At 56.1% G+C, this 57246-nt stretch carries 54 protein-coding genes, 1 tRNA gene, 4 pseudogenes and 1 riboswitch (2 of these 60 running past the window's edge); of the genes and pseudogenes, 26 read left to right on the top strand and 33 right to left on the bottom strand.

The genetic code is table 11. The features are described 5' to 3' along the window. Positions 1-22, bottom strand: the 5' portion of a protein-coding gene (locus ACK13D_RS08490) for a putative bifunctional diguanylate cyclase/phosphodiesterase (protein WP_418796155.1). The gene continues 2060 nt to the left of window position 1, outside the view; 22 of the gene's 2082 nt are visible here — the first part of the coding sequence; its start codon is at positions 20-22; its stop codon lies beyond the left edge, outside the window. A gap of 543 nt (positions 23-565) precedes the next feature. Here ACK13D_RS08490 and ACK13D_RS08485 point away from each other — a divergent pair. From ACK13D_RS08485 to ACK13D_RS08465, 5 genes are read left to right on the top strand one after another with little or no spacing between them, the layout of a single operon-like run. Further along, positions 566-1135, top strand: coding sequence for a spore coat protein U domain-containing protein (locus ACK13D_RS08485; RefSeq protein ID WP_010249006.1), 570 nt, complete (start codon positions 566-568; stop codon positions 1133-1135). Between the two features lie 43 nt (positions 1136-1178). Beyond that, positions 1179-1673 (top strand): Csu type fimbrial protein, encoded by a 495-nt coding sequence (locus ACK13D_RS08480; RefSeq protein ID WP_154210535.1) that lies wholly within the window; start codon positions 1179-1181, stop codon positions 1671-1673. A 25-nt stretch (positions 1674-1698) separates the two neighbouring features. Continuing rightward, positions 1699-2397, top strand: a complete 699-nt coding sequence (locus ACK13D_RS08475; protein ID WP_033780680.1) for a fimbrial biogenesis chaperone — start codon at positions 1699-1701, stop codon at positions 2395-2397. A gap of 7 nt (positions 2398-2404) precedes the next feature. Beyond that, positions 2405-4852, top strand: a complete 2448-nt coding sequence (locus ACK13D_RS08470; RefSeq protein WP_187500570.1) for a fimbria/pilus outer membrane usher protein — start codon at positions 2405-2407, stop codon at positions 4850-4852. Further along, positions 4849-5826, top strand: coding sequence for a Csu type fimbrial protein (locus ACK13D_RS08465; protein ID WP_418796152.1), 978 nt, complete (start codon positions 4849-4851; stop codon positions 5824-5826). Before ACK13D_RS08470 ends, ACK13D_RS08465 begins: the two co-directional genes overlap by 4 nt. Here ACK13D_RS08465 and ACK13D_RS08460 read toward each other — a convergent pair. The 3 genes from ACK13D_RS08460 to exbB all read right to left on the bottom strand — a co-directional run bounded on the left by ACK13D_RS08460 (position 5823) and on the right by exbB (position 8532). Further along, the gene (locus ACK13D_RS08460) at positions 5823-7145 is read right to left on the bottom strand and encodes an MFS transporter (protein WP_061703105.1); all 1323 of its coding nucleotides are present in this window, start codon (positions 7143-7145) and stop codon (positions 5823-5825) included. The genes ACK13D_RS08465 and ACK13D_RS08460 overlap by 4 nt on opposite strands. Before the next feature lie 235 nt (positions 7146-7380). Next, positions 7381-7803: a TonB system transport protein ExbD gene (gene exbD / locus ACK13D_RS08455; protein ID WP_010249013.1), complete on the bottom strand. Its 423-nt coding sequence runs from the start codon at positions 7801-7803 to the stop codon at positions 7381-7383. Positions 7804-7809: 6 nt separating this feature from the next. Further along, entirely contained in the window at positions 7810-8532 is a 723-nt protein-coding gene (exbB, locus tag ACK13D_RS08450) for a tol-pal system-associated acyl-CoA thioesterase (protein ID WP_022623877.1), read from the bottom strand. 352 nt (positions 8533-8884) lie between these two features. On the opposite strand from exbB, the gene ACK13D_RS08445 reads away from it, so the two are divergent. The 5 genes from ACK13D_RS08445 to ACK13D_RS08425 all read left to right on the top strand — a co-directional run bounded on the left by ACK13D_RS08445 (position 8885) and on the right by ACK13D_RS08425 (position 13911). Next, positions 8885-9856, top strand: a complete 972-nt coding sequence (locus tag ACK13D_RS08445; protein WP_010249015.1) for a TRAP transporter substrate-binding protein — start codon at positions 8885-8887, stop codon at positions 9854-9856. Positions 9857-9904: 48 nt separating this feature from the next. After that, positions 9905-10411 carry a TRAP transporter small permease gene (locus tag ACK13D_RS08440; RefSeq protein ID WP_010249016.1) on the top strand — a complete coding sequence of 169 codons (507 nt, stop codon included), beginning with the start codon at positions 9905-9907 and terminating at the stop codon, positions 10409-10411. Positions 10412-10425: 14 nt separating this feature from the next. Continuing rightward, entirely contained in the window at positions 10426-11712 is a 1287-nt protein-coding gene (locus ACK13D_RS08435; protein ID WP_010671118.1) for a TRAP transporter large permease, read from the top strand. A gap of 135 nt (positions 11713-11847) precedes the next feature. Then, a complete protein-coding gene (metC, locus tag ACK13D_RS08430) occupies positions 11848-13038 on the top strand; it encodes a cystathionine beta-lyase (protein ID WP_069025384.1) in 1191 nt (396 codons plus the stop codon). A 210-nt stretch (positions 13039-13248) separates the two neighbouring features. Beyond that, a complete protein-coding gene (locus ACK13D_RS08425; RefSeq protein WP_010249020.1) occupies positions 13249-13911 on the top strand; it encodes a DedA family protein in 663 nt (220 codons plus the stop codon). 32 nt (positions 13912-13943) lie between these two features. On the opposite strand, the gene ACK13D_RS08420 is transcribed toward ACK13D_RS08425, so the two are convergent. After that, complete coding sequence (locus tag ACK13D_RS08420; RefSeq protein ID WP_010249021.1) at positions 13944-14852, bottom strand: AraC family transcriptional regulator; 909 nt, start codon at positions 14850-14852, stop codon at positions 13944-13946. 204 nt (positions 14853-15056) lie between these two features. Here ACK13D_RS08420 and dkgA point away from each other — a divergent pair, with 204 nt between their 5' ends. Next, positions 15057-15881 carry a 2,5-didehydrogluconate reductase DkgA gene (gene dkgA, locus ACK13D_RS08415; protein ID WP_010249022.1) on the top strand — a complete coding sequence of 275 codons (825 nt, stop codon included), beginning with the start codon at positions 15057-15059 and terminating at the stop codon, positions 15879-15881. Positions 15882-15979: 98 nt separating this feature from the next. Here the strand turns inward: dkgA and ftsP are convergent, their stop codons facing one another. The 4 genes from ftsP to ACK13D_RS08395 all read right to left on the bottom strand — a co-directional run bounded on the left by ftsP (position 15980) and on the right by ACK13D_RS08395 (position 21619). Beyond that, positions 15980-17410, bottom strand: a complete 1431-nt coding sequence (gene ftsP, locus ACK13D_RS08410; protein WP_010249023.1) for a cell division protein FtsP — start codon at positions 17408-17410, stop codon at positions 15980-15982. 141 nt (positions 17411-17551) lie between these two features. Further along, positions 17552-18289: a 1-acylglycerol-3-phosphate O-acyltransferase gene (locus tag ACK13D_RS08405; protein ID WP_010671121.1), complete on the bottom strand. Its 738-nt coding sequence runs from the start codon at positions 18287-18289 to the stop codon at positions 17552-17554. A gap of 45 nt (positions 18290-18334) precedes the next feature. Then, complete coding sequence (gene parC / locus ACK13D_RS08400; protein ID WP_010671122.1) at positions 18335-20608, bottom strand: DNA topoisomerase IV subunit A; 2274 nt, start codon at positions 20606-20608, stop codon at positions 18335-18337. Positions 20609-20800: 192 nt separating this feature from the next. Further along, the gene (locus ACK13D_RS08395; RefSeq protein WP_187500572.1) at positions 20801-21619 is read right to left on the bottom strand and encodes a transporter substrate-binding domain-containing protein; all 819 of its coding nucleotides are present in this window, start codon (positions 21617-21619) and stop codon (positions 20801-20803) included. 114 nt (positions 21620-21733) lie between these two features. On the opposite strand from ACK13D_RS08395, the gene ACK13D_RS08390 reads away from it, so the two are divergent. Together ACK13D_RS08390 and ACK13D_RS08385 are read left to right on the top strand one after the other, a co-directional pair. Further along, a complete protein-coding gene (locus ACK13D_RS08390) occupies positions 21734-22315 on the top strand; it encodes an NAD(P)H-dependent oxidoreductase (protein ID WP_010249028.1) in 582 nt (193 codons plus the stop codon). Positions 22316-22363: 48 nt separating this feature from the next. Next, positions 22364-22672 (top strand): putative quinol monooxygenase, encoded by a 309-nt coding sequence (locus ACK13D_RS08385; RefSeq protein ID WP_010249029.1) that lies wholly within the window; start codon positions 22364-22366, stop codon positions 22670-22672. Positions 22673-22968: 296 nt separating this feature from the next. Here the strand turns inward: ACK13D_RS08385 and ACK13D_RS08380 are convergent, their stop codons facing one another. The 6 genes from ACK13D_RS08380 to nudF all read right to left on the bottom strand — a co-directional run bounded on the left by ACK13D_RS08380 (position 22969) and on the right by nudF (position 28420). Further along, a complete protein-coding gene (locus tag ACK13D_RS08380; RefSeq protein ID WP_010671124.1) occupies positions 22969-23868 on the bottom strand; it encodes a LysR substrate-binding domain-containing protein in 900 nt (299 codons plus the stop codon). Positions 23869-23962: 94 nt separating this feature from the next. Further along, positions 23963-25858, bottom strand: a complete 1896-nt coding sequence (parE, locus tag ACK13D_RS08375) for a DNA topoisomerase IV subunit B (RefSeq protein WP_010249031.1) — start codon at positions 25856-25858, stop codon at positions 23963-23965. 49 nt (positions 25859-25907) lie between these two features. Beyond that, on the bottom strand, positions 25908-26489 hold the full coding sequence (gene yqiA / locus ACK13D_RS08370; RefSeq protein ID WP_010249032.1) for an esterase YqiA: 582 nt from the start codon (positions 26487-26489) through the stop codon (positions 25908-25910). Between the two features lie 3 nt (positions 26490-26492). Then, positions 26493-27320 (bottom strand): 3',5'-cyclic-AMP phosphodiesterase, encoded by an 828-nt coding sequence (gene cpdA / locus ACK13D_RS08365; RefSeq protein ID WP_022623882.1) that lies wholly within the window; start codon positions 27318-27320, stop codon positions 26493-26495. Between the two features lie 42 nt (positions 27321-27362). Next, on the bottom strand, positions 27363-27788 hold the full coding sequence (locus tag ACK13D_RS08360; protein WP_008925735.1) for a DUF1249 family protein: 426 nt from the start codon (positions 27786-27788) through the stop codon (positions 27363-27365). Beyond that, positions 27785-28420: an ADP-ribose diphosphatase gene (gene nudF, locus ACK13D_RS08355; RefSeq protein WP_010671126.1), complete on the bottom strand. Its 636-nt coding sequence runs from the start codon at positions 28418-28420 to the stop codon at positions 27785-27787. The genes ACK13D_RS08360 and nudF overlap by 4 nt, the downstream gene beginning before the upstream one ends. A 213-nt stretch (positions 28421-28633) precedes the next feature. Here nudF and tolC point away from each other — a divergent pair, with 213 nt between their 5' ends. The 3 genes from tolC to ACK13D_RS08340 all read left to right on the top strand — a co-directional run bounded on the left by tolC (position 28634) and on the right by ACK13D_RS08340 (position 32082). After that, on the top strand, positions 28634-30100 hold the full coding sequence (gene tolC / locus ACK13D_RS08350; RefSeq protein ID WP_010249035.1) for an outer membrane channel protein TolC: 1467 nt from the start codon (positions 28634-28636) through the stop codon (positions 30098-30100). Positions 30101-30242: 142 nt separating this feature from the next. After that, complete coding sequence (locus ACK13D_RS08345; protein WP_010249037.1) at positions 30243-30914, top strand: DUF1190 family protein; 672 nt, start codon at positions 30243-30245, stop codon at positions 30912-30914. Positions 30915-30921: 7 nt separating this feature from the next. Continuing rightward, the gene (locus tag ACK13D_RS08340) at positions 30922-32082 is read left to right on the top strand and encodes a glutathionylspermidine synthase family protein (protein WP_163799444.1); all 1161 of its coding nucleotides are present in this window, start codon (positions 30922-30924) and stop codon (positions 32080-32082) included. 267 nt (positions 32083-32349) lie between these two features. Here the strand turns inward: ACK13D_RS08340 and ygiD are convergent, their stop codons facing one another. Together ygiD and ribB are read right to left on the bottom strand one after the other, a co-directional pair. Then, positions 32350-33135: a 4,5-DOPA-extradiol-dioxygenase gene (gene ygiD / locus ACK13D_RS08335; protein ID WP_010249041.1), complete on the bottom strand. Its 786-nt coding sequence runs from the start codon at positions 33133-33135 to the stop codon at positions 32350-32352. 235 nt (positions 33136-33370) lie between these two features. Next, positions 33371-34027, bottom strand: a complete 657-nt coding sequence (gene ribB / locus ACK13D_RS08330) for a 3,4-dihydroxy-2-butanone-4-phosphate synthase (protein WP_031590879.1) — start codon at positions 34025-34027, stop codon at positions 33371-33373. 110 nt (positions 34028-34137) lie between these two features. Continuing rightward, positions 34138-34295, bottom strand: a riboswitch (FMN riboswitch). A 171-nt stretch (positions 34296-34466) separates the two neighbouring features. Here ribB and ubiK point away from each other — a divergent pair. After that, positions 34467-34856: a ubiquinone biosynthesis accessory factor UbiK gene (gene ubiK / locus ACK13D_RS08325; RefSeq protein ID WP_010249045.1), complete on the top strand. Its 390-nt coding sequence runs from the start codon at positions 34467-34469 to the stop codon at positions 34854-34856. 39 nt (positions 34857-34895) lie between these two features. On the opposite strand, the gene hldE is transcribed toward ubiK, so the two are convergent. The 3 genes from hldE to ACK13D_RS08310 form a co-directional block, all read right to left on the bottom strand. Next, positions 34896-36320, bottom strand: a complete 1425-nt coding sequence (gene hldE, locus ACK13D_RS08320; protein ID WP_010249049.1) for a bifunctional D-glycero-beta-D-manno-heptose-7-phosphate kinase/D-glycero-beta-D-manno-heptose 1-phosphate adenylyltransferase HldE — start codon at positions 36318-36320, stop codon at positions 34896-34898. 70 nt (positions 36321-36390) lie between these two features. Then, a complete protein-coding gene (gene glnE, locus ACK13D_RS08315; RefSeq protein ID WP_163843884.1) occupies positions 36391-39243 on the bottom strand; it encodes a bifunctional [glutamate--ammonia ligase]-adenylyl-L-tyrosine phosphorylase/[glutamate--ammonia-ligase] adenylyltransferase in 2853 nt (950 codons plus the stop codon). Between the two features lie 33 nt (positions 39244-39276). Next, entirely contained in the window at positions 39277-40587 is a 1311-nt protein-coding gene (locus ACK13D_RS08310) for a CYTH domain-containing protein (protein WP_167430423.1), read from the bottom strand. A gap of 272 nt (positions 40588-40859) precedes the next feature. Between ACK13D_RS08310 and ACK13D_RS08305 the strand changes: the two genes are divergently transcribed. Together ACK13D_RS08305 and ACK13D_RS08300 are read left to right on the top strand one after the other, a co-directional pair. Continuing rightward, complete coding sequence (locus tag ACK13D_RS08305) at positions 40860-41480, top strand: TIGR04211 family SH3 domain-containing protein (protein WP_008925741.1); 621 nt, start codon at positions 40860-40862, stop codon at positions 41478-41480. Between the two features lie 158 nt (positions 41481-41638). Beyond that, positions 41639-42871, top strand: a complete 1233-nt coding sequence (locus ACK13D_RS08300) for a multifunctional CCA addition/repair protein (protein WP_045139609.1) — start codon at positions 41639-41641, stop codon at positions 42869-42871. A gap of 15 nt (positions 42872-42886) precedes the next feature. Here the strand turns inward: ACK13D_RS08300 and bacA are convergent, their stop codons facing one another. Together bacA and folB are read right to left on the bottom strand one after the other, a co-directional pair. Further along, a complete protein-coding gene (gene bacA / locus ACK13D_RS08295; RefSeq protein ID WP_010249058.1) occupies positions 42887-43705 on the bottom strand; it encodes an undecaprenyl-diphosphate phosphatase in 819 nt (272 codons plus the stop codon). A gap of 191 nt (positions 43706-43896) precedes the next feature. Next, the gene (gene folB / locus ACK13D_RS08290; protein WP_010249061.1) at positions 43897-44256 is read right to left on the bottom strand and encodes a bifunctional dihydroneopterin aldolase/7,8-dihydroneopterin epimerase; all 360 of its coding nucleotides are present in this window, start codon (positions 44254-44256) and stop codon (positions 43897-43899) included. A 108-nt stretch (positions 44257-44364) separates the two neighbouring features. Here folB and plsY point away from each other — a divergent pair, with 108 nt between their 5' ends. Next, positions 44365-44970 (top strand): glycerol-3-phosphate 1-O-acyltransferase PlsY, encoded by a 606-nt coding sequence (gene plsY / locus ACK13D_RS08285; RefSeq protein WP_010249063.1) that lies wholly within the window; start codon positions 44365-44367, stop codon positions 44968-44970. Between the two features lie 29 nt (positions 44971-44999). Here plsY and tsaD read toward each other — a convergent pair whose 3' ends face one another. Further along, positions 45000-46013 (bottom strand): tRNA (adenosine(37)-N6)-threonylcarbamoyltransferase complex transferase subunit TsaD, encoded by a 1014-nt coding sequence (gene tsaD / locus ACK13D_RS08280; protein ID WP_022623892.1) that lies wholly within the window; start codon positions 46011-46013, stop codon positions 45000-45002. A 278-nt stretch (positions 46014-46291) separates the two neighbouring features. On the opposite strand from tsaD, the gene rpsU reads away from it, so the two are divergent. The 3 genes from rpsU (at position 46292) to rpoD (ending at position 50611) form a co-directional block, all read left to right on the top strand. Beyond that, positions 46292-46507 carry a 30S ribosomal protein S21 gene (gene rpsU / locus ACK13D_RS08275; RefSeq protein ID WP_001144069.1) on the top strand — a complete coding sequence of 72 codons (216 nt, stop codon included), beginning with the start codon at positions 46292-46294 and terminating at the stop codon, positions 46505-46507. A 118-nt stretch (positions 46508-46625) separates the two neighbouring features. Next, positions 46626-48371: a DNA primase gene (gene dnaG / locus ACK13D_RS08270; protein ID WP_010699748.1), complete on the top strand. Its 1746-nt coding sequence runs from the start codon at positions 46626-46628 to the stop codon at positions 48369-48371. A gap of 398 nt (positions 48372-48769) precedes the next feature. Further along, positions 48770-50611 carry an RNA polymerase sigma factor RpoD gene (gene rpoD / locus ACK13D_RS08265; RefSeq protein WP_010699749.1) on the top strand — a complete coding sequence of 614 codons (1842 nt, stop codon included), beginning with the start codon at positions 48770-48772 and terminating at the stop codon, positions 50609-50611. Between the two features lie 74 nt (positions 50612-50685). On the opposite strand, the gene mug is transcribed toward rpoD, so the two are convergent. Both mug and ACK13D_RS08255 read right to left on the bottom strand, forming a co-directional pair. After that, a complete protein-coding gene (gene mug, locus ACK13D_RS08260; protein ID WP_418796134.1) occupies positions 50686-51204 on the bottom strand; it encodes a G/U mismatch-specific DNA glycosylase in 519 nt (172 codons plus the stop codon). Next, positions 51201-51785, bottom strand: coding sequence for a TetR/AcrR family transcriptional regulator (locus tag ACK13D_RS08255; RefSeq protein ID WP_187492539.1), 585 nt, complete (start codon positions 51783-51785; stop codon positions 51201-51203). The genes mug and ACK13D_RS08255 overlap by 4 nt, the downstream gene beginning before the upstream one ends. Before the next feature lie 138 nt (positions 51786-51923). Here ACK13D_RS08255 and ACK13D_RS08250 point away from each other — a divergent pair, with 138 nt between their 5' ends. From ACK13D_RS08250 to ACK13D_RS08240, 3 genes are all read left to right on the top strand, one after another. Then, positions 51924-52715 carry an SDR family NAD(P)-dependent oxidoreductase gene (locus ACK13D_RS08250; RefSeq protein ID WP_418796132.1) on the top strand — a complete coding sequence of 264 codons (792 nt, stop codon included), beginning with the start codon at positions 51924-51926 and terminating at the stop codon, positions 52713-52715. 202 nt (positions 52716-52917) lie between these two features. Beyond that, positions 52918-52993, top strand: a tRNA-Ile gene (locus ACK13D_RS08245). A 323-nt stretch (positions 52994-53316) separates the two neighbouring features. Continuing rightward, on the top strand, positions 53317-54093 hold the full coding sequence (locus tag ACK13D_RS08240; protein ID WP_418796130.1) for a hypothetical protein: 777 nt from the start codon (positions 53317-53319) through the stop codon (positions 54091-54093). 158 nt (positions 54094-54251) lie between these two features. On the opposite strand, the pseudogene ACK13D_RS08235 reads toward ACK13D_RS08240, so the two are convergent. From ACK13D_RS08235 to ACK13D_RS08200, 8 genes and pseudogenes are all read right to left on the bottom strand, one after another. Next, positions 54252-54470: pseudogene (locus ACK13D_RS08235) on the bottom strand (ogr/Delta-like zinc finger family protein). A 62-nt stretch (positions 54471-54532) separates the two neighbouring features. Continuing rightward, positions 54533-55100: pseudogene (locus ACK13D_RS08230) on the bottom strand (contractile injection system protein, VgrG/Pvc8 family); the annotation flags it as partial. A gap of 11 nt (positions 55101-55111) precedes the next feature. Further along, positions 55112-55708, bottom strand: a pseudogene (locus ACK13D_RS08225) (phage tail sheath subtilisin-like domain-containing protein); the annotation flags it as partial. Positions 55709-55828: 120 nt separating this feature from the next. Continuing rightward, positions 55829-56152, bottom strand: coding sequence for a DUF1493 family protein (locus ACK13D_RS08220; protein ID WP_418796129.1), 324 nt, complete (start codon positions 56150-56152; stop codon positions 55829-55831). Then, positions 56149-56604, bottom strand: a complete 456-nt coding sequence (locus ACK13D_RS08215) for an STM2901 family protein (RefSeq protein WP_418796127.1) — start codon at positions 56602-56604, stop codon at positions 56149-56151. Before ACK13D_RS08215 ends, ACK13D_RS08220 begins: the two co-directional genes overlap by 4 nt. Before the next feature lie 87 nt (positions 56605-56691). Then, on the bottom strand, positions 56692-56919 hold the full coding sequence (locus tag ACK13D_RS08210) for a tail fiber assembly protein (protein ID WP_418796125.1): 228 nt from the start codon (positions 56917-56919) through the stop codon (positions 56692-56694). Positions 56920-56951: 32 nt separating this feature from the next. After that, positions 56952-57086: pseudogene (locus tag ACK13D_RS08205) on the bottom strand (baseplate assembly protein); the annotation flags it as partial. Further along, on the bottom strand, positions 57073-57246 hold the final stretch of the coding sequence (locus ACK13D_RS08200; protein ID WP_418796123.1) for a GPW/gp25 family protein. The gene runs 183 nt beyond the window's last position; 174 of the gene's 357 nt are visible here — the last part of the coding sequence; the start codon falls outside the window, past its right edge; it ends in the stop codon at positions 57073-57075. The gene ACK13D_RS08200 and the pseudogene ACK13D_RS08205, both read right to left, overlap by 14 nt.

Below are 57246 nucleotides of genomic sequence, written 5' to 3'. Positions count from 1 at the left end.
TATCCCAGGTGACAGGCAACATGTGCAACTCCTCACCACCCGCGGAGAAACGGGTGCTGTGTACAGTCTGATAAGTGATCTGAAAACACCCGATGGGTGAAAGTGATTAAATTTCGGTATTTTCTGGTCCTGAAGGTCAGGCAAAACGCGCCCGCCGACGCTGGCAATTTATAACCTGCATCTTATTAACCGCCCCCAGAGCAAGCCGGTAAACCGTTATTATGTCTGATTGGTACAGGAACATATCACCGAAGCAGAAAGCATGCCAGATACCGAAAAAACAAAGAATTTTGTTTTATCGCCTCGTCTTCGCGCCTTGCTGTTACTGGGTTATCGGCCGGGGTGACGTTTTGATTAATCAAAAATAAATAGCAAGGCTTCGCGTAACGCTTTAACTGATCTATAGTAAGTAAAACTGATATAAATCAGCATTCTTAAGTCTAAGATTTTTCTTAAGATAGCGGCACTGCCTCCCTTGTTATTTTATTTCCTTTATTTTGGGTTGAATCGTTAATAAACACCGGGTGAAAAAGCACTGACTCTGGATAATCCGTAAGGAAATATTATGAAACTCAAGCTTTTTCTGTTTGCCGCTGCAGGATTAACTGTCGCTATTCCGTCATTAACCCAGGCGGCGACGACCTCGGGAACCATCAATGCCACGTTAACCCTGACCACCGGTTGTCTGGTGAACGGCCAGTCGGCTACGGCGGGCGTTAACTTCGGTACCCTGAACTTTGGTAGCAGCGCAGCCACTTTCGATACCCTGAACGCCACACTGGTCGGTGCGGCTGGTAACGGTATTTTTGTGCGCTGCACCACTGGTCAGGATTACAACGTGGTGGTCACCAGCAGCAATACTGCACCGGCGACCATCTACGGCACCGCCTCTGCATCGCCGCGTTATCTGGTGCTGGGATCGGATAATGCGCAGGGCATCGCCTATACCCTCTACAGTGATGCCTCCTTTACCACGGCGATCGCCAACAATACGCCTATCGCCGCCAGCGGTACCACCGATCCGACGCTGGGGACCAACTACGCCATCTATGGCCGGGTGGTCGGCGGCGGCTTCAATCCCCTGATCCCTGCCGGAACCTATACCGACACGATTAACGTTGCCGTGAACTATTAACTGCTGTCGCAGGTAAATACGGGTGGTTCTCTGGCGATCCTGCCTGACGATCGCATGCGGTCTGCCCCTGCTGACAGGGAGTATCAGCGCCTGGAGTCTGCCAACCAGCACCTTCCAGGTTACCGCGTCGATTGTGGCAGGCTGCGTGATATCCGGTACCAATACCGGCGTCTTTGGCACGCTTAATTTCGGAACGCAGTCTGGCGTGGCGGCGAATACCGTCAACGCCAGCTATCTGCAGAGCACCTCGATTAATCTCGCCTGTACACCGGGCACCACGCTGAGCATGAGCATTAATCAGGGCAACAATTTCACCACGACCCGTAACCTGAAGCTGCCCAATTTCAGCAACACCGTTCCCTACACGCTCTTTAGCAACGCCAGCCGCACCACGGTGATCCCGGTGAATCAGGCGGTGCCGCTGAGTTATAGCAATGCCAATAACATTACGCTGCCGATCTACGGTCAGCTACAACTCCCCGGCACTGCGCGCGCCGGCGTTTATACCGACACGCTGACCGTCACCCTGAGCTGGTGAGGTGATAGAAAACAAGGATATGATCATGAAGCCACTGCGCGCCCTGTTGCTGCTGCTAAGTTCCACCCTGCTCTCCCCGGCCTTCGCCGCGAATTCGGTCATGATCTGGCCCATCGATCCCGCCATTAATCCTGAAGAGAAAGCCAGCGAACTCTGGCTGGAGAATCGCGGTAACAGCACCACCATGATGCAGATCCGCGTCTTCAGCTGGCAGCAGAACAATGGCCAGGAGCAGTATCAGACTCAGCAGCAGGTGGTCGCCAGCCCGCCGATGGTGCGGATGGAGCCAGGCCAGAAACAGCTGGTCAGGCTGATTAAACAGACGCCGCCTGCGGCCGGTAAAGAGCTGGCCTATCGGGTGGTGCTGGATGAGATCCCGACCCCGCGTAATCCCGGCGAGAATCAGGCCGGGCTGACTTTCCAGATGCGCTATTCGGTGCCGCTGTTTGTTTATGGTACCGGGCTGAACACAGACAGCGCTCGCCCGGCTCTGCGCTGGCAACAGGTCAGCGAGGGCGGCAGGCGCTGGCTCCAGTTAACCAACAGCGGCAGCGGTCACGCCCGGTTAAGCAATGTGGCGATTGGCGGTCGCAAACTGGGCGAAGGCTTATACGGCTATGTGCTGGCTGACAGCTATCACCGCTGGCCGCTCTCCTCGCCGGTGAGCGGCGAACTCACTGCAGAGGTTAACAAGAGCCAGTGGCGCAGCGCTGCCCAGAAGTAAGCGCTGAATGAGACCGTTTTCCCTGCATCCCTGCGCGCTGGCCGTGGCCAGCGTTATTTACGCTTTTACGCCAGATCCTGTGCTGGCGGAGACTTACTCATCCCTGCCCCCGCCACCCAGCCTGCAGACCAGCAGCAACGGTCAGCAATATATGCTGGAGCTGGTGATTAACCAGCAGGAGAACGGCAATATTGTGCCGGCAGAGCAGCGCGACGGTCATTTCTGGATTCGCAGTGGCGATTTGCAGCGTGCCGGCCTGCCAGCGGATAAGCTGGGCCAGCAGCCGCAGGTCGATGTCAGCAGCCTGCAACCCATCAAAGTGGAGTATGACGCTGCGCGACAGCGTCTGCTGCTGACCGTACCGCCTGAGTGGCTGCCCGGTCAGGTGATTGGCGAGGCGAAGAACGGACCGCGCTATCCGGGCCGTACCAGCAGCGGCGCGCTGATTAATTATGATCTTTACGCCAGCCGCACGGATAACAGTGGCTCCCGCCTGTCCGCCTGGAACGAACTGCGGCTGTTTGGTGATGCCGGTCATTTCTCCACTAACGGCGTCTGGCAACAGCAGCTGGAAGGCAGTACGACTTATCAGGATGATGGCTATATCCGCTACGACACCTGGTGGAGCAATGAAGATGAGAATGCGGCGGTAAGCTGGCGGGTCGGCGATCTGGTCACCGACTCGCTGGCCTGGAGCAGCAGCGTGCGGCTCGGTGGCATCCGCGTCGGTCGCGACTTCAGCGTCCGTCCCGATCTGGTGACCTATCCGCTGCCCGCCTTTTCCGGTCAGGCCGCCGTGCCTTCCACCGTCGATCTGTTTATTAATGGCTATCGCTCCAGCCAGGCGAACGTGCAGCCTGGCCCCTGGTCGATGACCAATGTGCCATTCGTTAACGGCGCGGGTGATGCCGTGATCACTACCACCGATGCGGTTGGCCGCCGTGTCACCACCACCATGCCGTTTTACGTCTCCAGTAACCTGCTGAAATCGGGGCTGTCGGACTACGCCTTCTCTGCCGGGGCAATCCGCGAAAACTACGGCATAAAGAACTTCGATTATGGTGAGGCAGCGGCCAGCGGCTCTTATCGTTACGGTATGACCGACTGGCTGACGCTGGAGAGCCACGCCGAAGGCAGCGAAACGCTGGCGATGGGCGGGCTGGGTGGTCAGCTGCGCGTCGGCAGCTGGGGCGTGGTCAACGGCGCGGTGGCGCAAAGTCAGCTCGATGGCGAGAGCGGCAGGCAATATAGCTGGGGATATCAGTACAACAACCGCTGGTTCAACATCGGCACTCAACAGACCCAGCGCAGCAGCGACTTCGGCAATCTGGCGCTGGTCGGCAGCCGTGCCGGTAGCCAGGCGGATAGCCGCTACGCACTCTCACGCCGCAGTGCTCAGTACAGCGCCAGCGTCTCGCTGAACCGCTTTGGCAGCGTCGGTGCCGCTTTCATCGACATCACCGACGGTCAGGGCGATCGCACCCGGCTGTGGAACCTCTCATGGAGTAAAAATCTGTGGGGTAACAGCAGTCTGTATGTCTCGGCCAGCCGCGATCAGCAGGAGAAAAGCTGGACCGGTGCAATCTCGCTGGTGATCCCGTTTGGTGAACAGGGCAGCGTAGCCCTCAGCAACGAACGCGACCAGCGTGGCCGCGACAGTCAGCGCGTTTATGCCTCACGCGCCATGCCCAGCGACGGCGGGTTCGCCTGGGATGCCTCCTGGGCGAATCAGAGCGGAGACAGCGGCGATTATCGTCAGGGCAGTCTGCGCTATCGCAACAACCAGATTGATACCTCAGCGGGCTTCTATGGCGATGATGACAACCTCACCCAGTGGGCCGATCTCTCGGGTGCGCTGGTGTTAATGGACAACAGCGTCTTTGCCGCTAACGAGATCAACGACGCCTTTGTGCTGGTGAAGACCAACTATCCCGACGTTAACGTGCGCTACGAGAATCAGTCGATGGGACGCACCAATCAACAGGGTTATCTGCTGGTGCCTGCCATCAGCAGCTACTACCCGGCCAAATATGATATCGACACCCTCGACCTGCCGGCAGATATGACCACGCCACGGGTTGAGCAGCGCTTTGCGGTGAAACGCCAGAGCGGCTATCTGCTCAACTTCCCGGTGGAGAAACTGCGCTCAGCCAGCGTAATCCTGGTCGATGCGCAGGGCCAGCCGCTGCCGGTATCAAGCCTGGTGCAGCGTCCCGATCATCCCACCGAGTATGTCGGCTGGGATGGCATCGTCTGGATGGAAGATCTCACCGCCAGTAACCCGATGCAGGTGGTGACGCCCGATGGCCGCCAGTGCGAAGCCGAACTGCGCATCGCCAGCGGTCAGCCGCAGGCGCTGAAAACTTACGGCCCCCTGACCTGTGCGCTGCCCGCTCCTGCCGCAGGCAGCGCCCCCTCTCCCGCTGAATCTTTTACGTCCGGAAACCGACCATGATGAAATCTGTGATACTGGCTGGCCTGCTGCTGTTACTGCCGTCGCTGGGCTACGCCGCCTGCGCCCTGCCCGTATCGACCGCCAGTTTCGGTTCAGTCACAACCTTTGTGGCTAACACCACCGTCAGTTCCACCACCACCAATGCCAACGTCAACTGTGGCGCGGGTGCCGGGCTGTCGCTGCTGGGCAATAACCAGATCACCTTTCAGCTGACGGGCGCGACCAATAGCAACGGCACGCGCGGTACGCTGAAACGCAGCGGTGATACCGGCAGCGATAATGTGCCGGTGCGGCTCTGCACCGACACGGCCTGCGCTACCGAACTGACGATTGGCGGCACGCCATTTGTCTATGGTTCGCAGACCCTGATCAACCTGGCGGGGTTGCTGGGCAGCCTTAACTTCGCCATCCCGGTCTATCTGCGCACCGTTCCTGGTCAGGTGGTCGCCGCCGGGACCTACCAGCTGACGCTGAATATGGCCGTGACTTATCGCATCTGCACCAGCGTTGCGATTGGCAATATCTGTTTAAGCGAGCAGAACGGCAGCGGTGTCATCCCGATTAATATCACCGCCATTCTTACCAATGACTGCACCACCATCACCGCGCCGAATATCAGCTTTGGCAGCGCGCCGCTGGTCGGCAGCTTCTCCGCCGTGTCACAGACCATCAATGTGTTGTGCAGCAAAGGCAGCACCTATACCGTCGGGCTGAGCAATGGCAGTTATCCGGTGGGCAGCGTCAGGAATATGGCGAGCGGCGCGAATCGGCTGAGCTATGAAATTTATAAAAGTACCACCAGCAATCGCTGGGGATCGGCAGGCACTGAACGCTGGAGCAGTACCACCTCGACGGCGGTATCCACGGATGGACTGACGCGCGGTTTTAACTACACCGCGCGCATCCTGACCACGCAGAACACGCCGCCAGCCGGAAACTACAGCGACAGCGTGGTGGTCGATTTGTCGTTTTAGAGTGAAGCACTGACCGGCGTGCCGCTGTGACGGGCCTGATACTGCTTCACCATCCGGCCAATCAGCAACGTGCCGATTAACCCACAGACTGCGGCAAAGGTCAGCCAGACGCCCGGCATCGCTTTGTCACCGGTGGCATGGATCAGGTAGCTGGAGATGGCAGGCGTAAAGCCGCCAAACAGCGCCGTCGCCAGGCTGTAAGCCATGGAGAAACCGGCGGCGCGCACCTCCGCAGGCATGATCTCCGCCAGATAGACCACCATCGCACCGTTATAGCTGGCATAGAGAAACGACAGCCACAGTTCCGCTTCCAGCAGGTGGGCGAAGCTGGCCGATCCCACCAGCCAGTGCAGCACCGGCCAGGTGGTGACAATCATCAGCAGGGTAAAAATGATCAGCAGCGGACGGCGACCGACGCGGTCCGACAACGCCCCCATCAGCGGCAGCCAGATGAGGTTTGAGACACCGACACAGAGCGTCACCAGGAACGCCTGCTTGTCACTCATCATCAACACCGTTTTACCAAAGGTCGGGGTAAAGGCGGTGATCATGTAGAACATCACCGTGGTGGTGACCACCATCAGCATCCCCGCCAGCACCAGCGCCCAGTTGCTGGCGACCGACCGCATGATTTCCGTCATGCTCGGATGATGTTTACGTTTGCTGAACGCCTCGGTCTCTTCCAGCATCCGGCGGATATAGAACAGGAACGGCACAATCAGACAGCCGATCACAAACGGGATACGCCAGCCCCACTCCGTCACCGCCTCTTTCGCCAGCAGATGATTCAGCATCAGACCCAGCAGAGCAGCAAAGATCACCGCAATCTGCTGGCTGCCCGACTGCCAGCTGACGAAAAAGCCTTTGCGTCCTTTGGGCGCGACTTCGGCCAGATAGACCGACACGCCACCCAGCTCCACGCCCGCCGAGAAGCCCTGCAACAGCCGTCCCAGCAGGATCAGAATCGGCGCTGCCACGCCCAGGGTGGCATAGCCCGGCACCAGCGCGATGGTCAGGGTGCCCATCGCCATTAAGCCCAGCGTCAGCAACAGCCCTTTACGACGACCATGATGGTCGATGTAGGCACCGAGGATGATCGCCCCCAGCGGGCGCATCAGGAAGCCTGCACCGAAAGTCATCAGGGTCAGCATCAGGGAGGCAAACGGGTCATCGCCGGGAAAGAAGGTTTTTGAAATGGCGGTGGCGTAGTAGCCAAACACCATAAAATCGTACATCTCCAGGAAGTTACCACTGGTGACGGTGAAGATGGTTCGGGCGGCACTTTTCGGCGGCTTTTGTAAAGAGGGGGTGTGACTCATAACGGCTTCCTGTTGTTTTTTAGCCGTTTTAGCCTGCCTGATGCGGGATTAATGTGACCTGGCTCACCATTGCACTTTACAAACCCATGTACATAAGTAACAACTAATTAACAAGTCAGTTCGAGGAGCATAAGTGATTACCCTGGCCCTGATTTGCCTGATTTTATAGGGCTGGAGAGCAGCCATAAAAAAAGGCGACCTGAACAGTCGCCTTTTTCCTGAGCCGGATAACCCGCTATTTCTTCACGGTTTCCATGCCCATCAGACCAATTTTAAGATAGCCCGCCGTGCGCAGCTTATCCATCACGCTCATCAGCGTTTCATAATCGACTGACTTATCCGCCTGGAAGAAAATGGTGGTCTCTTTGTTGCCCTGGGTCTGGTTAGTCAGCACGTTAACCAGCGACTCCGGCGTGACCTGATCGTTACCGACGTAAAGCTGCTTATCCGCTTTAATCGACAGATAAACCGGCTTTTCCGGGCGCGGCTGTGGCGCGCTGGTTGAGGCGGGCAGATTGACGCGTACGTCGACCGTGGCCAGCGGCGCGGCCACCATAAAGATGATCAGCAGAACCAGCATGACGTCGATAAACGGCGTCACGTTGATCTCATGCATTTCACCATCCGTTTCCAGATCGTCGTTTAATCGCATTGCCATAAGAACTTACCCTAAGCGCAGTTTCTGAGCCGTCGCAGGACGCGGAACATCAGTGGCGACGGTGCCCAGATCGATATCACGGCTCTGCAGCAGCATCACCTGAGCGGCGACATCACCCAGCGAGGCTTTGTAGTTGGCGATCATGCGGGCAAAGACGTTGTAGATCACCACCGCCGGAATCGCAGCGATCAGGCCAATCGCGGTTGCCAGCAGCGCTTCGGCGATACCCGGTGCAACAACCGCCAGGTTCGTCGTCTGGGTTTTAGCGATGCCGATAAAGCTGTTCATGATGCCCCATACGGTGCCGAACAGGCCGATAAACGGCGCAACCGAACCGATGGTCGCCAGGAAGCCATTGCCCCGGCCTGCATGGCGGCTGAACGCAGCGACGCGGCGCTCAAGGCGGAAACTGGTGCGATCTTTAATCCCGTTGGTATCTTCCACGCCAGCCGACAGTTCAAGCTCATTCTGCGCATCATTCAGCAGCACCACACTGTGGCTGTGACCGGTAAACGACTGGGCAATGCGGGCGGCGTCATTCAGATTGCGGGCTTCGCCCAGCGCCAGATGCTCGCGCTTCAGGCGGCGCTTAGCGGCGCTGAGTTCGGCATATTTGCCGAAGAAGATCGCCCAGGTCACCACTGAGGCCAATAACAGGCCAATCATGACCACCTTTACCACGATATCGGCATGTTGATACATGCCCCAAACGGAGAGGTCCGTTTGCATCAAATCACTGGCTACCACGCTGCTTCTCCAACTTCTGATTCAGGGATGCGAGACAAGCGCGAATAATAGCAAAACGACGGCGAATTGATAGTAGTTCTCATTAGTATTTACAAAGCTGATCGCCGCCATTTACCCGCAATTGACCAGGTTTAAACACTTTTGACAAGGATGTTTCGAAAATGTGAAGTTGCATGAAAATTTATTAAAACATCGTTTCAAAATGTGATGGCATTCATTCAATCAGCATTGCCGCATTTTACTGGCGCGCGTTTTCACTATGCTGGCTCCACACGGTTCTCTCCGGTTAGCCCCCGACGCCGGACGCCGTCCTACCTCTGCGGGAGACAAAATAATGAGAATGACGAAAACATGCCTGGCCAGTGCCCTGGCGGCGATGATGATGAGCGCCACCGCCACGGCACAGGTGATCAAAGTGGCTGAAGTCCAGCCTGCCGGTTATCCGACCGTGGTCGCCCTGCAGCACATGGGCGACAAACTCAAACAGGCCACCGATGGACGGCTGGAGATGAAGCTCTTCGCCGGTGGCGTGCTGGGGGACGAAGATCAGACGCTGCAACAGGTGCAGCTGGGCGCAATCGACATGATCCGTGTGTCGCTGGCGCCAGTCACCTCGATCGCCCCGGAAACCAGCGTGCTGACCCTGCCCTACATTTTCCGCGACATTGACCACATGCACAAAGTGCTGGATGGCGAGATAGGCCGCGAGATTGCCGACAAATTCGATAAAGATCCCAACGCCCGCATGGTGTTCCTGGGCTGGACCGATGCCGGTGAGCGCAACATGATCACCAAGAAGCCGCTGGCAAAACCGGAAGATCTGAAAGGCATGAAGATCCGGGTGCAGAACAGCGCCATCTCATTGGCGACGCTGAAAGCGATGGGCGCGAATCCGGTGGCGATGGGCGTCAGTGAAGTGTTCAGTGCGATGCAGACCGGCGTGGTCGATGGCACCGAGAACAACCCACCGACCTTTGTCGCCCATAACTATATGCCGGTGGCGAAGTACTACACCCTCAGCGGCCACTTTATCCAGCCAGAGATGATCCTGTTTTCAAAACGCGCCTGGGATCGCCTGAAACCTGAGGATCAGGCGCTGCTGAAGAAGCTCGGCAAAGAGGCGCAGGATGAGGAGCGCCAGCTCTGGGCGACCTATACCGAAGAGTCGATCGCCAAAATGAAGGCGGGTGGCGTCACCTTCCAGCAGACCGACCGTGACTACTTCGTCAAAGCGACCCAGCCGGTGCGCGATCAGTTTGGCGGCAAATATCAGGATCTGATGACCCGGATCGCTGAGGTGAAATAACCCTTCCGCGCCACACTGCCGTGTGGCGTGCTTAATCAGGTATCAATTATGGCTGCTTATACACGTCTGATGGATGGGCTCTATCTGCTCTGCATGCTGGTGGCCGCCGTGGCACTGATGATTATGGTGACGGTGATCCCGATCGGGATCTTCGCCCGCTACGTGATGAACGGCGCGCTCTCCTGGCCGGAACCGGTGGCCATTATCTGCATGATCATTTTTACGTTTATTGGCGCACCGGTCGGACTGCGGGCCGGAACGCATATCTGCGTTTCCATGGTTACCGATCGCCTGTCACCCGCCCGACAGCGCCTGATGCTGCGCGTCAGCGATCTGCTGATGATCATCACCTGTCTGGTGATCTTTCAGGCCAGTTACAGCCTGTGCGAAGCGATGTGGGTGCAGACGCTCGCTTCATTACCGGCAGTGACTTACGGCGAGATGTATCTGCCGATTCCGATTGGCGCGATCTTTACCCTGCTGTTTGTTGTTGAGCGATTGCTGACCGGCGATCAGAGCCAGCGGCCGATTGTCACGCTGGGCGGCACCCACTAACGCGGAGCAGAAAAATGGATGCATTGATCTTGATAGGCAGTTTGCTGGTGTTGCTGATGGTGGGTTTTCCGGTCGCCTTTGCGGTGGGGCTGAGCGCCTTTATTGGCGCCTGGTGGATCGATCTGCCGCTGGAAGCGGTGGTGATTCAGGTGACCAACGGCATTAACAAATTTTCGCTGCTGACTATCCCGTTCTTTATTCTCGCGGGTGCGATTATGGCGGAGGGCGGGATTGCCCGGCGGCTGGTCAACTTCGCCTATATCTTTGTCGGCTTTATCCGCGGTGGCCTGTCGCTGGTGAACATTGTCGCCTCCACCTTCTTTGGCGCGATTTCCGGCTCATCGGTGGCGGATACCGCCTCGATTGGCTCGGTGATGATTCCGCAGATGGAGGAGAAAGGCTATCCGCGTGATTTCGCCGCCGCCGTCACCGCCAGCGGCTCAGTGCAGGCGGTGCTGACGCCACCCAGCCACAACTCGGTGATTTACTCGCTGGCGACCGGCGGCATGGTGACCATCTCCTCGCTGTTTGTTGCCGGTATCTTTCCCGGCCTGCTGCTGGGGGGCTGCCTGATGATAATGTGCCTGGGTTTTGCCCATAAACGCGGCTATCCCAAAGGAGAACGTATTCCGTTTCGTCAGGCGCTGAAAATCTTCTTCGACGCGTTCTGGGGCCTGTTTACCGTGGTGATCATTATGGGTGGCATTCTCTCCGGCATCTTTACCGCCTCGGAGTCCGCCGCGATCGCCTGTATCTGGGCCTTTTTCGTCACCATGTTTATCTACCGCGACTTTAAATGGAACCAGCTGCATATCCTGCTGTTCCGCACCATTAAAACCGTCACCATCGTGATGGTGCTGATCGCCTTTGCCGCTGGATTTGGCGCAGTGATGACCTTCATGCAACTGCCGACGATTATCACCGAGGCGTTCACCAGCCTCTCCGATAACAAATATGTGATCCTGATGTGTATCAACATCCTGCTGCTGGTGGTGGGGACGCTGATGGATATGGCGCCGCTGATCCTGATCCTGACGCCGGTGCTGTTGCCGGTCGCTACCGCGCTTGGCGTCGATCCGGTTCACTTCGGCATGATCATGCTGACCAACCTCGGGATCGGCCTGATCACCCCGCCGGTCGGTACAGTACTGTTTGTCGCCAGTGCGGTCAGTAAGCAGAAAATCGAGCAGGTGGTCAGAGCCATGCTGCCGTTTTACGGCATGCTGTTTATCGTGCTGATGCTGATTACCTATATTCCCGCCATCTCCCTCTGGTTACCGCGCCTGATGGGCGTGATGTAGCGTCGGCAAAATCGGGTCCGGTAGCGGACCCGATTTTCATCCTGCGAAGCACTCTGATAATCACCATTGAGTCTCAACCCTGCTGGTCGTTTCGTGGTAACGTGAGGGCTTAGTCAGAAGCGGCAAAGGCGACTCATGACCACCAGAAAAATTGATACCACGCTCGTCAGTGCAGGACGCAGCAAGCGTTATACCCAGGGCTCGGTGAACAGTGTGATTCAACGGGCCTCCTCGCTGGTTTTTGATACGGTCGCGGAGAAGAAACGCGCCACTGCCGGTCGGGCAAAAGGCGAGCTCTTTTATGGCCGTCGTGGCACCCTGACGCACTTTGCACTGCAGGATGCGATGACGGAGCTGGAAGGCGGCGCAGGCTGTGTGCTCTACCCCTGCGGCGCGGCTGCCGTGGCGAACGCGATTCTGGCGTTTGTCGAGGCGGGCGACCACGTGCTGATGAGTGGCGCAGTCTATGAACCGACCCAGGATTTCTGTACTAAGATCCTGACTAAGCTGCAGGTTTCAACGGGCTGGTTCGATCACTGCATCGGCAGTGAAATCGGTGAGCTGGTGCAGCCCAATACCCGGGTCGTTTTCCTGGAATCGCCTGCCTCTATCACGATGGAAGTTCAGGATATTCCGGCGATTGTGGCGGCGGTTCGCGCCAAAGCGCCCGAGGCGATCATTATGATCGACAACACCTGGGCGGCCGGTATTTTATTTGATGCGCTGGCGCACGGCATCGATATTTCGATTCAGGCGGGCACCAAATATCTGATTGGTCACAGCGATGCGATGATCGGCACGGCGGTCGCCAATGCGCGCTGTATCGATCAGCTGCGCGAGAACTCCTATCTGATGGGTCAGATGGTCGATGCCGATACCGCCTACATGGCGAGTCGGGGTCTGCGCACGCTGGGCACACGTCTGCGTCAGCATGAAGAGAGCGCGATTCAGGTGGCAGAGTGGCTGGCAGCGCGTCCCGAAGTGGCGCGGGTTAATCACCCGGCGCTGGCGCAGAGCAAAGGTCATCAGTTCTGGCAGCGTGATTTTAACGGCAGCAGCGGCCTGTTCTCTTTTATCCTGCAGGAAAGACTCAGCGCGCCCCAGCTGGCGGAATATCTCGATCACTTCCATCATTTCAGCATGGCGTACTCCTGGGGCGGCTATGAATCACTGATCCTGGCGAATCAGCCGGAAGAGCTGGCCGCGATTCGTCCGGCGGGTGGAGTCGATTTCACCGGTACGCTGGTGCGGCTGCATATTGGTCTGGAGCACGTTGACGATCTGCTGGCTGACCTGGACGCCGGTTTTGCGCGCCTGACGCGTTAATAAACTCAGGCAAAAGATAAACAGACGCTAAACAGAAGATGAACCGGGTAGCGGCCACCCGCAGAGTTTGCCGGGCTGCTGCTCATTTATTGTTAAAATTTATCCCAGACCGTTCAGGTCATCAGTGAGGTCGCTGCATTTATTGCGCAGCGCCGCGACCGATTGCCTGAATGCAGACGGATAGTTCCTTGTGACGTGATGGAATAGCAAATGGGTGTTTTACACGAGATTGTCCACGCGCTCTGGCATCAGGATTTTGCCGCGCTGGCAAATCCGGATGTGGTGTGGGTGGTGTACGGCGTGATGTTCCTGACGCTGTTTCTGGAAAATGGGCTGTTACCCGCCTCTTTCCTGCCGGGCGATAGCCTGCTGCTGCTGGCGGGTGCGATGGTGGCAAAAGGGGTGATGGATTTTGTGCCGACGATGGTGATCCTCACCACCGCCGCCAGTCTGGGCTGCTGGCTGAGCTATCTGCAGGGTCGCTGGCTGGGGAATACCCGGCTGGTGAAGAGCTGGCTGATGCATCTGCCAGCGCAGTATCACCAGCGCGCCTGGAATATGTTTAACCGTCATGGCCTGATGGCGCTGCTGGTGGGCCGTTTTCTGGCTTTCATCCGGACGATCCTGCCAACCATGGCGGGCATTGCGGGCTTACAGAATGGTCGCTTTCAACTGTTCAACTGGCTCAGCGGCGTGCTGTGGGTCGGCATCGTCGTGACGTTTGGCTATGGCATCAGCCAGGTGCCGTTCATCAAGCGTCATGAAGATCAGGTGATGGCGATCCTGATGATACTGCCGATGGTGTTGCTGTTTCTCGGGCTGTTCGGCAGCATTCTGGTTATCTGGAAAAAGCGTCGGCAGAAACAGGCCTGACGTCAGCGCGTAGCATCAGGATCCGCCGCCACTCAGGCGGACGGATCCGCTACCGTCTGCCGCACACGATTCACCTCTTCCCCTGGCGTCACGCCAAAATAGCGCTTAAATTCCCGCGAAAACTGTGAGGGACTTTCATAGCCAACCCGCACCGCCGCCGCACTCGCTTTCAGTCCATCGTGCAGCATCAGCAATCGCGCCTGATGCAGGCGATATCGCTTGAGATACTGCAGGGGCGACGTCTGCGTGACCGCTTTAAAGTTATGATGAAAGGCTGAAACGCTCATGTTCACTTCCGCCGCCAGCGCATCGACGCTGAGGTTTTCCGCATAGTGATTCTCAATCCGTCGCAGGGCACGCGCGATCAGGCTGAATTGCGTCTGTCGGCTCACCAGTGAGAGCAGCGCACCACCAATCGGGCCAGTCAGCACGTAGTAGATAATCTCCCGCACGATGTGCGGCCCCAGCACCCGCGCATCGCGCGGCTGGGTCATCACATCAAGCAGCCGCTCAGCGGCACACAGCATCGGTTCCGTCAGCCACGCCGAGTGGATCCCCGAGGTCTGCGGCTGCGGCTGGAACTGATCGTCATCGCCGATTTCAATCAGCAGATCCTGCAGGCTGGCGGTATCGACATTAAGACACAGCCCGGCAATCGGCACCTCTGGCGAGGCCCAGGTTTCGCACTCCACCGGCAGCGGCACGGTGAGCATCAGGTACTTGCTGGCGTCATACTGAAACACCGTGCTGCCGAGATAGCCGGTTTTGCTGCCCTGAAACAGGATCACAATGCCGGGCTGATACATCATCGGCGTACGGGGACGATATTGATTAGCGTAAATCAGCGACACATTTTCGACCGGACAAAGACGGTCGTGACCATGGGTCATTAATGTGACGACCTGCTGCGCCAGCCGGTGACACAGGGCATCGTGCGCCATAGCGACTCCTTTTACGGGCAAAAAGCCAGTGTGCCGTGCGAATGCCTGAATCACCAGCAGCCTGGAGAATCAGGCAAGAAATTTACCGGATCGGGCATGACGGCAGAACCACTGTTGTTGCCTCAGCTAAGCAGGCTGAGAATTGTTGGCTAGACTTAAGCACAGTGAAATCTCACGGATTAACCGCAACGGAAAGGAGCAACTATGGCAGACCAACCCATTATCAAACTGCGCGATGGCAATATGATGCCGCAACTCGGACTCGGTGTGTGGCAGGCCAGCATTGAAGATGCACGTCATGCGGTGCTGAAAGCGCTGGAGGTCGGCTATCGCTCAATCGATACCGCCGCCGCCTATAAGAATGAAGAGGCGATTGGCCAGGCACTGCAGGAAACTGACGTGCCGCGTGAAGAGATTTTCGTGACCACCAAACTCTGGAACGACGATCAGCAGAACGTTCAGCAGGCGATGGAAACCAGCCTGGAGAAACTGAAACTGGAGCAGGTTGATCTCTATCTGATGCACTGGCCGTGCCCGGAAAAAGACAATTATGTCGATGCCTGGAAGAAGATGATTGAATTGCAGCAGCAGGGGCTGACTAAAAGTATCGGCGTCTGTAACTTCCATGAGGCGCATCTGAAGCGACTGCTGGATGAAACCGGTGTCACGCCGGTGGTGAACCAGATTGAGCTGCACCCGATGCTACAGCAACGTACGCTGCATGCGTGGAACGCACTGCATCAGATCCAGACAGAATCCTGGAGTCCGCTGGCGCAGGGCGGCAAAGGGGTCTTCGATCAGGAGATCATCAAGTCGCTGGCGAAGAAATATGGCAAGACGCCGGCACAGATCGTGATCCGCTGGCATCTGGATAGCGGCCTGGTGGTGATTCCGAAGTCGGTCACACCAGCCCGCATTGAAGAGAACTTTAAGGTGTTCGACTTCCGTCTGGACAAGCATGAAGTGAGCGATATTGCGAAGCTGGACAGCGGCAATCGTCTGGGGCCGGATCCGGAAACCTTTAACTAAGGCTGGGCGTCACCAGGTGACCTCACCTTATCTGCCCTGCGGCTGGGGCAGCTAACGATTAACGCGGTCAGACGGGCTCTCCCTGCCTGACCGCGCTGTTATGCGCTGGGCTGCACCACCAGCTGACCGGCAGTGCCGCGGTCGGCCAGTTCCAGCGTCTGACTGTAGTAGACGAACGGGAAGTGATCTGACGAACTTTGCGGGAAAGTGACCATCAGTTCCACGCTGCCATCGACCCACACCGTATCTTTCCAGCCGCGATCTTCGCCCATCGGCTGCGCACCATTCACACTTTTAATCAGGAACATCACGCCCTGGATATGCAGCGACTGTGGCCGGTCAGCATGCAGGATCCAGCGCTCAAAGGTGCCCTGCTGTGCCGTGGTGTCAATGCGGCTCATATCCCAGATCGCGCCGTTAATGCCCGGCATGCTGTCACCGATGCGGAATTCACGGGTGCGAACCGCCACGCCATCCAGAATCTGATCGGCCAGCAGCCGCATCGGCAGATTATCCGTCACCAGCGGCAGCAAGCCGGTTGGCCGCAGCGTCAGGATCAGGGTTGACGTCAGAATGGAGGATGGCTCAAAGAAGCCGCGCAGCCGATCCATAATGCCCGCCGCCGTACCTGCGGTAATCGACACTTCATCGCCCTGCGACATATCCACCAGCACTTCGCGGCGTTCGCCCGGCGCCAGTGACAGGCGCTGCACCGCCACCGGCGCAGGCAGATAGCCCTGATCGCTGGCGATGACCATAAACGGGCGATTGTCGCTGAGCACCATCTCATAGCGGCGCGCATTCGAGGCGTTCAGCAGACGCAGACGCACCCAGCCGCGTGATACTTCCACAAACGGATTGCGTACGCCATTCACCAGCAGCGTGTCGCCCAGGAAACCACCATCCTGCGGCGGGTCATAGACCGGCGTGGCAAAGTTATCGAGCCGCTTGTCCTGAATGATAATCGGGAAGTCATCGACGCCGTAATGCTTCGGCAACGGCAGCTGCCTGCCAATATCATCTTCCACCAGCCACATCCCCGCCAGTCCGTTATAGATGTGCGGAGCCATGCGGTTCGGTGTATTGGCGTGATACCAGCAGGTTGAGGCCGCCTGACGAATCGGCAGCACCGGCGACCAGTCGACACCGGCTGACATCATACGCGGCGCGCCCCCCATCAGCGCACCCGGCAACTGCAGGCCGCTGATAGTCATGGAGACCGGCTCGTTCAGACGATTGCTGTAGATCAGCTTAACGTCATCGCCGCTGTAAACCCGGACGGTCGGGCCAAGATAGAGGCCATTAATGCCCCACACCGGCACTTTGTTGTTGTCGCCATTAAAAGACCAGTGGCTGCGCTGCATTGTCAGGAACAGCGGCTGGCCGCGACGGGATTCCAGCAACGGCGGAACCGGAAGTGGCGTATCGCCATTAGCTGAAGAAGCGGCACGCGCCGCATGAGGTAGTACACTGGCGCTAAGCGCCGCTCCGGCAGAAAGCTGGATGAACTGACGTCTGCTGAAAGACATAAAACTTCTGACCCTTTACGCGTGGCGCTAGGCGCCGACCCTGTTTTTATTGATCTGTTTTTGCTGTGCTGCGTTCACGGCGGGCGGACGTGCCCCGCCGTGCGGCATCCCTGCAGGATAGTTCGGCGAATGGTTCGCCGGTCAGATATTTCCGTTTTTTTCGCGTTCTGCGACTTCGGCGTTCAGCTCTTCCAGCTTTGCCGCCATCAGTTCGCGACAGTGGGTCGCCAGCTTACGCACCGACGACGACTCGAAAGCCTTTACATCAATCGGTGGCAGCATCTCAACGATTACCAGCCCGTTTTTCCAGCGATTGAGGTTGATCTTGCCATGCGTGTTAGAGACCACAATCGGAATGATCGGCACACCCGCCGCCACAGCGGCGTGAAAGGCACCGGTTTTAAACGGCAGCAGGCCACGACCACGGCTGCGCGTTCCTTCCGGGAACATCCAGATGGAGATGCGCTTACTGTTAAACTCATCTACCAGCTGACCGATCGTGCCGCGTGCTTTTGCACGGTCATCGCGATCGATCAACAGGTTACCGGTCAGCCAGTAGAGCAGGCCAAAAAATGGCACCCACAACAGGCTCTTCTTGCCCACCGTCACCGTACAGGGCTGCACCATTTTAGCCGCGGTGACCATGTCGTAGTTGTTCTGATGGTTCGCGATGTAGATCGCATTACCATAATTCTCAGCACCTTCCGGTCTGCGCAGTTCTACTTTAAGGCCAAACACCGTCGACAGTTTGCCGAACAGATGGCCAAATGTGGCGACATGACGCGGATTGCGCGGTGAAAACAGACACCAGATACAGCCAGATATACAGACTAAGATCGAATAGATGACGACAATAATGGCACGCAGAATCAGTAACATAGTTCCCTCATTGAGCCACGGCTGACGCGGTGTCAGCCGGGTAGTTTACGCTTCGCTATCCGGGCTCGCCGGACGCGCAGGCGCATCCAGTTCAACACGATCAATTTTTTGCAGGCCGCGCGGTAACAGCGTGCCGCGACGTCCGCGATCGGCGCGGAATTTTTGTAGCTCTTCACTGCGCAGCAGCATTTTACGCTTGCCCACGTGCAGCGTGATAGCGCTGCCCGGCGGCAAAATCATCAGCCAGGCCAGTTTGTCCTGACCGGCGGCCGCTTCCGCGGATGGAATCGAGATGATTTTGTTGCCCTTGCCTTTCGACATCTGCGGCAGCTCCCCGACCGGGAACATCAGCATCCGTCCCGCCTGGGTGATCGCCAGCAGCATGTCATCTTCATGATGGACGGCCATCGGCGTCATCACACGGGCGTTTTCCGGCAGCGTCAGCAGCGCTTTACCGGCGCGGTTGCGCGACACCAGATCGCTGAAGGTACAGATAAAGCCATAACCCGCATCAGAGGCCATCAGCAGGCGCTGGTCATCCGGCTCCATCAGCACCTGTTCAACTACCGCACCCGGCGGTGGCGTCAGCTTGCCGGTCAACGGCTCGCCCTGCCCGCGCGCTGAAGGCAGCGACGTTGGATCCAGGGTGTAGCTGCGGCCGGTGGAGTCGATAAAGGCCACCGGCTGATTGCTCTTGCCGCGTGCCGCAGCCAGATAGCTGTCGCCGGCTTTGTAGCTGAGTCCGGCTGGATCGATATCGTGGCCTTTGGCGCTACGCACCCAGCCCATCTGCGACAGCACAATGGTCACCGGTTCAGACGGCACCAGCTCGGTTTCGCTCAGGGCTTTGGCTTCTTCACGCTCACGCAGCGGCGAGCGACGATCGTCGCCGTAGCTGGCGCTGTCAGCCTGTAACTCTTTTTTCAGCAGGGTATTCATCTTGCGTTCAGAGGCCAGCGTGGCCTGCAGCTGATCGCGCTCTTTTTCCAGCTCCGCCTGCTCGCCACGGATCTTCATCTCTTCCAGTTTTGCCAGGTGGCGCAACTTCAGTTCGAGGATCGACTCGGCCTGGGTTTCGCTGATGCCAAAGCGTGACATCAGGACCGGCTTAGGCTCATCCTCAGTACGGATGATCTCGATCACTTCATCGATGTTCAGGAACGCAACCAGCAAACCTTCCAGGATATGCAGGCGGCGCAGCACGCGATCCAGGCGGTGATTCAGACGACGTTTGACCGTATCTCGGCGGAACACCAGCCATTCGGTCAGGATCTCATGCAGGTTTTTAACCGCCGGGCGGTTATCCAGCCCGATCATGTTGAGGTTAACGCGGTAGCTCTTTTCCAGATCGGTGGTGGCGAACAGATGGTTCATCACCTGATCGAGATCGACGCGGTTGGAGCGCGGAACGATCACCAGGCGGGTCGGGTTCTCGTGATCCGATTCATCACGCAGATCCTCCACCATCGGCAGCTTTTTATTGCGCATCTGGTTCGCAATCTGCTCCAGCACGCGCGCGCCCGACACCTGATGCGGCAGCGCGGTAATCACCGCCTCGCCCTCTTCCTTCTTCCAGACTGCACGCTGGCGAATCGAGCCGCGACCGGTCTGATAGATTTTGCGGATCTCGTCACGCGGCGTGATGATCTCCGCCTCTGTAGGATAATCAGGCCCCTGGACAATATCCAGCAGCTGTTCCAGCGTGGTTTTCGGCGAGTCGATCAGTGCGATGGCGGCCTGAGCTACTTCGCGCAGGTTGTGCGGCGGAATATCGGTCGCCATACCCACGGCAATCCCGGTGGTGCCGTTCAGCAGAATATTGGGCAGGCGCGCCGGTAACATCTTCGGCTCCTGCAGCGTGCCATCAAAGTTCGGCTGATAATCGACCGTCCCCTGACCCAGCTCACCCAGCAGCAGCTCGGCATATTTTGACAGGCGGGATTCGGTGTAACGCATCGCCGCGAACGACTTGGGATCATCCGGTGCACCCCAGTTACCCTGGCCATCGACCAGCGGATAACGGTAGGAGAACGGCTGCGCCATCAGCACCATCGCTTCATAGCAGGCGCTGTCGCCGTGCGGATGGTATTTACCCAGCACGTCACCTACGGTACGCGCCGATTTTTTGAATTTTGCGCTGGCGCTCAGTCCCAGTTCGGACATGGCGTAGACGATACGTCGCTGAACCGGCTTTAATCCGTCGCCAATGTAAGGCAGGGCGCGGTCCATGATGACGTACATCGAATAGTTTAAGTACGCATTCTCGGTGAATGTGTGCAGGGCAAGACGCTCTGCACCATCCTGAGTCAGTTCACTCATTAATTTCTCATCCTCACATCGTGGCCCACAACGGCGGGACACCCGGCGGTGGTTTGGCGAGGATAGTACCTTATTCGCTGGTGTTAGTCACAGGGGAAGCGCGGGAGAGCAGGCGTCCCGCCGCGCGATTTCATGTGCCGGAGGCACGCCGGATTCAGACCGGCAAGTGTCTGACCTGTCTGTGGAAGTGGCTCAGGGCTTTGCACCCATCCACTGGCGGGCAATGTCACGATATTCGCCGGTGGCGGTGCTGAGATGCAGCCACTGATCGACATAGAGCTTCCAGCTGATATCGTCACGCGGAATCATGTAAGCCTTCTCGCCATACTGCAGCGGTTTGTCGGGATTGATCGCGCAGAGCGTCGGGTAATGTTGCTGCTGAAAACGCGCTTCAGAGGCATCGGTGATCATCACATCCGCCTTGTTGTCCACCAGTTGCCGGAAGATGGTGACGTTATCGTGGAACAGCGTCAGTGAGGCCTTTGGCAGGTGGCTGTGCACAAAGGCTTCGTTGGTGCCGCCTGCCGGTTCAATCAGCCGCACGTCAGGCCGGTTGAGCTGTTCGATGGTCTGGAAGCGATCTTTATCGCTGCAGCGCACCAGCGGGATTTTGCCATCCACATCCAGCGGCCGGGCGAACCAGGCGGTCTGCTGGCGTTTCAGCGTGACGGAGACGCCGCCGACGGCGATATCACACTGCTTTGCCAGAAAATCGGGCATCAGGTTTTTCCAGCTGGTTGGCACCCACTCCACTTTCGCGCCGAGCGAGGTAGCCAGCGCGTTCGCCATGCTGATATCCAGCCCTTCATACTGACCATCGGGTCGCAGGTAGCTGTAAGGCTTGTAATCACCGGTGGTGCAGACCTTAAGCGTTTTAGAACTGAGGATGGTGTCGAGATGAGATTGTGCCTGGACAGCACCGGTGGCCAGCAGCAAAGAAAGGACAATTTTTTTCATTTTGCGTTTTTCTTTAATTGTTTTCATGGTGAGTTTGCCTGCCGATGGTGCCATAAACCGGCGCATTGTTGCTTCCACAGCAAAAGTGTTGTGATCAACCTCCCATTTTTCTGCGACCGCAGCGCGCGTAAGCTAAGCGCCATATTCAGGAAATGAGGCAAACTATTCATGAGCAAGATTTTAATTATCGATGGCGGCAAAACCTTTGCCCACTCTAAAGGCGAACTGAACCACACGCTGACCGACGTTGCGGCCAGCCAGCTGCGTGATATGGGGCATGAGGTGTCTGTGACCCTGGCTGACAGCGACTACGTGGTCGCCGATGAAGTGCAGAAATATGTCGATAGCGATGTGGTGATTTATCAGATGCCAGGCTGGTGGATGGGCGAGCCGTGGACGGTGAAGCGTTACATCGATGAAGTCTTTACCGAAGGCCACGGCTCACTCTACGCCAGCGATGGCCGTACCCGTTCTGATGCGGCGAAGAAATATGGTTCCGGCGGTCTGCTGCAGGGCAAAAAATATATGCTGTCGCTGACATGGAATGCACCGCTGCAGGCCTTTACCGACCCGGAGCAGTTCTTTGAAGGTGTCGGCGTTGACGGTCTTTATCTGCACTTCCACAAAGCCAACCAGTTCCTGGGCATGGAAGCGCTGCCGACCTTTATCTGCAACGATGTGATTAAAGCGCCGGACGTGCCACGCGATATTGCCGCTTATCGGACCCATCTTAGTCGCGTTTTTGCGTAAGATGGCTGGGGGATACCCCCTATTTTCCCACGAAAGAGGAATTCGCGAATGTTAACAGTCGTTGCTGAAATTTGTGTCAAACCCGGTCGTCGTCAGGCCGTGCTGGATGCGGTGAAAAAACTGATCCCGCTGGTTTTAGAAGAAGAAGGCTGCCATCAGTATGACGCGCTGCTGGACCATCAGGCGCAGGTGCCGTGGAAACAGAACTCGCCGGACTCCATTTTTATGCTGGAACAGTGGGAAACGCTGCGTCATCTGGAGCAGCATCAGCAGATGCCGCACATGGATGCGCATCGCGCCATCATTAAAGATGATGTGGTGGATGTGAAGATTCTGGTGCTGGAACCCAGCGCCTGATTCGTGCTGAAGGCTTTACCCCTTTTCGGTAAAAGGGGTCAAGGCTGCTGACAACCTCAAACCTGAGTGCCTCTGGCAGCAATGAATTAGCTCAACGCGAAGGGAACACGGTCAGAAGAGGAAAGCGTCCCGCGCCAGGGATGGCGCGGGTAGAGCGACCAGGGACTGGCTTGAGCGTCTTTCCGATCTGACCGTGTTCCCTGTGCAAGCACAATCTCACAGCGAATCCGGCCAGACTTGCCAGCATCTCCAAACCCCTGCCCTATGACAGGGGTTTTTTATTATGCCAGGAGAGATCACAGCAGCTGACGCCGATCAATCTCGGTGCGGAGAAAATCCAGGAAGCAGCCGATGCGCGAAGAGAGCGTGGTGTTGCGGTAATAGACCGCATGCACCGGCAACCGCAGCTCGCGGGTTTCAGCGGGGAGAACCGGCACCAGCCGGCCTGCCGCGCAATCTTCCCGGCTGACAAAGTCGGAGAGGCGTGCGATCCCCTGTCCTGCCAGCGCCAGCTGCCGGATGGTTTCGCCGCTGGAGGCAGAGATTGTGGGCTTAATGCGCATGAAATCGCCATCAGGCTGCCAGATCGGCCAGACGTTGTGCGCCTCAAGATGGCTGAAGCCGATGATTTGATGCTGCGCGAGATCGGCCACGCTCTGCGGGGTGCCCGCTTTCGCCAGATAGGCCGGACTGGCCATCAGCCGGATCGCACTGCTGCCAAGCATCCGGGCGCGCAGCGTAGAGTCGCGCAGTTCGCCGATGCGAATGGCAATGTCCGTTTGCTGCTCCAGCAGATCGATCAGGATATCGTCGGTATTCAGTTCAAGCTGGATCAGGGGATAGCGGGCGCGGAAATCGTCCACCAGCGGCACAATCACATGCAGCATAAAAGGGGTGGCGGCGTTTACCCGCAGCCGCCCTGACGGCATCTCGCGCCGCAGGGCTATCTGCTCTTCAGCCTGCTCAACCGAGGCCAGGATCTGGCGCGCATGCTCCAGAAAAACCTGTCCCTCTTCGGTCAGCGCCAGCCGTCGGGTGGTGCGATGCAGCAGGGTGGTCTGCAGCTTACTCTCCAGCCGGGACAACGCCCGGCTGATGCCCGAACTGGTCTGCGCCAGCTGGGATGCCGCCGCGGTAATGGAACCGCTGTCCACCACCGCCACCCAGGCACGTAACTCTTCCAGGGTAATTTTCACAAGGATTACTGTCTCTGCTCTGAATCTGCCGGGTTCTCCGGGGATGTGCTGGCTGAAGCACAAAGAGAACAGGACGCTTTCGCGTCCTGTTTTTTTACACTTCGATATCGGCCTTGTCGCCTTTTTCCTGCAACCAGTTACGCCGGTCTTCGGAGCGTTTCTTCGCCAGCAGCATATCCATCATGCGCAGCGTCTGGTCGATATCCTCTTCACTGATGGTCAGCTGTACCAGACGGCGGGTATTCGGATCCAGCGTCGTTTCGCGCAGCTGCAAGGGGTTCATCTCACCCAGCCCTTTAAAGCGCTGAACGTTAGGTTTGCCCTTTTTGCGTTTCAGCTGCTCCAGCACGCCCTCTTTCTCATCTTCATCCAGCGCGTAGTAGACCTCTTTTCCGAGATCGATACGGTAGAGCGGCGGCATGGCAACGTAGACGTGTCCGTTTCTGACCAGTGAACGGAAATGTTTCACGAACAGGGCACACAGCAGCGTGGCGATGTGCAGACCATCCGAGTCCGCATCCGCCAGAATGCAGATCTTGCCGTAGCGCAGCTGTGAAAGATCTTCGCTGTCGGGATCGATGCCGATCGCCACGGAAATATCATGCACTTCCTGCGACGCCAGCACCTCATCGGAAGAGACTTCCCAGGTGTTAAGGATCTTGCCCTTAAGCGGCATGATCGCCTGATATTCACGATCGCGCGCCTGCTTGGCCGAGCCGCCTGCCGAGTCCCCTTCGACCAGGAACAGTTCTGTTTTATTCAGATCCTGCGCGGTGCAGTCCGCCAGTTTGCCCGGCAGAGCCGGACCGCTGGTGAGCTTTTTACGCACCACTTTTTTGGCTGCCCGCATACGTCGCTGGGCGCTGGAGATCGCCAGCTCAGCCAGCTGCTCTGCGATCTGGATATTCTGGTTCAGCCACAGGCTGAAGGCATCTTTTACCACGCCAGAGACAAAGGCTGCGCACTGACGTGAAGAGAGGCGCTCTTTGGTCTGCCCGGCGAACTGCGGATCCTGCATCTTCACCGACAGCACATAGGCGCAGCGATCCCAGATATCTTCAGCGGAGAGCTTCACGCCACGCGGCAGAATGTTGCGGTATTCGCAGAACTCGCGCATCGCATCCAGCAGCCCCTGACGCAGGCCGTTGACGTGAGTCCCGCCCTGCATGGTCGGGATCAGGTTAACGTAGCTTTCAGTTAACAGCTCACCGCCTTCCGGCAGCCACAACAGCGCCCAGTCAACCGCTTCCACATCGCCAGCAAAGCTGCCGACAAACGGTTTTTCCGGCAGCGTCGGTAAGCCATTCACCGCTTCGCACAGGTAGTCAGTCAGGCCATCTTCGTAGCACCAGGTCTGTTCGGTATTGTTCAGCTTGTCTTTAAAGACAATCTCAACGCCAGGACAGAGCACCGCTTTGGCTTTCAGCAGATGTGATAAGCGTGACACCGAAAAACGTGGGCTGTCGAAGAAGCTTTCATCGGGCCAGAAATGGACGCGCGTGCCGGTGTTGCGTTTAGCCACCGTGCCGGTAACCGTGAGATCCTGGACTTTGTCGCCGTTCTCAAACGCCATGTCATAGATTTCGCCATTACGGCGCACCGTGACTTCGACGCGTTTTGACAGGGCGTTAACCACCGAGATACCAACGCCGTGCAGGCCGCCCGAGAACTGATAGTTTTTATTGGAGAACTTGCCGCCCGCGTGCAGACGACACAGGATCAGCTCGACGGCAGGCACGCCCTCTTCCGGGTGAATATCCACCGGCATGCCGCGACCATCATCAATAACTTCCAGCGACTGGTCAGCGTGCAGAATCACTTCAACCCGCTTCGCGTGGCCGCCCAGCGCCTCATCGACGCTGTTATCAATCACTTCCTGACCCAAATGGTTGGGTCGCGTCGTATCGGTGTACATCCCCGGGCGACGGCGAACAGGCTCAAGGCCAGTCAGGACCTCAATGGCATCCGCGTTATAGTTAGATTGACTCATCGTAAATGTCTGATTAGAAGGGTGAAATGGGGTGCGATTTCCGCATTACTCAGGGATGATTCAGACCGAGAAAGTCCAGAATCTGCGGGAAATGGCGCTCGAATCCAGTAAATGCATGATTTCCGCCCTCTTCTACCGTGTGACGGCACGCGCTGTAATAGTCGAGCGCCTGACGGTAATCGAGAACTTCATCGCCGGTCTGTTGCAGCAGCCAGAGTAAATCGGGCGCTTCCAGCGGTTCAATCTGCATTACTTTCAGATCGTAAATGTGGCGTGACTCTAACACATATTGCTGGCCGGTGTAGGGATTCTGATTTTCGCCCAGGAAATCCGCCAGCAGCTCAAAAGGCCGTACCGCGGGATTGACGACCACAGCAGGCAGCATAAAGCATTGCGACAGCCAGGTGGCGTAATAACCGCCCAGCGACGAGCCCACCAGCCCCAGCGTTTCGCCACTGCGGCTCAGTACCAGATCTTCCAGCATTGCGGCGGCATCGGCCGGAAACGTCGGCAGCTGGGGCACGATCATTTCGATCTCCGGATGCTGCGCCTCTAACCATTGCCGGAACTGCGTCGCCTTAGCCGACTGCGGCGAGCTGTTAAAACCGTGCAGATAGAGTAATGCCGCCACGCGTCAGTATCCTTCTGAGTCTAAATCGGGACGAAAAGCGTCGGTGTCGAGCCGGTTAACCTCGGTCTCAAGGCCGCCATCCGGATACAGCGTGAACCAGCGCCAGCCTGGTGCCACGGTGTCGATCGTAAAGCTGGTGCAGTGCGGTTTGAACTGAACGCAGGTTGAAGGGGTGGCCAGCACACGACGACCGTGCCACTCAAGATCCAGCTCCTGGTGAATATGACCACAGACCAGCGTCCGGGCTAACGGGTAATGCTGTAACACCGCATCGAGCTGATGTGAGTTGCGCAGGCTGTGCTGATCGAGCCAGGTACAGCCAGAGGCCAGCGGATGGTGGTGCAGCAGGACCAGCGTATGACGTTGCGGATAGCGGGCCAGCGCGTTATCGAGCCACTCCAGCTGATAATCGCTCAGCATCCCGTGCGGCACACCCGAGACCTGGCTGTCCAGCAACACAATCTGCCACTGCTCACCCACCAGCACCTGCTTGTGGGCATTGATATGAGCGGCTGCAAGCGTGTCGAACATCGCGGGCTGAAAATCGTGATTACCGGGCAGCCAGACGCAGGGCCGCGGCAAACGTGAGATGCCCTCAGCAAAATGCTGATAGGCTTCGATAGAGTGATCCTGGGCGAGATCGCCGGTGGCGATAATCAGGTCGTAGTCGCGATGTTGCGCAATAATCGCATCCAGCACCGCTTTATAGCTCGACCAGGTGTTCACCCCAAGCAGCGATTCATGTTTTCCCGCGAACAGGTGGGTATCCGTGATTTGCAAAATCCTGATTTCGGAACCGTTCGCTGCAGGAAGAGTTAGCAGGCTATCCAAAGCGTTTCCTTCGTCTCCACGCCATTTACTGCATTATACGCATCAGCAGACCGGAACTGCCATCGCCCCATGTGCCAGGCAGTAGCGCAGCCAGTCTGCGAGAAACTGGTTTATCTGATGTTTTTCATCGCGCTGATGCAATTTTTTATTAGGATAATCATAGCGCGCTTTGAAACGATAGATCTGTTGAGTTGAACACACTTCGGCGACCATCGCATCGTGATAGAGCCTTACCGACATCGAGGGCAGACTCCAGTAACTCACGGCAGGCGCGACCTGGCGGATCTCCACCAGCGTGGTGTAGCGTGTGGACTCCTGGATCGTCAGCTGATAACGGGCGCCACTCACCTGATAGATCACCGATTCTCCCGCCTCATCGTTACGCGGCAGCAGGCGGCGTAACTGGGCGAAATTGGTTTCGCAGAGCCGCATCATTTCGGGAAAGTCAGGGGTATAGCGCTGTTTCATTTTTGTATCCACTCTTCGCGTAGTTTCTCATGGTGCAACGCCAGCCATTGCAGGGCGATGACAGACGCCGCATTGTCAATTATCCCCTCTTCCACCCAGCGGTAAGCCTGTTCGCGGCTTACCACATGGACAAGAATATCCTCATTCTCTTCCTCCAGACCATGGCATCCCTCTGCCTGGCTGGCATCCACTTCCCCAATCAGCACCGACAGACGTTCGCTGGTGCCGCCAGGGCTGGCCAGATAGTTAAGCATGGGCTTAATCCGGCCGACCTCTAATCCTGCTTCTTCAACGGCTTCACGGCGCACGACCTGCTCGACAGATTCACCGGGCTCAATAATGCCGGCGACCATCTCCAGCAGCCAGGGCGAAGCACTGCTGTCATAAGCCGGGATGCGGATCTGTTCAATCAGCACCACTTCATCGCGTAAGGGATCATAAGGTAGCAGCACGGCGGCATGTCCGCGCTCAAAAACTTCGCGCTGTACTTCCCCACTCATTTCGCCGTTAAACTGGCGGTGGCGGAAGCGATAACGTACGACGGAAAAAAAACCATCATAGACGGTTTCGCGTGCAATAATTTCTACATCGTTTTTTGTGAAAGTCACAGGGGATTTTTTTTCTTCCGGCATCATCGGGTTCCTTATGCAGATTGGGGTGGAGCGAAAAAAGCCTGTAACCGTGCTCCATGTAAGTGGTTCTTTCTGAATTATTTACGTAAATTAGGGGGAGAAGGCACGTTCAGCCAACTTATCTCACAGTTGCCCTCTGCTAGAATCGGCGATAATTTTTTGGCTTACCCGGCAGCGCACCCACTGCAATTTGCTGCAACAAAAGGAATGCAAATGAAAAAACTGCTCCCATTTTTTATTGGGCTGAGCCTGGGCGGTTTCAGCTTCGCCAGCCAGGCCGAAGACCTGCTTCAGGTTTATCAACAAGCACGTCTGAGCAACCCGGATCTGCGCAGCGCCGCTGCCGATCGCGATTCTGCCTTTGAGAAAATCAACGAAGCGCGTAGCCCATTATTACCCCAGCTCGGCCTGGGTGCAGACTACACCTATAACAACGGCTATCGCGACAGTAGCGGTCTCCATTCCAACACGACCAGCGGCTCGCTGCAATTAACCCAGACTATTTTCGACATGTCGAAATGGCGCGCACTGACCCTGCAGGAAAAAGCTGCCGGTATTCAGGATGTGACCTATCAGGTGGCGCAGCAGGATCTGATTCTGAACACCGCGACCGCCTACTTCAACGTGCTGAAAGCGATTGATACCCTTTCTTACACCGAAGCGCAGAAACAGTCGATCTATCGCGAACTGGATCAAACCACTCAGCGCTTTAACGTTGGCCTGGTTGCCATTACTGACGTACAGAACGCCCGTGCGCAATATGACAGCGTGCTGGCTAACGAAGTGACCGCGCGTAATAACCTCGATAACAACGTGGAAACGCTGCGTCAGATCACCGGCATGGACTACATGTCGCTGGCGTCGCTGAGCATTGATCGCTTCAGAACCGATAAGCCCGAACCGGTCAGCGCGCTGCTTAAGCAGGCGGAAAGCCGTAACCTGTCGCTGCTCTCTGCGCGTCTGAACCAGGATTTAGCCCGTGAGCAGATCCGCTCCGCTGAAGCTGGTCACATGCCGACGCTGGGTCTGACGGCCTCTACCGGCATGTCGAACAGCAAATATGGCGGCAGCCGTGCGAACCAGAGCCAGGGGTCTACTGACTCCATTACCGGTTCTAACCAGGTGGGTCTGAGCTTCTCACTGCCACTCTATAGCGGCGGCAGCGTCACCTCTCAGGTGAAACAGGCGCAGTACAGCTTCGTCAGCGCCAGTGAATCACTGGAAAGCGCGCACCGCTCTGCGGTTCAGACAGTCCGCTCATCGTTTAACAACGTGAATGCTTCTATCAGCAGCATCAACGCTTATAAACAGGCCGTGGTCTCTGCGCAAAGCTCTCTGGATGCGTCAGAAGCGGGCTATCAGGTTGGTACGCGTACTATCGTTGATGTGCTGGATGCAACCACCGTGCTCTACAACGCTAAGCAGCAGCTCTCTGATGCGCGCTATAGCTATCTGATTAACCAGCTGAATATCAGCTATGCGCTGGGTACGCTCAATGAGCAGAGCCTGCAGAAACTGAACAGCCAGCTGGGTAAAGAGATCCCGACCTCACCGGAAACGGTAGCACCGGAAAATGCACAGCAGACCGCGCGCGTGGATAGCGGTCCGGCAGCAACCGGCTCTTCTGAGGCAGCGCGTCCTGCGGCTCGCCACAGCAGCGGTAATCCTTTCGGTAATTAATGAGCGGACGGGCTGCTTTGCGGCCCGTCTCTCTGTTGAACGTATAACTAAGTAAAGATCCCTGTTGTATCAGGCCTCCAGCTTCAATTTTACCCCCCCATCCCCTATTCTATGCGCTACCTTTGGGCACAGGATAATCATAATGAAACGCACAAAATCTATTCGCTATGCCGCTTTTCGCAAAAGCTGGCAGGCACGCCATTTAACGCCCGTTGCTATCGCCGTTTCGGCGGTATTTATGCTGGCTGGTTGTGAACAGAACGACGAAACAGTTTCGATGTACCAGAATGCCGATGACTGTTCAAAAGCCAATCCGGGCCAGAGTGCCCAATGTACTACCGCATTCAATGAAGCGAAAAAAGAGGCGGAACGCACCGCGCCAAAATATGCCACGCGTGAAGATTGTGTCGCTGAATTTGGTGAAAACCAGTGTCAGCAGACACCGGCTCAGGCGGGCGTGGGCACCACTAATGCCGAATCGCAGCAGAGTGGCGGCAGCTTCTGGATGCCACTGATGGCAGGTTACATGATGGGTCGCATGATGGGCGGTGGTTCGGGCTTTGCACAGCAACCGCTCTTCTCACCGAAAAATGCCCGCAGCCCGGCCAATGGTCAGTTTGTTGATGCATCAGGCCGTAATTATGGTGCAGCAACATCCGGCAAAAGCATGACCGTGCCGAAAACGGCGCTGGCACCAAAACCGGCTACCACCTCCACCATTACCCGTGGTGGCTTTGGTGAAACCGTCGCGAAGCAGAACAGCATGCAGCGTAGCAGCGCCAGCGGCACTTCCAGCCGCTCAATGGGAGGCTAACGCCCCGATGGAACGCATTGCCATTTCAGAGCGCCCAGGCTGGCGCGAAAAAGCCACCGAGTTCGGTTTTCGTTTTCACACCATGCATGGTGAACCCTACTGGTGTGAAGATGCTTATTACCAGTTCACGCTGGCGCAAATCGAGCATCTGGAAGATGTGACCGCTGAATTACATCAAATGTGCCTGCAGGTGGTGGAAAAAGTGGTTAACAGCGAAGTGCTGCTGACTAAATTCCGCATCCCCAAACACACCTGGGACTTCGTGCGCGATTCATGGCATCAGCGTCAGCCTTCGCTTTACTCTCGTCTGGATCTCGCCTGGGATGGCAAAGGCGATGTAAAGCTGCTGGAGAACAATGCCGATACGCCGACCTCGCTGTATGAAGCGGCATTTTTCCAGTGGCTATGGCTGGAGGACCAGCTTAACGCCGGTCAGCTCCCCGCAGGCAGCGATCAGTTTAATAGCCTGCAGGAAAAGCTGATTGAACGCTTTGCCGCGTTACATCAGCAGCACGGCTTCAACTGGCTGCACTTCGCCTGCTGCCGTGACACCGACGAAGATCGCGGCACCGTGCAATATCTTCAGGATTGCGCCACCGAAGCGGGACTGCCGAGTGAGTTTCTCTACATGGATGAAATTGGACTGGGCGAAAAAGGGGAATTTACCGACGCCCAGGATCAGGTGATTAGCAACCTGTTCAAGCTCTATCCGTGGGAATTCATGCTGCGTGAGATGTTCTCCACCAAGCTGGGCGATGCTGGCGTGCGCTGGCTGGAACCGGCCTGGAAAAGCATTATCTCGAATAAAGCCTTGCTGCCGCTGCTGTGGGAGATGTTCCCGAATCACCCTAATCTGCTGCCCGCCTGGTTCGCGGAAGATGACGTGCCGCACATGGACAAATATGTGGTGAAGCCGCTGTTTTCACGTGAAGGTGCCAACATTCGCATCGTGGAAAATGGTCAGGAGATCGCCCGCGTCGATGGGCCGTATGGCGAAGAGGGAATGATCGTCCAGCAGTTCCATCCGCTGCCTAAGTTTGGCGACAGCTATACGCTGATCGGCAGCTGGCTGATTGACGATCAACCGGCCGGTATCGGCCTGCGGGAAGATCGCGACCTGATCACGCAGGATCTTTCCCGTTTCTATCCGCACGCTTTTATCGGTTAATGCACCGCGATAATCTCCGTTTGGTTTAGCGGTTAGACCGAGCCTGCGCAAAGAACACGGTCAGATCGGAAAGACGCAAAAGCCGTCATCCATGACACGCTCGGCCCGCGCGATTACGCACCTCATCCCTGAGGTGCGCCCGTAGCCGGGCCAACGCTTTGCGTTGTTCAAAGACGCTCCCGGCGTTTTTGTCCCTGGCGCGGGACGCTTTCCTCTTCTGACCGTGTTCCCTGCACAATAAGCTCTTCTATGGCTGTCAGCTTCGCCCTAACCTACCTGAACCGACAACATGCTGATCGCACCCATCTCCATGCCATCAACCGGAATGCTGATGGCGTCATCCGGCTGACGTGCGCCAAGTACATAGAGCAGCGGCAGATAGTGCTCAGGTGTCGGATTAGAAAGCGCCGCACCAGGATGATCCATAAAGTTAACCAGCGGATGAGAAGCAGCATCGCTCTGCACCGCCAGGTTATCGCGCACGAACTGTTCAAAACTGCTGGCCCATGGATAAACTTCGCTGTTGCCATCCCAGCGCACTTTACGCAGGTTATGTACCACGTTGCCGCTGGCGACAATCATCACACCCTGATCGCGCAGTGCAGCCAGTTTCTGGCCCATCTCAAAGTGCCATGCCGCAGGTTTGGTGCCATCAATGCTTAGCTGGACCACCGGAATATCGGCCTCCGGATACATCTTGATCAGCACACCCCAGGAACCATGATCCAGTCCCCACTCGTGATCCAGCGTCACCGCAACGGGCGCTAACTGCTCCACCAGCTGCTGCGCCAGTTCAGGCGATCCCGGTGCCGGATAGCGCGTATCAAACAGCGCCTGCGGAAAGCCCCCAAAATCATGAATGGTCTCAGGCTGTGCCATTGCCGTCACGGCGGTGCCGCGCGTATACCAGTGCGCCGAAACCGCAATAATCGCGCGTGGACGTGGCAGAGTATCGCCCAGGTGACGCCACGCGGCGGTATAGCGATTCTCTTCAAGGGCATTCATCGGGCTGCCGTGACCCAAAAACAGCGCTGGCATTCGTAACTGGCTCATTCGTGATCCCCGGGATCGAGTATTTGATAGCCATTACGATACGCGCATCCGCTGCTTTATCACGCGGATAACCATGATGGTGATCATCAGGAAATTTGAATGAAATTTAACGTGGCAGGTTTAACAGCGCTTTCGGCATGAAAGAGAGAGGAGAAGTCAGCGGTCAGGCCGCGCCATTCCGGGCGGCAGGAAGAAAAACAGGCCCGGGAGGAGCCTGTTTATCGCGGCAGCCAGATTAGCTGGCGTGGCGTGTTTCGTGCGCGCGACGCCAGGCGATCAGATCTTCGATGGTCACCACCGGCATGTTGTGCTGACGGGCGAACGCAATCGCTTCTGGCGCATGGGCCATGGTGCCATCGTCGTTGGTCAGTTCGCACAGCACACCTGCGGGCTTAAAGCCGGCCAGGGTGACTAAATCAATAGTCGCTTCGGTATGCCCGCCACGGGTTAATACGCCGCCTTCGCTGGCACGCAGCGGGAAGACATGACCAGGGCGATGCAGATCGGTGGGTCTGGCATTGTCGGCAATGGCGGCGCGGATGGTGGTGATACGATCCTGCGCGGAGACGCCCGTGGTGACGCCTTCTGCGGCCTCAATGGTCACGGTGAAGCCAGTGCCGAAAGAGCTGGTGTTGTTTTCCACCATCATTGGCAGATCGAGCTGCTGGCGACGCGCTTCGGTCAGGCAAAGGCAGACGATGCCGCTGCCGTGACGGATAGTCAGTGCCATCTGTTCAACGGTCATGGTTTCTGCGGCGAAGATCATGTCGCCTTCGTTTTCGCGATTTTCATCGTCGAGTACCATCACACCGCGTCCCTCACGCAGGGCGGCGATAGCACGTTCTACACGCTGTTCAGGCGTGCCAAATTCAGAAAGTAGCGTCTGATTCATGGTAATAAAAACCTTAAAATGTATGGGTTACCAGAATCAGGGCGTGCTTAGGAGTGACGTCAAAAAGACGTGGCAATAACGTGAAGCAGACACAATTGTCCGACAGATGTCGTTACCCTCTCCCATCCGGACTGTAACCGTCGGCCCCGGAATTACACCGGATCTGCTGACCTTTACCTCTCTTTTCATTAAGATAAAGCGCTCGCGGGCTTTCAGCCGAAGCTGATTTACCGCCGGTGGGGAATTGCGCCCCGCCCTGAGAATAAGCACTTTAACTATAACGCCGATCGTTTGAGGCGGCAATCATCAATAGCGCAATTGCTTTTGCATTTCCTGCGTTACCGATTTGAGGTTTATCCTTTTCATTTCTGGCATTACACTTAACACTTATTACGTTGGTAAACACGCTGACACAGCTCCCCGTAACCAGGAAATCATCATGATCGACACGAAAAAAATTGAACAACTTGCCCGTCAGGTTCACGAAGCGATGCCTAAAGGTGTTCGTGAGTTTGGTGATGATGTCGAAAAGAAAATTCGTCAGGTTCTTCAGGCGCAGCTGACCCGGATGGATCTGGTCAACCGTGAGGAGTTCGATGTGCAGACGCAGGTATTACTGCGTACACGTGAGAAGCTGGCGGCGCTGGAGCAGCGTCTGGCGCAGCTGGAAAGTCAGGGTTCATCAGCCGGTACGCCGCCGACGGCAACCGCACCAGTAACACCTGCTGCGGCGACCACACCATCAGCCGCCGTAGCGACCTCACCTGCAGCCTCGCCGTCACCGGTTGCGGACGTGGTGAAGCCTGTTGCGGACAACAAGCCAGAATAAGCCCTTAAGCGGGAGCGCGGCTCCCGCTTACGCTGCGCTTTAGCTGCCGCGGATGGTTTTGATAATGTTGGTAGTGGAGATACCATCTTCGAAGTTCAGCACCTGAACGTCGCCGCCATTTGCCCACACTTCTTTGCTGCCCGCGATATCTTCCGGCTTGTAATCTCCCCCTTTGACCAGCAGGTCAGGGAGAATGCCCGCAATCAGCCGCTGCGGCGTATCCTCTTCAAATACCACCACCCAGTCGACCGCTTCCAGCGCGCCCAGCACGATCATCCGGTTTTCCTGTGGGTTCACCGGACGGCTTTCGCCTTTCAGACGTTTAGTCGATGCATCGCTGTTCACCGCGACAATCAGTCGATCGCCGAGCTTGCGGGCATTTGCCAGGTAGGAGACATGACCGGCATGCAGAATGTCGAACACGCCGTTGGTCATCACCACTTTTTCGCCACGGCGGCGGGCCATCTCAACGGCGGCTTTTAACTGCGCTTCGGTCATGATGCCGAAACCCTGTTCCGGGCGGGCATGAATCGCATTTTCCAGCTCAACGGTGCTGACGGTAGACGTACCAAGTTTCCCCACCACCACACCCGCAGCCGCATTGGCCAGGAAACAGGCTTCTTCCAGCGAATCACCGGCCGCTAATGCCGCCGCCAGCACGCCAATCACCGTATCGCCGGCACCGGTCACGTCATAGACTTCCTGTGCCTGGGTGGGCAGATGCAGAGGCGCTTTGCCCGGCTGCAGCAGCGTCATGCCATTTTCTGAACGGGTCACCAGCAGCGCGGAGAGGTCAAAATCGGCGATCAGCTGGGTGCCGCGCGCCACAATTTCCTCTTCGTTTTTACATTTGCCGACCACGGCTTCAAACTCAGAGAGGTTCGGCGTCAGCAGCGTCGCGCCACGGTAGCGCGCAAAATCGGTGCCTTTCGGGTCGATTAATACCGGTACGCCCGCTTCGCGCGCCAGAGTAATCATGGTCTGCACGCTGGAGAGCGCGCCTTTGGCGTAATCGGACAGCACCAGCGCACCCGCGGCGGCCAGTGAATCACGCATTTTCTGGTGAATCGGTTCCGGATCGACCTGATCAAAGCCCTCTTCAAAATCGAGACGGATCAGCTGCTGATTGCGGGAAAGCACGCGCAGTTTGGTAATGGTCGGATGGCTTTTGACCGCCACGAAGTCACAATGTACGTTGACGTCTTTCAGCGTGTTACTCAACACTCGCGCCGCATCATCTTCGCCAGTCAGGCCAATCAGGCGCGACGCGGCACCGAGTGCTGCAATGTTCATCGCCACGTTTGCCGCGCCGCCAGGGCGCTCTTCAACCGTGTCCACTTTCACCACCGGAACCGGCGCTTCAGGGGAGATACGGCTGGTTGGGCCATACCAGTAACGATCCAACATTACATCGCCAACAACCAGCACTGAGGCTTGGCCGAACGCGGGCAGAGTCACTTTCATTCCAGACACTCCAGACTGCATTAAAAATAGTGCGCGGATGATAGCACAGTTGCGATTTGTGCTATCAGCATCACGCCAGGATAGACGCAGGCGTTATCAGCCAGCGCTGCCAGCTGCTCAGAACCGTCTGCCGCTCCGCTGCATAGGCCTCTGGCTCAACGTGGCCGGGCTGTTCCTGCAGGGCGCGATGGTGCAATGCGTCGCGCAGCGTCACATAAGCCTGCGTCAGCGCCTGTGCTTCATCGGCGGGCATTTTATGGTACTTCGCCATCAGCTCGAAAATGCGCACATTGTCAGACCAGCGCGTCAGTTCAGGCTGCTCAGCGGCGTAGCGTAAGACAAGATATTGGGCGATGAATTCAATATCGGTGATGCCGCCCGCGTCGGCTTTAATATCCCAGCGACCTTTATGTTTGTTGCTGAGGTGAGCGCGCATCTTTTCACGCATCTCACGCACTTCAGTTTGCAGCGCTTCCGCGGCACGTGGCAGCGACAGAATCGCCTGACGAATCACGCTGAAACGTTCACCCAGTGCCGCCTCGCCAAAGACGACGCGTGCCCGGACCAGCGCCTGATGCTCCCAGGTCCAGGCTTCACTGCGCTGATACTCTTCAAAGGCCTCAAAGGTACTCACCAGCATGCCCGCCGCGCCCGAAGGACGCAGGCGCGCATCCACTTCATAGAGAATGCCGGAGGAGGTGCGGGTACTGAAGAGATGCATGATGCGCTGGGCGAGGCGCAGATAGAACTGACGGCCATCGATGCTGCGCTCCCCTTCTGTCACCGCATCTGCCGGGCAGTCATGCAGGAACACCAAATCGAGGTCAGAACTGTAACCCAGCTCCCAGCCACCCAGTTTGCCGTAGCCCAGCACGGCAAAACCGCGTTCATGTTCATTACTCAGATGCGAAGGACGGCCGTAACGCTGCACCATCATATTCCACGCCTGGCGCACCACAGATTCGATAATCGCTTCTGCCAGCCAGGTGAGATGATCGCTGACTTTCATCACCGGCAGCGTTCCGGCGATGTCGGCGGCAGCAATACGCAGATGCTGTGCCTGCTTAAACTGCCGCACCGCTTCCAGCTGCTGCTCTTCGTCCTCGGTAGGGATGCGCAGCAGATACTGACGCAGCTCATCGCGATAGGCATCGGTGGCGGTTGGTTGATAGAGCGTGGCGGGATCGAGCAGTTCATCCAGCAATAAGGGATGACGCGCCAGCTGGCTGGCTACCATCGGTGAGGCGGCGCACAGGCGAATTAAGTGGCGCAGCGCACCATGATATTCGGTCAGCAGCTCCAGATAGGTGCTGCGGGTCAGCACGCCGATCAGCAGCGGCGTCAGGCGACCGAGCGTCACCGCCGCATCTTCACGCGGGCAGACTTCGCTCAGCAGACGCGGCATCAGCTGGTCCAGCGCCTGACGGCCACGCGGGCCGATGGTGCGCCGGTTGATATCCTGACGAAACGCCTCCAGCGTCTGGTGCAGCGTAATCCGCTGCTCGTCACTGAGCTGCGGCACCAGCGGCGCCAGTTCGCTATCCTCCAGCTGGTCCTGCCACAGCACCTGAAACTCTGCCAGCTCACGCTGATCGCCAATCTCAGGGGTATCTTCGCCAATCAGCTCGTCGAAGATGGCGCGCACCGCCGCCATCTGGCCGTCGAGCCGGGTCATCAGAGCAGGCCAGTCGGCACAATCCATCGCCCACGCCAGCCGGGCGCGATGCAGTTCATCCTCTGGCAGGGTCTGGGTCTGCTCGTCCCCCAGGCTTTGCAGCAGATTCTCCAGCCGCCGCAGAAACAGGTAGGCAACACGCAACGCATCGACCTGTTCCGCGGGCAGCAGGGCCAGGGTTTTGATCGCCTCCAGCGTCGGCAGCAGTGAGCGCAGCTGTAACGAGCGCTCACGCCCGCCGCGAATCAGCTGGAATACCTGCACGATAAATTCGGTTTCACGGATGCCGCCCGCGCCCAGTTTGATATTGTTCTTCAGCCCACGTCGCCGCACTTCGCGGCTGATCATCCCTTTCATGTTACGCAGTGACTGGATCACGCTGAAGTCGATGTAGCGGCGGTAAACGAATGGCCGCAGCATCTGCTGCAGCTCCAGGCTCCAGCGATCGTGGTCATCACCCATCAGCCGCGCCTTGACCATGGCGTAACGCTCCCAGTCGCGTCCCTGCTCCTGGTAATAATCTTCCAGCGCGGCAAAGCTCATCACCAGCGGGCCGCTGTCGCCAAACGGGCGCAGACGCATATCCACCCGATAGACAAAACCATCCATGGTGGGTTGATCCAGCACTTTAATCAGCCGCTGTCCCATGCGGGTAAAGAACTGAGCGTTGTCGAGTTCACGCCGTCCGCCACGCGTTGTGCCGTTTTCCGGCCAGGCAAAAATCAGGTCAATATCAGAAGAAAAATTGAGTTCGCCGCCGCCCAGCTTGCCCATGCCCAGAATCAGCATCGGCTGCGCGTCGCCGTCCGCATTACAGGGCGTACCAAAATCACGACAGCAATCCTGATAAACCCAGTCACGCGCCCGGCTGATCAGCACTTCGGCTAATGCGCTGAGCTGTTGCAGGCTCTGTTCGGTTGTGGCGTGCTGCAGAGACTGCATCCAGGCGATGCGTACCAGCATACGGCGACGAAACAGCCGCAGTTCACGCATCAGGCTCGCTTCACTGTCGATGCCGCTAAGCGCCTGATTGAGCCACGCAGAGTAGTGTTGCCACTCATCAGGCTGCGGCGGCTGGTCGAGCATCGCCTGCCACCAGTCGGGATGTTGTTGCAGGTTTTCCAGCACAAAATCGCTGAAAGCCAGACCGGCAGCCTGCTCCGGGCTTAACGAAGCCAGCGGAACCCCAAGCTGTCGGGCGGCCTCTTCGGCCTGGTCGCGTAGCAACGCGGGAAGTGCTGACAACATAACTCCCTCCTTGATGGCGTGACGGAATACCCGTTAGCGACCAGCGCCGCTGGTGAGCCAGAACGGAGGCTGTTTCAGCGCCTGCATCGCCAGCCAGGCTAACCCGGACGTCTGTTTTTCATGAATTGCCGACAGCAGCTGTTGCCACGGGTCGAGCCAGCTCACGACCGCCTCAGACGGATAGAATCCCGCCAGCAGGTGGACGGTAAGCAATTGACGCGCCAGACGGGTGGCTTTGTCCTGATACTCGTTGGGTTGTTTTACCGTGATGAACGTTTCTCTCAGATCGGCATTGACGCGGCTCAGCATAATGTCGCTGAAGCGTTTATAGGACCCCTGCAGCTTGGCTTCCCCTTTGGCATCGATCCACTGACGCCACTGAGATTCAGCCAGCCAGTGTGTCAGCGCCAGCTGCGTCTCAACCGAGAGGGAAGATAAGCAGAAAGTAGCAGCATCCTGCTCTTCATTCACCAGCGTCTCTTCCAGCGTAGTCAGCTGCTGACGCAGCGCACTACTGGCTTTACGCGGCACCAGCGCACCAAACAGGCTGAACGCCTGACGCAGCAGATCCAGCGCTTCGCGCACCGCATCCTGGGCCGCCGCATTGCCGCGCAGCCAGACTTCTTCATGATATTGCCAGTGATGAAGTCCTGCCGACATCGCGGCCACCATGCCCTGCTCTACGGTGGCTTTGGCGCCCGCTTTCAGCAGCGGGAAAGGCTGTATCTGGCGCGGCGGATTACCCTGCGCCAGCTGATAGCCGCGGGCAGCTTTGCTCAGGCTGCCCATACGCAGACCGCCCAGCGCCACCAGCTGCTGTGCGAAGGCCAGCAGATCCTGGCGTTCGCCACGTTTCAGCTCCAGCTCGATCTCGCACAGCGGTTCGCTGAGATCACCTGCCGTGACCCCGCCCTGATCAAACGCCACTTCAATTTCACTGTTGCCTGTGGTGATCAGCCAGATCTCGCGCTGGAAATGGGTGGTGAACAGGGGCTGCAAGCGCGGCTGCAACGCCGCGACATCGGTGCCCTGCGGCCAGATCTCTGCCGGCAGGCGTGCAATGTCCAGAACCGGTTCGCTGAGCTCAACGTTGTATTCCGGGCGCTGATGCAGTCCGCCGAGCGTCTGCCCCGCCGCTTTCAGCGTCATTTCATAACGCTGGTCTACGCCGCGGATACGCAATCCCATATCCCAGCGTCGTAGCTGGTTGTCGTCGGTTTCAAAGTAGATGTTGGTCAGCTCGCGAGCAGCCTGATGCTGATGCGGCAGAGTGGAGAGCAGTTCAGCCAGTTTCCCGGCCGCCTGTGGAGTTGCAATGAACTTTAGTTCGATTTCGATGGTCATAATTTTTTATTCACTACGCCGCTGGCACTTAAGAGGGTGTTTCCTGCATATTTCAGGCGATTATCAGCAGGTTACTCAAGCTGTCGCCTGGAGGGCAAGGGGTTATCAGGCGAAGATTAATGCACAGAAGCCGCGCTGTCTCTGCTTTCTTTGCTCTTTCGCAGACCTTTTCGCACTCTCATGAGACCAGGATAGTTCTCATTCAGATTTATGCGAGGCCTCTCCAGACTGTGCCGGTAAATTTTTAGTCAGACTAAGCCAAACGAAATCGAATGAAAAAAATTACTCTCGCTGGACTCACTTTGCTGGCCCTTAGCACCCTTGCACCTGCCCATGCCGACGAAAAACGCTATGTTTCTGATGAACTTTCAACCTGGGTTCGCAGTGGACCGGGCGATCAGTTTCGCCTGCTCGGTAAGCTGAACGCCGGGGAAGAGGTGCAGCTGTTACAGACCAACAATGACACGCATTATGGCCAGATCCGTGATTCGGAAGGCCGCACCACCTGGATCCCCCTGTCGCAGCTCAGTGCTAATCCGAGCCTGCGCACCCGGGTGCCTCAGCTTGAGCAGCAGGTGAAAGATCTGACTGCCAAACTGGATAACATCGACAACAGCTGGAACCAGCGCACGGCTGAGATGCAGAACAAAGTCGCCAGCAGCGACGGCGTTATCAACGGGCTGAAAGGCGAGAATCAGAAGCTGAAAAATGAGCTGATCGTCGCGCAGAAGAAAGTCAGCGCCGCTAACGTTCAGCTGGATGATAAGCAGCGCACCATCATCATGCAGTGGTTTATGTATGGCGGCGGCGTGCTGGGCGTCGGCCTGCTGCTGGGCCTGTTACTGCCGCACATGCTGCCGCGCCGTAAGAAAAGCGATCGCTGGATGAACTGACACCATTTAGCCGGATTTGAGCAGGGGATCGCAGGATCCCCTTTTTGGCATGTCTGCAATCCGGGGAATCTGTGCAACAATAAAATGATATGCACCGCTGATTTCAGGCGCGGGACGCGCCCGGCGTGCAGGTCATTTCTTTTTCTCTGGAGTTTTGCGTGAAGACGTTTCTTGTTGGCGGTGCGGTGCGTGATGCGCTGCTGAATCTGCCGGTTACAGACAAAGATTGGGTGGTGACAGGTTCCACGCCCGAAGCCATGCTTGAGCAGGGCTATCACCAGGTCGGTCGCGATTTTCCCGTTTTCCTGCATCCCGTCAGTCGCGAAGAGTATGCGCTGGCACGTACCGAGCGGAAAAACGGGAAAGGCTACACCGGTTTTGTCACCTGGTCCGCGCCCGACGTGACGCTGGAGCAGGACTTACAGCGCCGCGATCTGACCATCAATGCGATTGCGCAGGATGAAAACGGCGTGCTGGTCGATCCTTATAATGGCCAGCGTGATATTGCCCTGCGCCTGCTGCGTCACGTCTCTGACGCCTTCAGTGAAGATCCGCTGCGGGTACTGCGCGTTGCGCGCTTTGCGGCGCGTTTTGCCCATCTCAACTTTCGTATTGCCCCCGAAACCCAGCTGCTGATGCAGCAGATGGCCGAAAGCGGCGAGCTGTCGAATCTCACTGCTGAGCGGGTGTGGAAAGAGACGGAAAAGGCGCTGAGTTCCCGTAATCCGCAGGTCTATTTTCAGGTCCTGCGCGACTGCGGTGCATTGCAGGTGCTGTTTCCTGAGCTGGATAATCTGTTTGGTATTCCTGCGCCGATTAAGTGGCACCCGGAGATCGACACTGGCGTCCATACGCTGATGACACTGGCGATGGCCGCCGCCCTCTCCAGTGAGATCGAGGTGCGCTTCGCCACGCTGTTCCATGACGTCGGCAAGGCGCTGACGCCGCCTGAGTTGTGGCCCAGCCACCACGGTCATGGTCTGGCGGGCGTTCCGCTGGTCGAGGCGCTGTGCCAGCGACTGCGGGTGCCAAACGCGATTCGCGATCTGGCGCTGATTGTGACCGAATTTCACGACGTGGTGCACACCATTGAACGGCAATCTGCCGCGTCGCTGGTGGCACTATTTGACCGGATCGATGCCTGGCGTAAGCCACAGCGCGTTGAGCAGATGGCGCTGACCAGTGAAGCGGATGCGCGCGGGCGAGCCGGACTGGAGAGCATGCCTTATCCGCAGGGCGACTATCTGCGTCGTGCTTTTGCGCTGGCGCAGGCGGTGCCGACCAAAGCGGTGGTCGAAGCGGGATTTAAAGGTGCAGAAGTGCGGGAAGAGTTGACGCGACGACGGATTGACGCCGTCGCGCAGGGTCTGGCGATTACGCAGCCTGACTAGCAGGCTGCGTGGGCTTTACATGAAGACCATGTAAACCGCGGCTGCCACAATAAAACGGTAGATCGCGAACGAAACAAACGAGATGCGTTTGATCAGCTGAAGGAAAGCTTTAATCGCAATCAGCGCCACGATAAACGCCGTGACAAAGCCCACCGCAAACATCGGGAAATCCGCCATCGTCAGGAAGCCGATGCTCTTGTACATATCCAGTACGGTCGCACCCATCATCATTGGCACCGCCAGGATGAAGGAGAACTCCGACGCGGCATAGCGGCTCACGCCCATCAGCATGCCACCGGAGATGGTTGCACCGGAACGTGAGAAGCCCGGCCACAGCGCTAAGCACTGGAAACAGCCAATCATAAACGCCTGACGATAGGTAATATCATCGACGCCCACCGCTTTCGGCTGTTTTGGCTTAAGGTACTCAGCTGCCAGCAGCAGCACACCCCCTACCACCAGGGCGTACATCACGTTGATCGGATTAAACAGCGTTTTGATCTGATCGTGCAGCACCAGACCCACGACCACAGCCGGTACCATACCCAGCAGGATATGGATCAGCGACAGACGGCCAGTGCCGACGCCTTCATGTTTAACTTCGCCAAAGTGGATGCCAATCAGGCCAAACAGACGGCGCCAGAACATCACTACTACAGCCAGAATCGATCCTAACTGGATCACAACTTCAAAGGTCTCGGCTTTTTCACCCTCAAAGCCCAGCAGGTGACCCACTATAATCATGTGCCCTGTGGAAGAGACCGGTAAAAATTCGGTCAGCCCTTCCACAACGCCCAGGATTGCAGCTACCCAAAGCTGATGAATATCTGCCATCAAATGTTTCCTCTATCCGTTTCAAAACCATTAAAAAGGCGGTAGCGCGTGGCTATCGCCTGAAATCATGCCGCTATCAGCCTGAATTAAACCTTAAGGTCTACACCATTTCGCCTGCTGTAACGAAACGGTACACGCTATGACAGACAGTAATTTGGTTTGGTTTCATTGTGATGGCAATCACATCGTATTTATTTAGGAATAGTCCCGCGCTCAATTCGCACGCCAACCTGTGCTGCCTGGGCTACAGCCCCCGGTTTGCTTACCTTTATGCGGACGCCAGGCGAATTGAAACGGTTCATCAACAGATCCGCGATTTCTTCAGCAACCCGTTCAACCAGCGCAAAACGACTGCCGGTAAGATGCGTCAGAATCGCCGAGGAGACATCCGCATAGCTCAGACAATCTTTCACATCGTCGCTGCTGGCCGCCAGACGGTTATCCCAGGCCATTTCGACATCGAGCACCAGCTTCTGCTGTATGCCCTGTTCCCAGTCGTAAACGCCAATGGTGGTGAAAACCGTGAGTTGTTCTATAAATACGATATCCATGATGAGAGTCTCTGTTTTTGGCTAAGCCGGATACCACTTCCGGCTGATTATGCGTATTATCCACGGTTAAAGAGATCAAAACGACCCTAAAGGGAACGGTACGGTGTTATGAGTGCTTTCGCGCTTGGTATGATTATTTTCGCGTATCTTTGCGGTTCGATTTCCAGTGCGATTCTGGTTTGCAAACTCGCTGGCCTGCCCGATCCGCGCACACACGGTTCCGGCAATCCGGGTGCCACCAACGTCCTGCGTCTGGGCGGTAAAACCGCAGCAGCCAGCGTATTAGTGTTTGATGTGCTGAAAGGGATGGTGCCGGTCTGGCTGGCCTATCTGATGCACGTGACTCCGCTCTATCTCGGCCTGACCGCCATTGCCGCCTGTCTGGGTCATATCTATCCGGTGTTCTTTCACTTTCGCGGAGGCAAGGGTGTGGCGACGGCATTTGGCGCGATTGCGCCGATTGGCTGGGACTTAACCGGGCTGGTGACCGGCACCTGGCTGTTAACGGTCTTACTCAGCGGCTATTCCTCGCTGGGTGCCATCGTCAGCGCGCTGATCGCGCCTTTTTATGTCTGGTGGTTCAAACCGCAGTTCACCTTCCCGGTTTCCATGCTCTCCTGTCTGATCCTGCTGCGTCATCACGACAATATTCAGCGGCTGTGGCGGGGTCAGGAAGGCAAGATCTGGAAGCGCAAAAAGAAATCTCAGCCATAAAAAAAGCCGGCAAGCCGGCTTTTTTCACATCAGATGGCGGGCAGTTCCGACAGCGGCCAGCGCGGTCGCACGCTGACGCTTAACTCTCCCCGCGTTCCGCCTTTTAACCGCACCATGCCCGCATACGCGATCATCGCACCGTTATCGGTACAGAACTCCGGGCGGGCGTAGAACACTTCGCCGCCGCGCTTTTGCATCATGATCGCCATCTGCTCGCGCAGTGTGCGGTTAGCGCTGACGCCACCGGCAATCACCAGACGCTTAAAGCCGGTCTGATCCAGCGCACGCTTACATTTGATCGACAGCGTATCTACCACCGCATCTTCAAAAGCGCGGGCGATGTCAGCACGGGTCTGAGCATCATCATCATTGGCGCGGATAGTATTGGCGGCAAAGGTTTTCAGGCCGGAGAAGCTGAAATCCAGGCCCGGACGATCGGTCATCGGACGCGGGAAGGTAAAACGTCCCGCCGTGCCCTGCTGCGCCATCTTCGACAGCATTGGCCCGCCCGGATAATCCAGCCCAAGCAGCTTGGCCGTTTTGTCGAACGCTTCACCCGCCGCATCATCGATCGATTCACCCAGCAGCGCATATTCACCAATGCCGGTGACGCTAATCAGCTGCGTATGTCCGCCCGACACCAGGAGTGCAACAAACGGAAATTCCGGCGGATTCTCTTCCAGCATCGGCGCCAGCAGGTGGCCTTCCATATGGTGGACCGGCACGGCGGGGACTTTCCAGGCAAACGCCAGGGCGCGGCCAATGGTGGCACCAACCAGCAGCGCACCGACCAGTCCAGGGCCTGCTGTGTAAGCCACCGCGTCGATCTGCTGCGGCTCCAGACCGGCCTCTTTCAGCGCAGCCTGAATCAACGGCACGGTTTTACGCACGTGATCACGTGAGGCCAGTTCCGGCACCACACCGCCATAATCGGCGTGCAGTTTTACCTGGCTGTAGAGTTGGTTAGCCAGTAATCCGGCCTCGTCATCATAGATTGCGATGCCGGTTTCATCGCACGACGTTTCAATACCCAGAATTCGCATTGCATCACCTCATTCTTGCGGCGCGCAGTTTATCACAGCAATTGGATGTGCAGCGCGGGCATCCACCGTAAAAAGTCATTTTCTGTCGGCTAAAGAGTGCGCTATACTCCCGCCCCTGGAAAAACCGGCAGCCGCACAGGCAAACGCTCCTGTTGGTTTCAAATTATCCATGGTGCTTTACAAACCAACTTGAGTTGGAGTAAAATGCTGCACCATTTTGAAATGTGCTGGCGCCGCAGTCAGCAGCAAAAACCGAATTTTATCGAGGTGAGAGTTACATGCCGGTAATTAAAGTACGTGAAAACGAGCCATTTGACGTAGCACTGCGTCGCTTCAAGCGTTCATGCGAGAAAGCAGGCGTTCTGGCTGAAGTTCGTCGTCGTGAGTTCTATGAAAAACCGACTACCGAACGTAAGCGCGCTAAAGCGTCAGCAGTTAAGCGTCACGCCAAGAAACTGGCTCGCGAAAACGCACGCCGCACTCGTCTGTACTAAGTCGTTCCGGAGGTCCGCCTCCACCGCGTGATTCACGCAGACAGAGTCAAGTAAAAGGCCGTGCTTTCCGAAAGGAAGCGCGGCTTGTTGCCGTTTATGAGCTGAAAATCTGGGGCGTATGGCTGGACGAATTCCACGCGTATTTATCAACGATTTACTTGCCCGCACGGATATCGTGGATCTTATCGATGCCCGCGTTAAGCTGAAAAAGCAGGGTAAGAATTTCCATGCGTGCTGTCCTTTCCATAATGAAAAAACGCCCTCTTTCACCGTAAACGGCGAAAAGCAGTTCTATCACTGTTTCGGCTGTGGTGCACACGGCAACGCTATCGACTTTTTAATGAACTTTGATCGTCTGGAGTTTGTGGAAAGTATTGAAGAGTTAGCCACTTCCCACGGTTTAGACGTGCCTTATGAAGCAGGCAGCGGGCCCAGCCAGATGGAACGCCATCAGCGCCAGAGCCTGTATCAGCTGATGGAGAACCTGAACGGTTTTTATCAGCAGGGTCTGCAGCAATCCAGTGCGCAGCCAGCACGCGACTATCTTGATCGTCGTGGTCTGAGCGCCGAAATCATCAATCACTTCGCCATAGGTTACGCGCCAGCCGGCTGGGATAACGTTCTCAAGCGTTTTGGTAAGCAATCGGAAGATCGCGAGTCATTGATGGAAGCGGGCATGCTGGTCAGCAATGACAAAGGCCGAACTTATGACCGGTTTCGCGACCGCGTCATGTTTCCGATTCGCGATAAGCGTGGACGCGTCATAGGTTTTGGCGGACGCGTGCTGGGTAACGATACGCCGAAGTATCTGAACTCGCCGGAAACACCTATTTTCCATAAAGGCCGCCAGCTCTATGGCCTTTATGAAGCCGTTAAGAACCATCCTGAACCCGCCCGCCTGTTAGTGGTTGAGGGATACATGGACGTGGTTGCGCTGGCGCAGTACGGGATAGATTATGCCGTCGCGTCATTAGGCACCTCCACCACTGCTGAACACATTCAGTTGCTGTTTCGCAGTACCGACACCGTGATCTGCTGTTACGACGGCGACAGGGCGGGTCGTGAAGCGGCATGGCGTGCGCTTGAAACCGCATTGCCTTACATGAATGATGGTCGTCAGCTACGCTTTATGTTTTTACCCGATGGTGAAGACCCGGATACGCTGGTACGCAAAGAGGGTAAAGACGCCTTCGAAGCGAGGATGGAGCAGGCGATGCCGCTCTCTTCGTTTTTATTTGATAGCCTGCTGCCGCAGGTGGATCTGAGCTCACGTGACGGAAAAGCGCGCCTGAGCACGCTGGCTTTACCGCTGATTACGCAGATCCCTGGTGAGACCTTACGTATTTATATGCGTCAGGAACTGGGGAATAAGCTGGGTATTCTTGACGACAATCAGCTTGAAAAGCTGATGCCGAAGCTGGCCGCAAGTGGAACGACGCCGGTAGCGCCACCGCTGAAGCGTACCACTATGCGCGTGCTGATCGCGTTGCTGATTCAGAGTCCGCAGCTGGCCACCCTGGTGCCTTCGCTTGATGGGCTGTCTGAGTCAAAAATGCCGGGTTTACCGCTATTTATTGAATTAGTGGGCCGTTGTAATGAGAATCCTGGATTGACCACCGGTCAGCTACTAGAGTTATATCGCGGAACAAATTTTAGTCAGACGCTTGAAACACTGGCGATCTGGAACCACATGATAGTAGATGAGGAAGCCGAAGCGGTGTTTCAGGACTCGCTGGCCAGCATCTACGACTCTGCTCTTGAAGAGCGCCTGGAGTTTTTGATTGCGCGTGAACGCACCCAGGGACTGAGCGCCGATGAGCGCCGGGAACTCTGGACTCTCAGTCAGGCGTTTGCCAGAAAGTAACTGTTTTCAGCACGCTGCCCGTTCTGACAGAGGAAAGGGCAGATTGCCTGTTTTAGTGCTGCCAGCTGTTTCACTACCGTGAACAGTCCGGGATCGAAATGGCCCGCAGCACATAGTTTTAAGGCCGCAGGCGTCGAAGTCAGTCTGGTCACCGCCAGCGCACAGCTTCCGGAGCGTACTGAAGTACGTAAGGAAAGCGAGCACTGCCGGGGACAAGAATGGCAAGTAAGCCAGGCCCTTAGCACAGAGTTTATACAAGCGGCTTAAGTGCCGAATACTGATGGGCAAAGCCCACGCCGCGACGAAGGCAGCGGCAAGAATTAAATGCCTTTACTGCTATTGTTGGCTCGCTGCCGACCGACACCAATCTAATTTAACAGAAGTGTGGATACCGTCTTATGGAGCAAAACCCGCAGTCACAGCTCAAGCTTCTTGTCACCCGTGGTAAGGAGCAAGGCTATCTGACCTATGCTGAGGTCAATGACCATCTGCCGGAAGATATCGTCGACTCAGATCAGATCGAAGACATCATCCAGATGATTAACGACATGGGTATTCAGGTGGTTGAAGAAGCCCCGGATGCCGACGATCTGATGCTGAACGAAAACAGCTCCGATACTGACGAAGATGCCGCGGAAGCTGCCGCTCAGGTGTTATCCAGCGTTGAATCTGAAATCGGGCGTACCACTGACCCGGTCCGCATGTATATGCGTGAAATGGGTACCGTTGAACTGCTGACGCGCGAAGGCGAAATTGACATCGCTAAGCGTATTGAAGACGGTATCAACCAGGTTCAGTGTTCTGTAGCCGAATACCCTGAAGCGATTACGTATCTTCTGGATCAGTACGACAAAGTTGAAGCAGGCGAATCACGCCTCTCCGATCTGATCACCGGTTTCGTCGATCCTAACGCAGAAGAAGATATCGCCCCAACGGCAACGCACGTGGGCTCTGAACTTTCTGAAGCCGATCGTAAGGACGATGAAGAAGAAGATGAGGAGGATGATGACAGCTCCGACGACGATAACTCAATCGATCCGGAACTGGCGCGCGAGAAGTTTTCTGACCTGCGTAAGCAATATGAAACTACCCGCGCAGTGATTAAAAGCAAAGGTCGCAGTCATGCTGCCGCCGTTGCTGAAATCCAGAACCTCTCTGATGTCTTCAAGCAGTTCCGCCTGGTACCGAAGCAGTTCGATTACCTGGTAGGCAGCATGCGCACCATGATGGAACGCGTCCGTACGCAGGAACGTCTGATCATGAAGCTCTGTATTGAGCTGTGCAAAATGCCGAAGAAAAACTTCATCACGCTGTTTACCGGCAACGAAACCAATGAAACCTGGTTCAAAGCTGCTCTGGCCATGAACAAGCCGTGGTCTGAAAAGCTGCTGGAAGTGCAGGATGACGTGACACGTTCCCTGCAGAAACTGGCGCAGGTCGAAGAAGAGACCGGTCTGACCATTGAACAGGTCAAAGACATTAACCGTCGCATGTCGATCGGTGAAGCCAAAGCACGTCGCGCCAAGAAAGAGATGGTGGAAGCTAACCTGCGTCTGGTTATTTCGATTGCCAAGAAATATACCAACCGCGGTCTGCAGTTCCTTGACCTGATTCAGGAAGGTAATATCGGCCTGATGAAAGCGGTAGATAAGTTTGAATATCGCCGTGGTTACAAGTTCTCAACCTATGCGACCTGGTGGATCCGTCAGGCTATCACCCGCTCTATCGCCGACCAGGCGCGTACCATCCGTATTCCGGTGCATATGATTGAGACCATCAACAAGCTCAACCGTATTTCACGCCAGATGCTGCAGGAGATGGGCCGCGAACCTACGCCGGAAGAGCTGGCTGAACGTATGCTGATGCCAGAAGATAAAATCCGCAAGGTGCTGAAAATCGCTAAAGAGCCGATCTCTATGGAGACGCCGATTGGTGATGATGAAGATTCACATCTGGGCGATTTTATCGAAGACACCACGCTGGAGCTGCCGCTGGATTCTGCTACCTCAGAGAGCCTGCGTTCTGCGACCCATGACGTGCTGGCTGGCCTGACCGCGCGCGAAGCGAAAGTGCTGCGCATGCGTTTCGGTATCGATATGAACACTGACCATACGCTGGAAGAAGTGGGCAAACAGTTCGACGTTACGCGTGAGCGTATTCGTCAGATCGAAGCCAAAGCTCTGCGTAAACTGCGCCATCCGAGCCGTTCGGAAGTGCTGCGCAGCTTCCTCGACGATTAAGTCAGACAAAAACCCCGGTTCGCCGGGGTTTTTTATGCCTGCCTGTTACTGCCTCTCCCCTGCCCTGCGCAGATTCATTCGCTCCCCGCATGCAGTTCCACATAGAGCTGACGATACGCCTCTACCATCTCGTCCAGAGATGCGCGATTAAGGCCGCTGGGATTCGGCAACACCCACACCTGCGTTTCCCCCATACATATCGGCTGTTTGCCCCATTCGACTTTGTTCTGCTTAAAAGCACGACGAAACGCATCCTTACCCAGAATCGCCAGCGCTGTTGGCTGGTAATCCAGTACCTTTTCCATCAGCCGTTTGCCGCCATCGCGTAGCTCATCAGGCGCTAATTCACTCGCCTGTACCGTGGGCCGCTCAACCAGCATGGTGATGCCGCAGCCGGTCTCCGTTAAGCGCTGCTCCTCTTCCGGCTTCAGTTGCTGCTGGGTGAATCCCGCCAGATGGATGACTTTCCAGAACCGGTTGCCGGGATGCGCGAAGTGGAACCCCTGATGGGCGGTTGACTGACCCGGGTTAATGCCACAGAACAACACATCAAGACCGGAACTGATGATGTCGCGGATCGCGTGTTCACTCATGCCGCCACCTCCAGCGTACGCTGCTTCAGCGCATCGCGGCTGCGTTGCAGCATCTGGCTGGCCTGCTCAGCATCCGGACAGGCGCGCGCCAGCGCCAGCGCACCAACCATCTCTGCCAGCATGCTGGAGGCCAGCGCTTCCGCATCGGGCAGCCTCAGCCCACGCAATATCTGCGTCAGGCTGCTGTGCATCGCGTTAAAGCCCTGTGCGAAGATCTGCCGTGTCGGCTGTGGAAGATGAGCTACTTCACTCACCAGAGCGGCTAATGGACAGCCCTGTGCCGGCGCATTGCGATGCGCCTCGGAAAGATAGCTATCAATAAAATCTGCCAGCTGCTGCGCTGGCTGGGTCACGGACTCCGCGGGCTTTAAGGTATCGGCTTCAGCAAACATATGCTTCAGCACCTCCTCAACCAGCTCCTCGCGTGAGGTAAAATGCGCATAAAAACCGCCGTGTGTCAGCCCGACCCGCTTCATCAGCGCCGCTACACCAATTCCTTCGGTGCCGGTTTCACGCATCACGCGCGCCGCCTCATCAAGGATACGCCGCCGCGTATGCGCTTTGCTGCTCTGCTTCTCCATCTCATCTCCTGCGGTGTCTGCTACGTAGCGTCTGGCTATTATAGTAATTATTACGGTCATCATATTCCAGCTTGACGACAGATATGATGATCGTCATATTGATGGCTATTATGACGACCATCATACGAGGAAAAAGAGATGTCACAATCAGGCACAGCTTTAATCACCGGCGCATCCAGCGGTATCGGTGCGACCTATGCAAAACGACTGGCAGCACGCGGTTATGATTTGATTCTGGTCGCACGCGATCAGGGGCGGCTCACCACCCTGGCTGACGCACTGGCAAAGCAGCACGATATTCGGGTGACGGTTATGGCGGCTGACTTAACGCACGAGCAGGATCTGCAACGCGTGGAGTCGGAACTCGCGAACAACGCACAGATTACGCTGCTGCTGAACAACGCGGGCATGAACGTTGAGGGTGAGTTTCTGGAGGCGGACATCACACGCATTAACACCATGCTGGCGTTAAATATTCTGGCACCCACCCGTCTGGCACAGGCGGCTGGCCGGGCTTTCAAAGCGCGCAGTAATGGCATCATTATCAATATCGCATCGGTGCTGTCGCTGGTGCATGAGATGTTCAACGGCGCTTATAATGCCACTAAGTCTTACGTACTGACTCTGACGCGTGCGATGCAGCGTGAACTTGCAGAGAGCGGCGTGCAGGTACAGGCAGTGTTACCCGGTGCGACCCGTACGGAGATTTTCGACCGCGCAGGCCAGTCTATCAATGAAATTCCGGCTGAAATGCTGATGGACGTTGATGAGATGGTGGACGCCGCGCTTGCCGGACTCGACAGCAAAGAGACGGTAACCATTCCGGCGCTGGAAGATCTGCAGATGTGGCACGACTACGATCAGGCACGTGGCACGATGGTTCCCCATCTTTCGCGGAATCAATCAGCATCCCGTTATCGTCAGCGCTGAGTCAGCCGTCAGCCCTAACGACTGCAGTCCGGTTTCACTAAAGGCACGGAGAAGCATGATCCGTGCCTGTTTGCGACTTCGGGATCGCGGTTCGCCAGATTTGTTATAGAAATCAGCAGGTAAATCACTGCTGCTTATTTCAGCAACCGGTGGCTGAGTGCTGGATTGCCCTGAAGAGATACTTTATAATCCCCGCTCCGCTGGCCCCTTAGCTCAGTGGTTAGAGCAGGCGACTCATAATCGCTTGGTCGCTGGTTCAAACCCAGCAGGGGCCACCAAATTTAGTGATGTAAATCATGCAGTTAAGCCACCTTTTGAGGTGGCTTTTTTGTTTTCAAAATCTACTATTGGCAGCAAAATGGCAGCAGGATTTTATCCTGCTCGGTCTTATCCCTCCATTAGGATCCATGTAATGGTCTTTTCGGTACATATCATTCAGCCTTAAATAGGGATCATAAAGGATAAATGCACTTTGTTTGGGTCATTGCGGATATCAAGAATGATGCTTAATTAAAGTAAGACCTGCACTTCACAGTGCAAAAAAGAAGCAAATTTTAAATGTCGTTCCTATATCATATCAATATGAATTATGGAGAAGTTAATGGAATGGTTCAATCGAATGGTTCTTGGATTACCTCCGAGAGCAAAAGATCTAAAAGAATTAAAAGAAAGCGCCCCTGAATTATTCTCAAACGAAGATTCTTTTCCAGTTACACCTATAATCTATCCATTCATTCATCATTTCTATTGGAATACTCACGAATTCAGAGAATTAGTTAAAATTTGGGTTCAGAGTTATAAAGAGAATGCAGAAGAGCGTTCTGAAGAAGGATACTGTGATCATCTATACTGCCTAAGAAAGAAAGTAATTTCTGACGCCGAAGGCTATATGCAGATGATGACGGTTGCTGGGGGGAAAGGTCGCAACCCGCCAGCTAAATCCTTTTTTGATTTAATTAATAAAACAAAGATTAAGAATACAAATGTAGTACGTGTTATTTTGACTGACCCATTTATCTACACAGATGTCGGTCAAACCGGTGAAGGTGGTGGATTTAGCAACTTGCTAACATTGCTAGAAAACTTAAATAACTCCACCCAATCAACATTCGAGCTGCAACTTACACCACAAAACAATGTAGAGAAAAAAGACAGATTTGAAAGTAGCATTAAGCAAAAATTTCCTAACTGTACGGTTTCAAATCACAATAACTCCTCAACATTTCATGACAGATTTATTTTTGTGCAGTATGCGAATGGAGAACATAGGGCGTGGTATGGGCCATCCTTGAATGGACTAGGTAGCAATTCAATTATTATATTTGGAGATCTCATTGACAATAACGCAGTAACACAACTCTCAAAAATGTTATTGTAATTTAAATTATTCAGTTAAGCACTATAGATTATCCATGATGGAAAATATAAATAGCATTAAAAAAACAACATTAAAACTTAAGTTAGTGTAGATTTACCTATAATAAAAATGAAATTTTTAAGCCCGTGAATTTCGGGCTTTCAAGTTGCAGAAATAATTTATAACCACAGCGGTTGCTGCTGATTTCTTCTCGGATGCGGCGGCACAGGTTTAACTCTACCCGGCTTCATAATGATCTCAGACACAGTTTTATGGGACTTAAACGTGCAGCTGCAATTAATATTTTAGCACTGGTTATAGCGCTCTTTAGTCGTTGCTGATACTTGGAAGCTGCTGCGTGTATGTGCGACATTTCCGCACAAAGGGCAATTCATCATCGCGTTGTCTCCATAACCCAATTGAGATAAGTGATACTAAATTAAACCACTTTGAGATAGCCTTATTCCATTTCAAGTGAGCCTATTTTCACTTCAAGTTCGATACTGGTCGTATATCCGCTGTCAGCACTCAAGCTATGGATGATCCATTCCCCCGCATCAATCTGCTGCTTGAACCCGCTGACCTTCACCGGCATTTCTGTATAAAGATCTGCGCGCCCCTTTGCCAGCTAAATGGAAAACGTCGCTGCACCGCGCTGCAGGCGTTCCCACTGCATTTTTGCTGCCCGCTCTGCATTGCCTCGGTTTGCGTAAGTGCGGCTCAGTACCAGCACGTTTTCATCCGTGCCGATAAGGTAATCGCCCTGTTTCGCCTCCGGTTCCTTTTTCTTCTCCACATTGGTTTTACGTCGCCTGCGCTTCACCTTCGCCACTGGTTTTTTACCGGTTCACGGGTATGCAGCCAGCTGGCTATTACGCCGGTGTAGGCGTCGCGGTCTGCCAGGGTGAAGCGGTGGCTGTCTCCGTCCCTGCGCTGAAGGGGATTACCGGCAGCGCCTTGCCGCTTGCCGTTTTACCCTGACCCTGGCGGATAAACAGCAGGTTACCGTCCTTGACGCAGGCCACCGCACTGTTTAGCCAGCCGTCGCGTCCGCCTTCAGCACGGTGTCAAAGTTGATGAAGTCAGGCCAGATCAGCACCCCTTCACGCTGGCTGAAATTGCTGCGGTAGGCAATCGCCTCTTCAACACTCTTGCAGCCGTAGGCTGACAGGTAGGCGAAGCCGCGCAGGCTCTGCGCCAAGCCCAGAAGTTCGGTGGCGACGGCTTTGGTGTCGTGGCCCGGCACGCCGAGAATGCGGGGTTTTACGCCGCAGACGGACTGCGCGGCCAGCAGCGCCTTCATGCCGGTGCGGTGGCCGTCGGTCATGCCGCCGATGATGTTGGCGGTGGTTTCCGCTTCGGTTTCGCCCTGCGGCACGCGCACGACGACTGTGACGGGTTTGGACTGATCAGCGATGGCGTCCAGTGAGCGCGCCAGCATGCCGGACTCTCCGGTCTTGCCGCTGGTTGTGAGTACGTCGGTTAACAGCACCGGGCGGTTTAGCGGAAAGGTGGCCGCGTAGGCGTCGTCACTGGTACAGACCAGCCCGACAATCGCGGTGCTGACGGTGGTGATGGTTCGCGTGCCTTCCTTGATTTCCTCAACGCGCACGCCGTGCTGATAATCCTGTGCAATAGGGCGGTTCTCCTGTGAAGGGGTTCCGCTATGGTCAGGTCTCAGGGAAGGTAAGTCATGCTGTTGCCATTGTGTTGCAGCTGACACAACGGGCAAATTACATTACCCGTGGTGAGGCAATCAGAAAAGCCAGCGTCCTGCACGGGCTGACTCTATGAACATTCTTATGGTCAGAGGCTTTTTATCCTGTTTCACGGGCGCGCGTGAGAACAGCGACGGGGTTTTCCAAGGGAAATAAGCGGCAGTACTGAAGCCTGATAGCTCTACGTTGAAGTCATGGAAAAACTTCTCCGCCATCTCTGCAATATCATCCGCTTCGTACTGCTCCTGCAGAATATCATCGTCGCCGACTTTAATTTTCTTTAACAGGAGCGTCGTCACTAGCGGCAGCTCACGCAGAATGAAGTCACGCACCATATCAGGGGTTACTGTCATATTATTCACCAGATTTTATCCTCCGGGCGCACAATCAGGTTATAGCGATGGACGGTGTGAAAACTGATTTGTGCGACATCTTTTGCCAGAATCACCCATCCGACAACGGGCACGGCCCTGCCAACGAACGCCCCCAGATTATTTACCCAGAAAATCTTCAGTCCGCGAAGGCTGAAAGATTTGGCGGTCAGGGTTGGCAGAATGCGGCGCCGGAATTTGTATGACAGGTGTTTGCGGAAAAAGAGCGATGCAACGGAAGTGCCGGGAGTTGCAGTATTAGGCTTGCCCGGTACGTCGATATTATTGTTGCCCAGAATTAGTCCCGTAACGGCCACAATATCCTGCACGCCCAGCTGTTTTTGTGTCTCATCAACCAGCACCCAGAACAGCAGTTCCTGCGGCGTCAGATTCGGCAAATCATTGAAATAATAGGTATCATCCAATTGCTCTGTTGTATCCATGCCTGCAAATCCCTTTCGTCAAATGGTTAACGGATTTTAACTTTACCATCACCGCGGTAGGTTGTTAATCCGTTACCGGTTTGACCGTCAGGCGGGCTTTTCGGGCCAGCTGATGTCCGGTGCTCCTGACACGTCAATGGCCTGCACGTACTTCATCCAGACGGAAAGCGTGACCTTATCTGCATCGGTGATGATGCCTAACAGCAGCTGCGTCTGCCAAGCTTGGGTAATGCCGTTTGCCTCGCTAACGCGCGCCGCCTTTTCGCTGGTCGTCGCGTCAAGCCGCGACTGCTGCTGTGCATCGCTGTCAGTCACGCGCATCACCGCCCGTAAGACTCACGTCGCACGCGGCGCATGGCGGCCTGTTCATCCGCCGGATAAAGCGCAATCAGCGCCTCTTTGCGCTCAGCCAGCAGCGATTCAAAGTCCGGCACCTCAATAATCTGCGGTGCGGGCAGCTGGGAAAGGTCAATTACTGCCACTGTTCACCCCCGTTGGTACAGACATAGCAACTGGCGAAACGTCATCCCGCTGGCCGGTCAGCTCAACCACCATAGAGCCGTCAAAGTCGCTGGTAAGGTTTACGGTGCTCAGCCTCACGCGAGGTTCCCAGCGGCTGATGGCGACATACACCGTCGCCAT

Source organism: Pantoea sp. K16, assembly GCF_048452805.1.
GTDB lineage: Bacteria > Pseudomonadota > Gammaproteobacteria > Enterobacterales > Enterobacteriaceae > Pantoea > Pantoea agglomerans.
The sequence above is the reverse complement of the archived record's forward strand: the minus strand, read 5'-3'. Positions and strand labels throughout refer to the sequence as shown.

Coding starts and splice junctions, on each gene's coding strand:
- ACK13D_RS08485 (WP_010249006.1), top strand. CDS start 566: ATGAAACTCAAGCTTTTTCTGTTTGCCGCTGCAGGATTAACTGTCGCT.
- ACK13D_RS08475 (WP_033780680.1), top strand. CDS start 1,699: ATGAAGCCACTGCGCGCCCTGTTGCTGCTGCTAAGTTCCACCCTGCTC.
- ACK13D_RS08470 (WP_187500570.1), top strand. CDS start 2,405: ATGAGACCGTTTTCCCTGCATCCCTGCGCGCTGGCCGTGGCCAGCGTT.
- ACK13D_RS08465 (WP_418796152.1), top strand. CDS start 4,849: ATGATGAAATCTGTGATACTGGCTGGCCTGCTGCTGTTACTGCCGTCG.
- ACK13D_RS08460 (WP_061703105.1), bottom strand. CDS start 7,145: ATGAGTCACACCCCCTCTTTACAAAAGCCGCCGAAAAGTGCCGCCCGA.
- exbD (WP_010249013.1), bottom strand. CDS start 7,803: ATGGCAATGCGATTAAACGACGATCTGGAAACGGATGGTGAAATGCAT.
- exbB (WP_022623877.1), bottom strand. CDS start 8,532: ATGCAAACGGACCTCTCCGTTTGGGGCATGTATCAACATGCCGATATC.
- ACK13D_RS08445 (WP_010249015.1), top strand. CDS start 8,885: ATGAGAATGACGAAAACATGCCTGGCCAGTGCCCTGGCGGCGATGATG.
- ACK13D_RS08440 (WP_010249016.1), top strand. CDS start 9,905: ATGGCTGCTTATACACGTCTGATGGATGGGCTCTATCTGCTCTGCATG.
- ACK13D_RS08435 (WP_010671118.1), top strand. CDS start 10,426: ATGGATGCATTGATCTTGATAGGCAGTTTGCTGGTGTTGCTGATGGTG.
- metC (WP_069025384.1), top strand. CDS start 11,848: ATGACCACCAGAAAAATTGATACCACGCTCGTCAGTGCAGGACGCAGC.
- ACK13D_RS08425 (WP_010249020.1), top strand. CDS start 13,249: ATGGGTGTTTTACACGAGATTGTCCACGCGCTCTGGCATCAGGATTTT.
- ACK13D_RS08420 (WP_010249021.1), bottom strand. CDS start 14,852: ATGGCGCACGATGCCCTGTGTCACCGGCTGGCGCAGCAGGTCGTCACA.
- dkgA (WP_010249022.1), top strand. CDS start 15,057: ATGGCAGACCAACCCATTATCAAACTGCGCGATGGCAATATGATGCCG.
- ftsP (WP_010249023.1), bottom strand. CDS start 17,410: ATGTCTTTCAGCAGACGTCAGTTCATCCAGCTTTCTGCCGGAGCGGCG.
- ACK13D_RS08405 (WP_010671121.1), bottom strand. CDS start 18,289: ATGTTACTGATTCTGCGTGCCATTATTGTCGTCATCTATTCGATCTTA.
- parC (WP_010671122.1), bottom strand. CDS start 20,608: ATGAGTGAACTGACTCAGGATGGTGCAGAGCGTCTTGCCCTGCACACA.
- ACK13D_RS08395 (WP_187500572.1), bottom strand. CDS start 21,619: ATGGCACCATCGGCAGGCAAACTCACCATGAAAACAATTAAAGAAAAA.
- ACK13D_RS08390 (WP_010249028.1), top strand. CDS start 21,734: ATGAGCAAGATTTTAATTATCGATGGCGGCAAAACCTTTGCCCACTCT.
- ACK13D_RS08385 (WP_010249029.1), top strand. CDS start 22,364: ATGTTAACAGTCGTTGCTGAAATTTGTGTCAAACCCGGTCGTCGTCAG.
- parE (WP_010249031.1), bottom strand. CDS start 25,858: ATGAGTCAATCTAACTATAACGCGGATGCCATTGAGGTCCTGACTGGC.
- ACK13D_RS08360 (WP_008925735.1), bottom strand. CDS start 27,788: ATGAAACAGCGCTATACCCCTGACTTTCCCGAAATGATGCGGCTCTGC.
- nudF (WP_010671126.1), bottom strand. CDS start 28,420: ATGCCGGAAGAAAAAAAATCCCCTGTGACTTTCACAAAAAACGATGTA.
- tolC (WP_010249035.1), top strand. CDS start 28,634: ATGAAAAAACTGCTCCCATTTTTTATTGGGCTGAGCCTGGGCGGTTTC.
- ACK13D_RS08345 (WP_010249037.1), top strand. CDS start 30,243: ATGAAACGCACAAAATCTATTCGCTATGCCGCTTTTCGCAAAAGCTGG.
- ACK13D_RS08340 (WP_163799444.1), top strand. CDS start 30,922: ATGGAACGCATTGCCATTTCAGAGCGCCCAGGCTGGCGCGAAAAAGCC.
- ygiD (WP_010249041.1), bottom strand. CDS start 33,135: ATGAGCCAGTTACGAATGCCAGCGCTGTTTTTGGGTCACGGCAGCCCG.
- ribB (WP_031590879.1), bottom strand. CDS start 34,027: ATGAATCAGACGCTACTTTCTGAATTTGGCACGCCTGAACAGCGTGTA.
- ubiK (WP_010249045.1), top strand. CDS start 34,467: ATGATCGACACGAAAAAAATTGAACAACTTGCCCGTCAGGTTCACGAA.
- hldE (WP_010249049.1), bottom strand. CDS start 36,320: ATGAAAGTGACTCTGCCCGCGTTCGGCCAAGCCTCAGTGCTGGTTGTT.
- glnE (WP_163843884.1), bottom strand. CDS start 39,243: ATGTTGTCAGCACTTCCCGCGTTGCTACGCGACCAGGCCGAAGAGGCC.
- ACK13D_RS08310 (WP_167430423.1), bottom strand. CDS start 40,587: ATGACCATCGAAATCGAACTAAAGTTCATTGCAACTCCACAGGCGGCC.
- ACK13D_RS08305 (WP_008925741.1), top strand. CDS start 40,860: ATGAAAAAAATTACTCTCGCTGGACTCACTTTGCTGGCCCTTAGCACC.
- bacA (WP_010249058.1), bottom strand. CDS start 43,705: ATGGCAGATATTCATCAGCTTTGGGTAGCTGCAATCCTGGGCGTTGTG.
- folB (WP_010249061.1), bottom strand. CDS start 44,256: ATGGATATCGTATTTATAGAACAACTCACGGTTTTCACCACCATTGGC.
- plsY (WP_010249063.1), top strand. CDS start 44,365: ATGAGTGCTTTCGCGCTTGGTATGATTATTTTCGCGTATCTTTGCGGT.
- tsaD (WP_022623892.1), bottom strand. CDS start 46,013: ATGCGAATTCTGGGTATTGAAACGTCGTGCGATGAAACCGGCATCGCA.
- rpsU (WP_001144069.1), top strand. CDS start 46,292: ATGCCGGTAATTAAAGTACGTGAAAACGAGCCATTTGACGTAGCACTG.
- dnaG (WP_010699748.1), top strand. CDS start 46,626: ATGGCTGGACGAATTCCACGCGTATTTATCAACGATTTACTTGCCCGC.
- rpoD (WP_010699749.1), top strand. CDS start 48,770: ATGGAGCAAAACCCGCAGTCACAGCTCAAGCTTCTTGTCACCCGTGGT.
- mug (WP_418796134.1), bottom strand. CDS start 51,204: ATGAGTGAACACGCGATCCGCGACATCATCAGTTCCGGTCTTGATGTG.
- ACK13D_RS08255 (WP_187492539.1), bottom strand. CDS start 51,785: ATGGAGAAGCAGAGCAGCAAAGCGCATACGCGGCGGCGTATCCTTGAT.
- ACK13D_RS08250 (WP_418796132.1), top strand. CDS start 51,924: ATGTCACAATCAGGCACAGCTTTAATCACCGGCGCATCCAGCGGTATC.
- ACK13D_RS08240 (WP_418796130.1), top strand. CDS start 53,317: ATGGAATGGTTCAATCGAATGGTTCTTGGATTACCTCCGAGAGCAAAA.
- ACK13D_RS08215 (WP_418796127.1), bottom strand. CDS start 56,604: ATGGATACAACAGAGCAATTGGATGATACCTATTATTTCAATGATTTG.